This window comes from Rhizobium mesoamericanum STM3625, from assembly GCF_000312665.1.
Lineage (GTDB): Bacteria > Pseudomonadota > Alphaproteobacteria > Rhizobiales > Rhizobiaceae > Rhizobium > Rhizobium mesoamericanum.
Genome location: NZ_HF536772.1, coordinates 1778424 through 1833603, shown reverse-complemented (window position 1 = coordinate 1833603; position 55180 = coordinate 1778424). Strand labels below are relative to the sequence as shown.

The following is a 55180-nucleotide window of genomic DNA, read 5'->3' as shown; positions in this document are numbered from 1 at the left end:
TGCCGTGTCCCCCCGCCGCATGAAGCTAACGACGGGCACACGGCTTCCGCCGTCGCCCGTCGATCGGATACGGTTCAGTTTAGAGCAGGCTGTCGATAAGGGCCGACATGGTGTCAACCGACATGTCTCCAGAATAGCGCTTCCCGTTGATGAGGAACGTCGGCGTGGCGTTGACGCCAAACTCCTTGGAACCCCTTTCCCGCGTTGCGTTCACTTGATCGAGCAGCTTCTGGTTCGTCAAGCACTTCGTAAAGCTATCCTCAGTAAATCCGGCAAGTTTGGACATCTGAAGCAATGCTGCGCGGCCGTCGTCAGCGGCAGCCCAGGTCTGTTGCTGCTTGAAGAGCATGGAGACCATCGGGAAATACTGTTCGGCCGTGCTCAATTCTTCCGGCTTGGAAGCGTTGCAGCGGGCCAACATGAAGGCGGCCGCTGCCCGAGGGTCGAACGGGAATTCGCGGATGATGAAGCGCACCTTGCCAGTGTCGACGTACTTCTTCTTGATCTCATCGAAGGTCGTCGTGTGGAAGTGGGCGCAGTGCGGGCACGTCATCGACATGTATTCGACGATCGTGACCGGGGCGTCTTCCTTGCCGAGCGCCATTTCCGGCAACTCACCGGGCTTCAGCACGGCAGCCATATCGACGTCGCCATCGGGCTTCGGCACTTCGGCCGCGGCATGCGCGGTGCTGAAAACGGCAAGCGTCGCAGTCGCAGCAGCCACGCCGCCCAGGAGCTGGCGTTTCGTCAGTTGCATTTCGGAAATCGACATGAAGTTCCCCATAGATGAGAGTAGTGGCTGACAGTGCGATATAACGGCTCGAAGCCCCGAACAAGGCACGGCTGGCCAACTTTCTTCAAAGAATTGTGACCTTGGTTGGACCGCCAGATTAAATTGCGTACAGAATTGCCACGGCAATACTTGAAAGGCGCTAGCGGCCTCGCTTCCCCAACACAGCCGTGCCGAGACGCTTTACCGCGTCACGCAGCTTGTCGCCTTCGATCCCTGTCATCATCTCGTCCAGCTTCGCAGCTGCCGCGCCCCTTAGCGGCGGGGGGGTACGAGTGCCCTTGACGGTCTGATAGACGGGCTTCTGGACGATGCGTATCTGGTGAACGGCGGCAAAGCCGAAGAAACTGTTGACCCGCTGGATCAGCTCGCCCTGTGCATGCGTCAGAAATAATGCCCGGGCGCCCTCGCAGGCGATGGTGAGCACACCGGGACGAAAACTACCGTCGTCATTGCCCCTCGCCCAAGCGATCTTTTCCGGTCGCGTGCAATCGGCAAACTCCTCGCCGGCGATCTCGTCCCATGATCCGAGCAGCGCCGTATTGATGCCGGCGCGCTTTGCCAGCACCGGATCGATCAACACATTCGTCAATTCGGAGATCTGCTTTTCACCTTTTCGTGGATAACTCATCGAAACCTTCACATCGCGCTGCCTTCAGGTGCCACTGCCTTGATCGCGCGGCATTGCTTCGCCAAGTATAGGGCACTTCCCCTCACGACGGCAAATAATGACACCGACGACACTGGACGCGCCCGCCGCCAAACCCCTTCTCGACTGGTATGACCGGCACCATCGCGATCTGCCTTGGCGCGTCTCGCCACCGATGGCGGCGCGTGGGATCAAGGTCGATCCCTATCACGTCTGGCTCTCAGAGGTGATGCTTCAGCAGACCACGGTGCCGGCGGTGAAACCCTACTTCGCCAATTTCCTGGCACGTTGGCCGACCGTGCGGGATCTCGCCGATGCGCCGAGCGAGGACGTGATGGCCGCCTGGGCGGGGCTGGGATACTACGCTCGCGCCCGTAACCTCAAGAAATGCGCCGAGGCTGTGGCGCGCCATCACGAGGGCGTCTTTCCTAATACCGAAGAAGGGCTGAAATCGCTTCCTGGCATCGGAGATTATACAGCCGCCGCAGTAGCCGCGATCGCTTTCGACCGGCCGGCAGTCGTCATGGATGGCAACGTCGAGCGGGTAATTTCGCGCCTCTATGCAATTGCCACGCCGCTGCCCAACGCCAAACCCTTGATGAAGCAGAAAGTGGCTCTGCTGACCCCGAAGGATCGGCCTGGCGATTTTGCGCAAGCAATGATGGACCTGGGTGCAACGATCTGCACGCCGAAGCGGCCTGCCTGTTCCCTCTGCCCGCTCCGTAAATCTTGCGAGGCGTTGCGCCTGCATGATCCCGAGCACTTTCCGATCAAGGCAGCCAAGAAGGAAAAGCCGATCCGCCAGGGAGCGGCTTTCATCGCGGTCACTGCAGATGGTGACATCCTTCTGCGACGGCGCATCGAAAGCGGTCTGCTCGGCGGTATGACCGAGGTGCCGACGACCAACTGGACGGCGCGGCAAGACGGAGAAACATCGGCTGCTGCCGCGCCCTTTTCAGCCCGGTGGGAGCGCTGCGGAACCGTGACACACGTCTTCACCCATTTCGAGCTCCGGCTGTCCATCTACCGCGTCGCGGTCCCCTCGCGAATTCAAATAGATAACGCTTGGTGGGAAGCAGTTACAAATCTTGACTCGCAGGCGTTGCCGACTGTCATGAAAAAAGCAATCACCGCGGCTATTCCGCTCGCGTTCAAACGTGCCAAGGATTAATCGATGCCCATCGAGCATATTGTTTTCGACATCGGAAAAGTTCTCATCCATTACGATCCGAATATTCCGTTCAGCCATCTCATTCCTGATGCAGCTGAGCGCAAATGGTTCTTCGAGAATGTCTGCACTCATGACTGGAACGTCGAGCAGGACCGCGGCCGCACCTGGGCCGAAGCCGAAGCGCTGCTGATCGAAGTTCATCCAGATCGAGAGGAACATATCCGCGCCTTCCGGAAGCACTGGCACGAAATGGTTCCGCACTCCTACGACGACAGCGTTGCGATTATGGAAGGCCTGATTGCCGATGGCCGGGACGTTACGATGCTGACGAACTTCGCATCCGACACCTTCCGCGAAGCACAGGTGCGCTTTCCGTTTCTGACCAAGCCACGCGGCGTGACCGTTTCGGGCGATATCGGCCTGATCAAACCCGACATTGCGATCTACGAAACCCATGCCAAGAGCTTCGACCTCAATCCGGCGGCGACGATCTTCATCGACGACTCCGCCGCTAACGTCGACGGCGCGAAAGCGGCGGGCTGGGATGCAGTTCTGTTCACCGGCGCCGACAAGCTGCGCGCGGATCTTGCGGGGCGTGGCGTGAGGCTCTCACCATGACGTTCGATCCAGTTGAAGAAATCAAGCGATTCCACGCCGCGATCAACGCGCTCGATTTCGATTTGATCGAGAGCTATTTCGCGGAAGACGCGACCTATGTCTCGAACGGTGTCGGAAGCCTGTCCGGGCGAGCCGACATCATGGTCGCTTTCCGCAAGTATTTCGATGACTATCCGGATCAGACGGCGGTCGACACACTGGTTGAGAAGGCTGGCCCCAAAGCCGGCCGCGCCGTCTGGTCGGTTCGTGCGACGCACAGCAAGACGGGCAACCCCTTGGTGCGTGAGGGCGAAGAAACGATTACCTTCAACGAAGACGGTCGTGTCACCCATGTCGAGGTGACGGACTATCGGGCGTTCTGAAAAAACGCTGCGGAGAGATAGAAGGCAAGTACAAGAGAGAGCCACAGGTCGGAGATCATTGCTATGTTCCTCGACCTGTTTCTTCCTCGCTCCAGGAGATGCTTGAGACCCGCAAGACCGAAGAACAGGCAACCGGTGATCGCGGCAGGGACGAGCCACTGCGGCTCGAAGAGGCTGAGTACGCCAAGCATACCGATCGACAGGTTGCCGAAGCCGATCTCCTGCACCAGCGACTCGGCCTTGTGGTCGGTGAGATCAAAGATCGTTTCGGCCGTGAATGCGGGATTGACGATCTGTTTCAGGCTGGCGACCAATAGCCGCAAACCGACACCCCAGAAGACGAACCACTTTCCGATCAGGAAGACGAGGTTGGCACCCGCACTCCAATGCGCTTCCGCAACGACCGAGCCCAGCGGCAGAACAAACATCAGCAGTAGCATGATCGCAAGATACATGGCCGGTTCCCCGCCTGTTCGGATCATCAGTCAGCGATACATGCCACGGAACTGCGCCACCGCGCGAGCCAAAATGAAGAGCGCCCGGGGTGTTGATCCCCGGGCGCTAGGCCTTCTTCCGTAACTGGAGGTACAAAACACCGGAAGAAGGAAGTCTCGATCAGGTCGAAGCGAGCGTCATTCCGCCTTTGCCAGATCACTGCGGATCACGGACCGCAATTCGTCGATCGGGCGCAGGGACTGCCCGTCGTCGAAATGCCAGAATGTCCATCCGTTGCATGCATCAAGGCCCTGGACTCTTGCCCCAAGGCGATGAATGGAACCGGACTCGCCACCGGAGGCCACCGTGCCGTCGGCGCGCACGATTGCGCTGTAGCGGCGGCGCGAATCGGTCAGCACCTGGCCGGGCTTGATCAGGCCGCTTTCGACCAGGACGTTGAAGGCTACGCGGATCTCCTGCTTCTTGCCGGTCATGATGGTAAGTTCAGCCTTACCGAGTGGCTGAACCGCTTCGATGCGGGCGGAAGCCGCGTCGATGTAGTCCTGCTCTCGCTCGATACCGACGAAGTGGCGGCCGAGGCGCTTGGCAACCGCTCCCGTCGTGCCGGAGCCGAAGAATGGGTCGAGGATGATGTCGCCGGGCCTCGAGGAGGCCATGATGACGCGGGCAAGTAGCGCTTCCGGCTTCTGCGTCGGATGCACCTTCTTGCCGTCGCCATCCTTCAGCCGCTCATTGCCACTGCAGATCGGGAACAGCCAGTCGGAGCGCATCTGCACATCGTCATTCGCTGCCTTCATGGCGTCGTAGTTGAAGGTGTAACCCTTGGCCTTGGCGTTTGGGCTTGCCCAGATCATGGTTTCATGCGCGTTCTGGAAACGGCGGCCCTTGAAGTTCGGCATCGGGTTGGTCTTGCGCCAGACGATGTCGTTGAGGATCCAGAAATTCAGGTCCTGCAGCGTCGCGCCGACGCGGAAAATGTTGTGATAGGAGCCGATGACCCAAATGGTGCCGGTCGGCTTCAGCACGCGACGGCACGCGAGCAGCCAGGCACGGGTGAAGGCATCATAGGCTTCGAAGGAGGCAAACTGATCCCACTCGTTATCGACGGCATCGACCACTGACTGATCCGGGCGATGCAGCATGCCGCCGAGTTGGAGGTTGTACGGGGGATCGGCGAAAATAACGTCTACGGAGTGGTTCGGCAGGGCTTCAAGAGCAGCAACGCAATCGCCCTTGATGATCATGTCGATCCAGGAGTCCGGCTTTGCGGAGGCCTTGAGATCGGCAAGCGGAAATACTGACGCCATCTGGAAACTCGCTCATACACATTACGCTTTTTTACTGTCCGTTATGGTTACCCAGTTTGGTTACCAAAGGCTGAAGGGATGGGCGATTTCGGGAAAATAAGTCGCCGCACGTGCTTAGACGCCGAAGGGCGGGTACCAGCCCTGCCCTTGCAGCCGCTCTCGTTAAGCTGCCGCGTCGTGCACATTGCGGCTGTCAGCGGGGGCCTCGTCGCGGTCCTTCATGCCGTAGTCACGGACGATGTGGCCGATGCGCAAGCGATAGTCCGCGAAGACGCCGTTACGACCGGCGTGCTGGGCGGCACGGTGCGCCTCCAGGTTTCGCCACGTCGTTACGGCCTTCTCGTCACGCCAGAAGGAAAGCGAAAGCAGCTTGCCGCGATTGGTGAGGCTTTCGAAGCGCTCGATCGAGATGAAGCCATCGATCTTTTCCAGTTCACCGCGAAGTTCGCCGGCGAGATCGAGATAGGTGTGGCGCTCACCCATGAAGGGCAGGACTTCGAAGATAACAGCGATCATGGCATCACCAGCTTTGCATGAGGAAGGGAGGCATTTCTGAGGAAGATGCGATCTTCTCTGAGGATGAACCGTTCGCGTTTGGCGAAATCGTAGTTTTCCTTGCCGATCGGATCGGCGGCAAGGCGGGCGCGATAGGCTTCATAGGCGGCGAGGCTCTCGATGTTGTAGACGCCGTAAGCCGTCGTTGCCGAGCCCTCATGCGGGGCAAAATACCCGATCAGGTCAGCGCCGTTGCGCGGGATCGCTTGGCCCCAGTTGCGGGCATATTCGATAAAGGCGTCCTTCTTGGATGGATCGATCTCGTAGCGGATGAAGCAGGTAATCATCGTTGTCTCCTTGTTGTCCGAAAACAGTTTTTGCACATTGTTGGACGACGATGCTTCGGTTAGGATCGAACTATGAAGGAAGGACCCGACATAGCCCAGATCGGCGCGCTGATCGGCGACCCCGCCCGAGCCAACATGCTGACGGCGTTGATGGGCGGCAAGGCGCTGACGGCGACAGAGCTTGCAGCAGCCGGCGGCATTACCGTGCAGACGGCGAGCACGCACCTCGCGAAGCTTGAGGCCGGCAATCTGCTCACGCAGCGCAAGCAGGGCCGACATCGCTATTTCACGCTTGCAGATGACAGCGTTGGCAAATTCCTGGAAAGCATTATGGGTTTTGCGGCCGGGCGTGGCTACCTGCGTCATAAGCCGGGGCCGAAGGAGCCGGCCTTGCGCAAGGCCCGCATCTGCTACGATCATCTTGCCGGCGATTATGGCGTGCGAATGCTGGACAGCATGATTGGCCGAGGCGCGATCGATGCGATTGGCGACGGTCTTGTGCTAACGAAGAGCGGCGAAACCGCGCTCAAAGATATCGGTATCGATGTCCATACTCTGAAATCGTCGCGCCGGCCGCTATGCCGTTCCTGTCTGGACTGGAGCGAGCGTCGGGCACACCTCGCCGGCAGTCTCGGCAAGGCGCTGCTTTCCAATTTTCTCGACAAGGGCTGGGCCCATCGCACGGCGGGAAGCCGTTGCGTTGTCTTTTCTCCCGAAGGCGAGCGGCAGTTTCTTATGCTGTTTCCAGCCATCAAATAGCCCCGACCACCACAACGTCCAAGCCGCCCGCGACGTGCAATCCAGCCATGCCCGTCTAGCGGTTGAGCTTCATACGGTCATCGTGTAAAGGGGCATCATCCCAAACAAGGCGCGAGTAAATGGACGGCTTCGACCTCATCATCTTCGACTGCGACGGCGTCCTGGTCGATTCGGAAATCATCGCTGCGGATGTCGAATCCAAGCTTCTCACAGAAGCCGGTTACCCGATCAGCATCGAGGAGATGGGCGAGCGCTTCGCAGGCATGACATGGCAGAACATCCTTTTCCAGGTCGAGCGCGAGGCCAGCATCCCGATTTCGGCTTCGCTGCTTGATAAATCCGAGAAGCTGCTCGACCTTCGGCTGGAGCAGGACGTGCAGGCGATATCGGGCGTCGAAGCCGCCGTTTCACGCCTGAAGCTAAAACGCTGCATCTGCTCGAACTCCAGCAGCTCGCGGCTCGACATGATGCTCGGCAAGGTCGGTCTGAAGCCGCTTTTTGCACCGCATATCTTCTCGGCCAAGGACCTCGGTGCAGATCGCGTGAAGCCGAAGCCGGATATCTTCCTGCACGGCGCCAAACAGATGGGCGTTTCGACGAACCGTGTCGTTGTGGTCGAGGACTCCGTGCATGGTGTCCATGCTGCGCGCGCTGCGGGCATGCGGGTTGTTGGCTTTACCGGTGCCTCGCACACCTATCCGTCACATGCCGACAAGCTGACCGAGGCGGGCGCTGACACAGTCATCTCCCGCATGAGCGATCTGCCGGGCGTCGTCGCCGCGCTCGCCGAGTGGGAAGGCGTTCTGTAAGGCTCGTTCTTCCTTGAAAGGGCCGCGCTCGTGCGGCCTTTTGTTCTTCAGCCCGCCCCCGGGCGCCAGCATGGCACCTTACCGTTGGCCCCCAAGACGGAAGACAACGCACAAGCCGTCTTACAAGCGCCTTCGCTTACGCTCGCAATTCAATCGCAATCGCTAGATTCTCAGGCTTAACGAGCCGGCCATGATCTCAAAGCGTGCCGGAAGCTGCCCGGGCGCCTCGCCGTCACTGTCAATCGGCACCGCGACCCTGCCAATCGGCCACGCCTCCACAAGGCTGGCGCGATGGATGCTGACAAGCGGGCTCCGGAGGTGACCGCCACTGTAAATGCTGTTCATTAGCGATAGCACCTTCAGCCTGCCGGCACCGCGGATGATAACCACGTCGAATAGACCATCAGCGACATCGGCATCGGGAGCCACTTTCATGCCACCGCCGAACCAGGCGCCGTTGGCAACGGCGACCGCAGTGATCGGCCCTTCGTAAATGTCCTCGCCGTCCAGCCTAAGACGAATGTCGCGCGGCTTGTATCGCAGGATTTCCAGCAGGCTATGAAAGAAGAAGATCATCGGTCCCGGCAGGCGCCTGCCCTTGCGCGCCCCGTTGACGGCCTGCACGATATGGCCGGAGACCCCAAAGCTCGCGATATTGGTGAAGTGGCGGCTGACCGTGTCACCGTCTTCGTCATCGCAGGTCAGCAATCCAGCATCGATCTGCCGCAAGGATGGAGACATCAGGCTTTCGGCAATCTTGGAAGGATCGCGCGACCGGGGGAAATTGCGGGCAAAGTCACATCCAGTGCCAGTGGCGATAAAAGAGAAGGCTGTATCCGGCCGATGCGATTTTAGAATGCCGCCAGCCACCTCGCCGATCGTCCCGTCGCCACCGACCGCAATAACCAGATCGGCCCCGTCTTCCGCCAGCTCGCGTCCGAAGCGTTCTGCATCGCCGAAGCCCTTGGTTTCACGCAGGCTGAGATCAGTGAATCTCGTCTCGATGGCGCGCCGCAGAGCCGACCAGAACAACCGCTTTCCGCGCCGGCCCGACGCTGGGTTCAATACGATGCCGATTTTCAACCGATCTGCTCTCCCCGCCTGCCAGCATGGCGATGCGGAAACAAGGGCGTTTTTCAGGCCTTCTTCTTTTTCGCCGACACCGGTCCCTGATCGAAACCGATGTTCACGCGCACCAGTCCGCCAGAACCGACCGGAAGCTTGATGCCGTCCTTTCGGAACAGGGCTTGCGTCGCTCCGGAGCCGACCTCGACCGGGAAGTTCGTCACTTCCGAGTAGAGTACGTCCTCGCCGTCATAGACCGTGATACGAACCGGTAGCGTGACCTTACCGGACGAACCGGCCGGTCCGGCAATGATACGAAGCTGCGCCACCACGGTCATCGTCAAGTTCGTGTCGTTGAGGCTGCACTGGCGGGTGTAGTCCCCGATCGATGCCTGGTAGGCGAGCTTCTGCGCGTCGCCGGTCTTCGCACCGCCGGCATAAATCCGGAAGATCGCGTCGGTGTCCTTCATGAACATCTGCGGGCACGCGCCCTGAACAACGGATGCGGTTGCGCCCGACGCCGTCTTAGCGGTCCCGATCGAGGCGTCGTTGGACGATGGGCTGGACGGCGCCAGCGGCATGATCTGCCCATTGCCATTCGATTGGGCTTGTGCCGTTGCGCTGTCTGAGCCTCCGCCGACGCCGAGTGAATTGCAGCCGGCGAGCATTGCCGCAAACGAAGCCGAAGCGATGAGACGCGAGACCTTGCCAAGCACGATTATTCCACCCTCTCCACAAAGTTTTTTGGCAGGCCCAATCACTTGATGGCAGGCCTTTCGTGACAGTTTGCGATGGTCTATATCAGCGGCGCAAACAAAAATCGATTGGGTAAGAACCGTTTTGATGCACATTTCGGGATCGCAGCCGACGGCCGGCGGGTAAGCGAGATGCAGCGCGAGGCATACTTTCCCTCCAACCCGGATCTTCTCCGGCCGGCACATCAAGGATGACGACAGTGGATTATATCTCGACCCGCGGCGAAGCCCCTTCCCTCGGTTTTTGCGATGCCTTGCTGGCGGGTCTGGCGCGCGATGGCGGTCTCTATGTGCCGGGCAAATGGCCCCATTTCTCAAAGAAGGAAATCCGGGCGCTTCGCGGCAAGAGCTATCAGGAGATTGCCTTTGCAATCCTGTTGCCCTTCACCAACGGCGAGATTCCTGACGAGACCTTCCGCTCGATGATCGACGAGGCATATGGCACTTTCCGCCACCCGGCGATCGCCCCGCTTGTGCAGACCGGGCCGAACAGCTTCGTCATGGAGCTCTTCCACGGCACGACCCTGGCGTTCAAGGATGTCGCCATGCAGCTGCTTGCCCGGTTGATGGACTACGCGCTGGAAAAGCGCGGCGAGCGCGCGACCATCGTCGGCGCAACCTCTGGCGATACCGGGGGCGCCGCGATCGACGCGTTTGCTGGCCGCGAACGCACCGACGTTTTCATCCTTTTTCCGAATGGCAAGGTCTCGCCGGTGCAGCAGCGCCAGATGACGACCTCCAGCGCCTCCAATGTTCACGCGCTGGCCGTCGAGGGCAATTTCGACGATTGCCAGAACCTCGTCAAAGCGATGTTCAACGACACGCCGTTTCGCGACCGCGTCAGGCTCTCGGGCGTCAACTCGATCAACTGGGCGCGCATCATGGCCCAGATCGTCTATTATTTCACGACGGCAATCGTGCTCGGAGGACCGGACCGTAAGGTTTCGTTTACCGTCCCGACCGGCAATTTCGGCGACATTTTTGCTGGTTACTGCGCCAAGCGCATGGGTCTACCAATCGGCAAGCTGGTGGTTGCCACCAACGAGAACGATATCCTTGACCGCACACTGAAAACCGGTCGCTACGAGATGAAGGCCGTCAAAGCTACGACCTCTCCGTCGATGGACATCCAGATCTCGTCGAACTTTGAGCGTCTGCTGTTCGAGGCCTATGATCGCGATGCCTCGAAGGTTCGCGCCGCGATGGACGGCCTGAAGCAGTCCAACGGTTTCGAGATTTCAAAAGACGCACTCGCCTTCATCAAGAAGGACTTCCGCGCCGGACGCGCCAGCGAGACGCAGGTCGCCCAGACGATCAAAAAGATCCATTCCGAAACCGGCTATCTCCTCGATCCGCATTCCGCGATCGGCGTCTTCGTTGCGGCAAAGCACGAGAAGCCGAACGTGCCGATGGTGACGCTTGCCACGGCCCACCCGGCGAAATTCCCCGCTGCCGTAAAATCCGCCTCCGGTATTGACCCCGCGCTTCCGACGTGGCTTGCTGATCTGATGCACAAGGAGGAGCGCTTTCAGATCGTGAAGCCTGAGCTCAAAGCCATTGAAACCTTCATCGGCGAGCATACTCGGGCCTAAGTAACGCAGGCGCAGAAAGATAGCCAATGACAGTTGAGTGCACCCGGCTCAAATCCGGGCTGACAGTAGTCACACAGACCATGCCGCATCTGGAAAGCGTTGCGCTGGGAGTTTGGATCAAATCGGGGTCGCGCAACGAGACGGAAGACGAGCATGGCATCGCGCACCTGCTCGAGCACATGGCCTTTAAGGGCACGGCGCGCCGCAGCGCACGCGAAATCGCCGAGGAGATCGAGGATGTCGGCGGCGAGGTAAATGCCGCGACCTCCACGGAAACGACCTCCTACTATGCCCGCGTCCTGAGGGATCACGTGCCACTCGCCGTCGATATCCTGGCCGATATCCTCACTGAATCGGCCTTCGAGGAGGAAGAACTCGAGCGCGAAAAACAAGTCATCCTGCAGGAAATCAACGCCGCAAACGATACGCCTGACGATGTCGTTTTCGACAAGTTTTCCGAAACTGCCTATCGCGATCAAACCCTCGGCCGGGCGATCCTCGGGACGCCGCAAACCGTGGTGTCGTTCACGCCACAGCAGATCCGCGCCTATCTCAGCCGCAATTACACGACCGATCGGATGTTTGTCGTTGCGACCGGCGCCGTGCAGCACGACGAGTTCGTTCGCATGGTCGAGCAGCGCTTCGCGAGCCTGCCCACCTCTCCATCGGCAACGCCGGTTATGGAAGCTGCCAAGTACATAGGCGGCAACATCCGTGAAACGCGCGACCTTATGGACGCGCAGATCCTGCTCGGTTTCGAAGGCAAGGCTTATCACGCCCGCGATTTCTACTGTTCGCAGATTCTCGCCAACATACTCGGCGGCGGCATGTCGTCCCGCCTGTTCCAGGAAGTGCGTGAAATCCGAGGCCTCTGTTATTCCATTTATGCCTTCCACTGGGGCTTTTCCGATACCGGCATCTTTGGCATCCACGCCGCCACCGGCGGCGAGAACCTACCGGAACTGGTGCCCGTCATCATCGATGAACTGCACAAGTCGGCGGCGACGATCGAGCAAAAGGAAATCGAACGCGCCCGCGCCCAGATCCGCGCGCAACTGCTGATGGGCCAGGAAAGCCCTGCAGCCCGTGCTGGCCAGATCGCAAGGCAGATGATGCTCTATGGCCGCCCCATCTCCAATCAGGAGATGATGGAACGGCTCGAGGGCATCACAGTGGAGCGGCTGACCGATCTTGCTGGACGCCTGTTCTTCGACACAGTGCCGACGCTCTCGGCCATCGGTCCGCTCGAACATCTGGCACCGATGGAGGACATCGCGGCGTCTCTTTCCTCACCCGCTCCTCAGGGCAAGCAAGCCCTCGTCTAGTCCACGTCCATCTGCCGGGGGTGATCGATGCCAAAATCGGTTTTTCGGTTCCTGTCGCGACAGCCGGATTCGGTGGAGCTCGAGAACGAGCACTATGTGATGCGCCTGCCGCGCTACCAGGATTTCAACCAGTGGCACAAGCTGCGGGCGGCCAGCCGGCAGTTTCTGGAACCCTGGGAGCCGACGTGGCGCCGCGATGAGCTGACGGAGGGCGCCTATCGCGCCCGCGTCATCCGGGGCAAGCAGGAATATGCCTCCGGCCAGGCCATTCCGCTGTTCCTGTTTCACAAAAAGAACGCGACCCTGCTCGGCGGTATCACGATCGGCTATATCAGGCGCGGAGCGGCACAGAGCTGCATGATCGGCTATTGGATGGGCGAGGCATATGCCGGCCAGGGCCATATGTTCGCCGCACTTCAATTGGTTATACCCTACATCTTCGCAGGGCTTGAGTTGCACCGTATCGAAGCAGCCTGTATTCCAGACAATGCTCGGAGCATCCGCCTGCTTGAAAAAGCCGGGTTTCAGCGGGAAGGCTATCTGCGCGGATACTTGAAAATCAACGGTCAGTGGCACGACCATGTGATGTTCTCACTGCTCGCCACCGACACGGATAAAGGCAGGACAACCGATAGCCGATGACAAACAATCGCATGCTGCTCTCATCACCGGCCGGACGATTGATCGCGGTGATCGCAGCTCTCTTGCTGTCGGCCTTCATGCTAGCGGCGGGTCATGTTCAAGCAGCTGAACCGGTCAAGATCTCCCGAGACGATACCGCACTCGATCTGACTGCCACCACGGAAATCTACGCCAATCAAGGGGAAGCGTTCCAGGTCTCCACAGCTGCCGGTGCCGATGGTATCCGCCGCCGCATTGAGGTACGTGCCAGTTCAGACAACCACCAGGGCGACTGGGCGGTCTTTGCGCTTGCCAACGTCTCCGACGAGCAGCTCGAGCGCGTGATCGTGGCTCCCCATTTCCGCCTGGTAAATTCCAAGCTGTTCTGGCCGGACCTCGGCTCGCAGCGCATCATTGCCATCACTCCCAGCGAGGGCTTTGCGCTCGACCGCCAGCCGAGCGACGAGGCCGATGTGTTTCGCATCACGCTCAACCCAGGTGCGGTGATTACATTCGTGGCGGAATTGACGACGCCGGAGCTGCCACAGATCTATCTCTGGGAACCGAACGCGTACAAGGATACGATCAACGCGTTTACGCTCTACCGCGGTATCGTGCTCGGCATTGCCGGCCTGCTTGCGGTGTTCCTGACGATCCTTTTCGTGGTTAAGGGAACGTCGATGCTGCCGGCGACGGCAGCTCTCGCATGGGCGGTGCTGGGCTACATTTGTGTCGACTTCGGGTTTCTCGGCAAGCTGATCAGCATAGCCTCGACCGACCAGCGAATATGGCGCGCCTGTGCGGAAGTCGCGCTCGCCTCCAGCTTTGTCATCTTCCTGTTCACTTACCTCAATCTCAACCGATGGCACACGCACCTCGGCTACCTGACGCTCGCCTGGGTGCTCGGTCTAGCGTTGCTCTTCGGCGTCGCGATTTACGATCCCGCAATCGCCGCCGGCATCGCGCGCCTGTCCTTTGCGCTGACCGCGACGATGGGTCTCCTGCTGATTGTCTATCTCGGCTTCAACCGCTACGACCGCGCCATTCTGCTGGTCCCGGCCTGGGCTCTGATCCTCGTCTGGATTTTCGGAGCTTGGATGACAATCACCGGCCGGCTCGACAACGACATCATCCAGCCGGCGCTCGGCGGCGGCCTCGTTCTCATTGTCCTGCTGATCGGCTTTACTGTCATGCAGCACGCCTTTGCCGGCGGCGCGTTCCAGCAGGGGCTGTTTTCCGATCTCGAACGGCAATCCCTAGCGCTGACGGGCTCGGGCGACATGGTCTGGGACTGGGATGTGGCACGCGACCGCGTGGTTACGATCCCGGATGTATCCGCTAAACTCGGCCTTCCGCTCGGCACGATGCATGGCGCCGCCCGCAACTGGCTGCCGCGGCTCCATCCCGACGATCGCGACCGCTTCCGGGCGACGCTCGACGTGCTGCTCGAACATCGCCGCGGCCGACTAAACCACGAGTTCCGCATCCGCGCCGAAGACGGTCATTTCCACTGGCTCCTCATCCGCGCCCGGCCGGTGCTTGGGTCGAACGGCGAGATCATTCGCTGCGTCGGCACGATCGTCGATGTCACCGAACAGAAAAATTCGGTCGAACGGCTGCTGCACGACGCTCTGCACGACAACCTGACCGGTTTGCCGAACCGCCAGCTGTTCCTTGACCGCCTGCAGGCCGTGCTTGCGTTGGCGCCCGGCGGCGAGACGCTGCGCCCGACGGTGATGGTGATCGATATCGACCGCTACAAGCTGGTGAATGACACCCTCGGGATCGCTGCCGGCGACAACATCCTGATCGCGCTCACTCGCCGCCTGCGCCGGCTGCTCAAACCGCAGGATACGCTGGCACGCCTGTCCGGCGACCAGTTCGGTCTGATCCTGACCTCCGAGCGCGATCCGACGAAGGTGGCCGATTTTGCCGATGCGATCAGCAAGGCGATCATGGTGCCGATCAACTTCGCCAATCGCGAGATCATCCTGACGGCGTCGATCGGGCTTGCCTCCTTCGTCGACCAGCAGGAAAGCGCCGCTGGCATGCTCAGCGATGCGGAACTTGCGATGTACCGTGCCAAGCGCGCCGGCGGCAATCGCGTCGAGCCGTTCCAGCCGGCCTTCCGCGATTTCGGCGCCGACAGGCTGCAGCTCGAATCCGACCTGCGCCGCGCCATCGAACGCAAGGAACTGTCGATGGTCTACCAGCCGATCGCCGGGCTGGAGAATGTAGAGATCGCCGGCTTCGAAGCCCTAATGCGATGGGAGCATCCGAAACGCGGCAGCATTCCGCCTTCGGAGTTCATCCCGATCGCCGAGACATCCGACATTATCGACATGCTCGGCCTCTTTGCCCTGGAGCAGGCTACAAACGACCTGATGGGCTGGGAGAATCAGACCGGCGAACTGCCGATCTTTGTCTCGATCAACCTTTCGAGCGCCCAGCTCCTCAACAACGAACTCTACGACGACGTCCGATCGGTGCTAGCAAAGACCCATTGCGATCCTTCGCGTTTGAAGCTCGAGCTGACGGAATCCATGGTCATGGAGAATCCGGAGCAGGCACGCCTCGTGCTTGAGAAGCTGCGGGAAATGGGTCTTGGCCTTGCGCTTGATGATTTTGGAACCGGCTATTCGTCGCTTGCCTATTTGACACGCTTCCCGTTCGACACGATCAAGCTCGACAAGACGATGGTGCGGGATACCAGCGACAAGAAGGCGACCGTGCTCCGCTCGGTGATCGCCATGGCGCGCGAACTAGATATGAAGGTGGTCGCCGAAGGGATCGAGTCCAACGAGGATGCGATCGAGCTCGCCAAGATGGGCTGCACCTTCGGGCAAAGCTACCTCTTCGGGCCACCGATGGCATCGGAGTCCGTCTTGCGGTTGTTGAAAGAACGATTCCCCCTGACGAAGCGCGCTTAACCGACCCGCGAGCCGAGCTATGCCGCTTCCTGCTGCGGCGTAGTGGCTCCCGCTATCAGCTGATGCATGTATTCGAGCTTGGCGACCACCGGCGCTGACAGTACGAAGGGGTAGGAATCGGGCTGTCCCATGCTGCGCTGTATCGCGTTGATCGCAACGCTGAGTGGCACCCACTCGTCGACTAGCTGGTCGGCACTTGCTGCCCTGTAAGGGTCGAAGTTCACCTCGGCCGCCATCTCTTCGTGACCGCGGGGATCAATTGCGATGCCAAAGGCGCGCGCAGTCTCCAACGTGTCGACGATGTGGAGATAGTGGGCAAAGCATTCGGCGAAGTCTTCCCAAGGATGCGCGCTGGCGTAGGCGCTGACGAAGCTCCCCCGCCAGTCGGCCAGAGCGCCATTTGCGTAATACCTTGCAAGGGCTTCGCTGTAGTCCTCGCGCTCATCGCCAAACACTGCCCGAAATCCATCGTAGTTGTTCCTGTCGCGAACAAGCCGGTTCCACATGAAATGACCGGTCTCATGGCGGAAATGGCCGAGTAGGGTCCGGTAAGGTTCGTTCATCGATGCACGCGCCTGTTCGCGCGTGAGGTCGTCAGCCTCGGCAGCCCGGATTGCGATCAGGCCCTCCTCGTGTCCCGTCATTGCCGGCACGACGCTGCCGTCATCCTGGACCGTGTCTTCGAGGAAGTCGAAAACAAGGCCGCCTACAGGGTCCTGCGTGCGGTCCGGGTGCGGCAGCCGCCAACGCAAGAGCGAGTAGAAGAGGTGCCGCTGTGCCTGGCTGATGCGGCGCCACCGTTCTACGCCATCCTGCGTCGCTGAATTGGGCACGAGCCGGTTGTGCCGGCAGGCGACACAGTACTCACCCGCGTCACCATCCTCCACGAGCCAGTTGCAGATGTCGAGACCGGCATTGGCACAGAAGCGCACCAGATCCGGCTGAGCGACGTATTGCCAGAGATCGCCATCCTCATGCTGAACGGCATGCACGCGCAGACTATTCGGCAGGAAGCCGAGGCGATGACCGCACCGGACGCACTGGCGATTATCGAAATGAACAACCTGGTCGCAGTTGTCACATACAAAGAGCCTCAACGCACGCCTCCCTCGGGATCGAGATCAAAAACCTCTCCCGCAAAATGCAGGAGGGCAATTTGCGGTCGTGCTTCCATAAAACTTTCTTCTCCTGACTGGGCCTTGTCGCCGCGTGCCAGCAAAGAACGTACTTTTTTGCAGATAGTTCCGCGGATCAGGCGTGGCCAGCTTCGGCCGAAAGCATGGCGGCATTGATGCCCATCGTGGCCAGCGCTCGCTCGTACTTGTCGTCGAGGCTGCGGTCGAAGATCAGTTCCTCGTTGGCCGGGCATGTGAGCCAGCCGTTGTTTCCAACTTCGGCTTCCAGCTGACCGGCGCCCCAGCCGGCGTAACCGAGCAACATGGTCGCCCGCTTGGGCCCTTTGCCTTTGAAAATCGCGCGTATGATGTCGAGCGTCGCTGTCATGCAGATATCATCGCTGACGGGGATGCTCGAATCGCAAAGATAGTCATCGGAATGCAGGACGAAGCCGCGGCCGCTTTCCACCGGCCCGCCGGTCTGGATCGGACAATCGCGCGCATGGGGGGGAAGGACGATGGCTTCCTCGTCCTTGATCATTTCAAGGTGCAGGAGAACATCGGTAAAGGTCAGGTTTTGGGGGCGGTTGATCACGAACCCCATCGCGCCGGCATCCGAATGCGCGCAGATATAGATCACGGTACGGGCGAAGTTGCGATCCTCCATGCCCGGCATGGCAATGAGAAACTGGCCATCGAAGAAGCCGCGCTCTCTTTTATTTTTCAGGGTCGCCAAGGACATCATTCCTCCTCTGCCAGACCGCACGAGGCCCCGACACCACGAGCATGAGCCAATGTCACAGATCAATCAACTGAAAATGAAAACTTAAATGATGGCGAGTTCTAGCCGAGCATGAGGATTTTCAATAAATGGTTGATCCATGAAGACTATTTCACTCAAAGTTCGCCCAGTCTGGTCCGCCGCGTGCCTCCTCATGGTCATACTGCATCTCCCCCAGTCGGCCCGAGCGGAGATGAGCACCTGGGCGGACAATGAGGGCGGCCGCATGCGGCTGGTCGCTCTTCCGCCCGACCCAAGCGGGAATATCCGCGCAGGCCTGCAGATCGAGCCGAAGCCGGGCTGGATCACCTATTGGCGTGAGCCCGGCAGTAGCGGCATCCCGCCTCAGATTAGCTTCTCCAAAGGGGTTTCACTCGACAAGATGAGCTTTCCGATCCCGAAGCACATCGTCGGCGACAAAGTGGATGAGGTCGCCTACGACTCGTCGGTGACCCTCCCGCTGCAGTTGACGGCGAAAGAGCCGGCACTTCGTGAGCTGAAGGCAAATGCCTTCATCGGCATCTGCAAGGAAATCTGCATCCCCTTTCAGACAGAGCTATCGCTGATCTTTGAACGGTCGGCCCAGTCGCGCCCGGCCGAGGAGGCAATTCTGAGGGACGCCGAAGCAGCTTTGCCGGAAGCCCCCTCCTCCGAATTCAATGTGGACCATCACACGCTGTCGACCGACATGAAGGAGCTCTTTCTCAGCATTACCCTGCCCGAGAGCGGCGAGCGCGCGCCCGAGGTGATCGTGGCTGGGCCGAGCGGGCACGTCTTTACCAAGCAAATCGCAACCCATCGCGACGGCAACAAATTCACAACAACACTGTCCATAGGCAAGCTGCCGAAGGCATACGACATCCACGGGAAGATCTGGAGTGCACTCGTCATCGATGGTTCACGCGCCATCGAGACCCCGCTTGCCTTTGAGTAATCGCGTTCTATAGTCGCGCCAAAACAAGGCATTTGTGCCGCCACACATGACAAGGAGACCCCCATGACCATCGCAATCGGAGACAAGCTTCCTGCGGCTAACTTCAAGGAAAAGACGGCGGATGGCCCGGTCGAAATTTCGACAGACCAGCTTTTCAATGGAAAGCGCGTCGTCCTCTTTGCGGTCCCTGGTGCGTTCACGCCCACCTGCTCGCTGAACCATCTACCGGGTTATCTCGAAAACCGGGACTCGATACTTTCCAAGGGCGTCGACGATATTGCCGTTGTCGCCGTCAACGATTGGCATGTGATGGGCGCCTGGGCTCAGTCCTCAGGCGGCATGGGCAAGATTCACTTCCTCGCAGATTGGGACGCGAGCTTCACCAAAGCGCTCGGTCTCGACGTCGACCTATCGGCCGGCGGTCTCGGCGTCCGCTCGAAGCGCTACTCGATGCTGATCGAGGACGGCGTCGTGAAATCGCTGAACGTCGAAGAAAACCCGGGGCAGGCCACGGTTTCCGGTGCAGCCAGGATGCTGGAACTGCTTTAAGGCTTCACGCCTCTTGAGCATCTGAAGCGGCCCGTGCGGCCGCTTTTTTTGTTTCCACGTTTAAGTCCGCAGCGCCACATTTTCACCTCATTTGTTATAACATAACTCGTAATGTTATTACATTTGGTGTCGATAGTGGATTTTTCGAAGTTTCAACCTTCTAGCCTGATGGCGCGTTCTGCTGGCTGTCGGGTTTTCTGCGTCGCATTGATTGCCATCCCACTATGGGCAGCAATCCATTGGGCGACGCTAATGCCATGAGCGCCATTGCGATCGAGCTTGAAGACCTGACGGTCGGCTATCAGCGACATCCGGCCGTGCATCACGTTTCCGGCATCATTGCGGCCGGAAGCCTTACAGCAATCGCCGGTCCAAACGGCGCCGGCAAGTCCAGCCTGCTGAAGACGATCATCGGGGAACTCCGTCCCTCCTCCGGCGCGATAAAGCACCGACTGAAGGCGACGGATTTCGGATATCTGCCGCAGGCCGCCGATATCAACCGCCGTTTCCCGATCTCGGTGCTCGACACGGTTCTGCTGGGATCCTGGCGACAGGCACGAGCCTTCGCACAGGTCACCTCGGCGGAGCTGCAGAAAGCGCGCGACGCACTCGCCAAAGTGGGCCTGGAAGGCTTTGATCGACGCGGCATCGGATCGCTGTCGGCCGGGCAGTTTCAGCGCGTACTCTTTGCACGGCTGCTCCTACAGGATGCGGGCGTCATCCTTCTCGACGAGCCGTTCACGGCCATCGACGGTGGCACGACAAGGGATCTTCTGGAGATCGTCGCCGGCTGGCATCACGAGGGGCGAACGGTCCTCGCCGTTCTTCACGATTTCGAGCAGGTCTGTGCCCACTTTCCTGAGACACTCCTACTTGCGCGCCAAGTGATCGGCTGGGGAGCAACGGCGGATGTCATGTCCCAAGCGAACTTGCGCAAAGCGCGGGCGATGGCCGAGCAGTGGGAAGACGGCATTTGCAGGCCCGCGAGATGACAGCCTACGATCTCCTCGTCGCACCCTTTGCGGATTATGGCTTCATGCGCCGCGCGCTCGTCGCCTGCCTGTGCCTGGGGCTTGGCTCCGGGCCGATCGGGGTGTTTCTGATGTTGCGGCGAATGAGCCTCGTCGGCGATGCGATGAGCCATGCCGTGCTACCTGGCGCCGCTATCGGATATCTGGTTGCCGGTTCGCTGTCGCTGACGGCAATGGGCCTCGGTGGGCTCGTGGCCGGGCTATCGGTGGCGCTCCTCTCCGGCATCGTCAGTCGCACCACATCGCTGCCGGAGGACGCGAGCTTTGCCAGCTTCTATCTCTCCTCGCTGGCGCTCGGCGTCCTCGTCGTTTCGTTACGCGGTTCGAATATCGACCTGTTGCACGTTCTCTTCGGCACCATCCTCGCGATCGATGCCTGCGTCCTTTATGAGATCGGCGTCATCAGCACAGTGACCCTCGTGATGTTTGCGATCATCTACCGGCCGCTGGTTGCGGAATGCTTCGACCCCGGATTTCTCAGGGCGATCGGCGGACGCGGACCGATCTATCACTTTCTCTTCCTGCTGTTGGTGGTGCTCAATCTGGTCGCCAGCTTCCAGGCCCTGGGCACGCTGATGGCAGTCGGTCTGATGATGCTGCCGGCGGCGATCGCGCAGCTTTGGTCGCGCAGTCTTTCTTCGATGATGGCAATAGCAGCCCTGAACGCTACCGCCTCGGGCTACCTCGGGCTCGTCGCCTCCTACCATCTCGAACTCGCCTCCGGACCGACGATCATCATGACGGCGGCGCTAATCTACGGCCTTTCGATCTTCCTCGCCCCGTCGGGTCTCGCCCGGCGGTATTTCCCTCGCCCGCACCTGAAGGGCTGACAACCCCGGAGACACTCGTGATTTCCCGCAGACTGCTTTTCTCAATGATGCTGCCCGCGCTCTTGGCGCTTTCGACGACATCGGCTGCTGCCGCGACCCTCAAGGTGGTGGCTACCTTCACGGTGTTGGCCGACGTCGTGCGCGAGGTCGGCGGTGACCGCGTGACCGTCACAAGCCTCGTCGGCCCGAATGGCGATCCCCATGAGTTTGAACCGTCGCCAAGCGACGCGAAGAACCTCAGTGAGGCACAGGTCGCCTTCGTCAGCGGCGAAGGGCTGGAGGGCTGGATGGACCGCCTGATTGCCGCCTCAGGCTACAAGGGACAGCCGGTCGTCGTCTCGGAAGGGATAGAGTTCCGCACCATGGACGAGGACGGGCGGACAGTTACCGACCCGCATGTCTGGAACAGTCCAGTCAACGTCAAGGTCTGGGTTGCCAACATCGAACAGGCGCTTGCGAAGGCTGCTCCGGCCGATGCAGCGGCGTTCAAGACCAATGCCGAGGCATATCTGAAGACGCTCGATGCGCTCGATGCCTACGCACATTCGGAGCTCGGAAATATTCCGGCCGGCCATCGCAAAGTCCTGACCAGCCACGATGCGTTCGGTTATTTCGGCCGTGAATATGGAGTGCGGTTCCTCGCGCCGATTGGTGTTTCCACAGAAAGCGAAGCTTCCGCCGCAGATGTGGCCAAGCTGATCGAACAGATCAAGGATGAGCAGGTGAAGATATATTTCTTCGAGAACTCCAACGACCAGCGCCTCGTCAGGCAGATCGCAAAGGCGACGGGGGCCGAACCAGGCGGCGAGCTCTACGTCGAGTCTCTTTCCGACGCCAACGGGCCAGCATCGACCTACGTGAAGATGTTCCGCTACAACGTCGACCAGCTTGTGGCGGCGATGGCGAAAGCCAGCTGACGACGACGGCCGGGTCGCGCACCGCGAGGCGGCCCAGCCTCAATAATTAAGATCGAAGACGATCAGGCCGCCCAAGCCGCCGTCCGTCGAGGACACGATGCGCTCGCCGACGCCGACATGCTCCGGATGCACGAGGTAGGCGTCGCGCGCTTCGGCACTTTCGAAGGTCACAGCAAAACCGTCGACATAGCCCGCATGCAGCCCCTCTGGCGAGACGTTCGGGCCATATTTAATGTCGATGATGCCGGGAATCAGCTGCTTCAATGCGACGATTGCGTCAAACAAGGACTGCTTTTCTTCCCCTGTCATGGCTGCCTTCAGCCGCATCAGCACGCAATGCAGGATCATGTGGTGACCTCCCGGATCCATTTTTCAGGCGAGCATAAGGAGAAACGTCGCAGGAGCAAGTCACAAGGATGTCCGGCTCGCAGACATCCCCATCTGAATGGTCTTGCAATCGCTGGTGCGGGAGAGCGACCATTCGGCGTCGTAAACCGTCGTAAACGGAACGGCGCGTCCTACATTCTCGTCTAATCTGTCGGTATCCAGTGCGCGGGAAAGAGGAGCCCAGCACGAGGCAGCATTTTCAACGGAGGAGATGGAAAATGAGCAAGAACCGAGGCGTCGTCTACATGCGGCCCGGCAAGGTCGAAATCCACGACATCGACGATCCGAAGCTCGTGGCCCCCGATGGCCGCAAAATCGAGCACGGCGTCATCCTGAAAGTGATCTCCACTAACATCTGCGGATCGGACCAGCATATGGTTCGCGGCCGCACCACCGCCATGCCCGGCCTCGTTCTCGGCCACGAAATCACCGGCGAGATAATCGAGAAGGGTGCCGACGTCGAGATGCTCGAGGTTGGCGACCTCGTTTCCGTGCCGTTCAACGTTGCCTGCGGCCGCTGCCGCTGCTGCAAATCGCAGGACACGGGCGTGTGCCTAACCGTCAACCCGTCGCGCGCCGGCGGCGCTTATGGCTATGTCGACATGGGCGGCTGGATCGGCGGGCAGGCCCGCTATGTCATGGTGCCCTATGCAGACTTCAACTTGTTGAAATTTCCGGATCGCGACAATGCAATGGCAAAGATTCGCGATCTGACGATGTTGTCCGATATCCTGCCGACGGGCTTTCACGGCGCGGTGCGCGCCGGCGTCGGTGTCGGGTCAACCGTCTATGTGGCGGGCGCCGGGCCGGTCGGGCTTGCGGCTGCTGCATCCGCCCGCATCCTCGGCGCTGCCGTGGTGATGATCGGCGACTTCAACAAGGACCGCCTTGCCCATGCCGCCAAGGTCGGGTTCGAGCCAATCGACCTGTCGAAGAGTGACCGGCTCGGCGATATGATTGCGCAGGTGACCGGCAGCAACGAAGTGGACAGCGCCATCGACGCCGTCGGCTTCGAGGCCCGCGGTCATAGCGGCGGCGAGCAGCCGGCGATCGTTCTGAACCAGATGATGGAGATCACCCGCGCGGCAGGCTCGATCGGCATTCCCGGTCTGTATGTGACCGAGGACCCCGGCGCTGTGGACAATGCCGCCAAGCACGGCAACCTGTCGCTCCGCTTCGGCCTCGGCTGGGCCAAGGCCCAATCCTTCCATACTGGTCAGACGCCGGTGCTGAAATACAACCGCCAGCTCATGCAGGCGATCCTGCACGACCGGCTGCCGATCGCCGATATCGTCAACGCGAAGGTCATCCCGCTTGAAGATGCGGTGCAGGGCTACGAGAGCTTCGACCACGGCGCTGCGATGAAGTTCGTGCTTGACCCGCATGGCGAAGTTGCCAAGGCGGCATGATCAAGAAGCCTCCCGAGGCTCGGCGCAGCGGGTGCATCCGCATCCGTTGCGTCACTCCTTACTCTTACGCGATCTCCAGCACGAGAGCCCGATGGTCTGAAATCTCGGGCTGCTCGACGACGTCGAACGCCGCGACGTCCACGTTTGCTGTGACCAGCATGTAGTCGGCATAACGGCCTTCCTTGGTGTAGTGCGAGGTTCGCGTATCTTCGTAGCCACGAGACGTTACAAGGTCGGTTAGGCCCAGTTCGGCAAGCGCTCCGAACATGACGCTGTCGGGGAGCACGTTGAAGTCGCCGCAGACCACAAGCGGCTCGCCTTTGCGCCATATGCGACGGATGAGAGCGACCAAGGCATCCGCCTGTCCGCGACGCGCTGGCGTGTCTTGCTTCCCGGCGAGGTCGCGCAGACCATGCAGCTGAGCGACGGTGATCGGGCGATCGGCGCGATAGTCAAACAGGCGAAGGCACTGCGCGTTGCGCGCGCGCGGGTGTGGGCCATAGCCCTTGCTTGAGAAGTCGCCATGCACGAAATCCATCGCCTGGCCGATGATCGGGCAAGACTGGTGGACGAAGGTTGCGAGACCGAATTCCGACATGACAGAAGTCTCGCCTGCGAACAATTCGCCCCGCGCGGTCGGCGCGAAGAAAGCGTCGTGGGTGGGAAGGACCGCCTTGATCTCGGCAAACAGATTGGCGTGCTGCGGCAGGATGTGACTGCCGTCACGATAGACCAGCCAGTCACTGGAAACGGTTACCGAGCGCGTGATCTCCTGCAAGCAGAGAACATCGGCGTCGATCTCGGCGAGGTAGGGAATGAGCGGCGCGTGCAGCTTTCCGCCCCATGCATTCAGCGAGACAATCCGCATCACATCCACTTCCAGTCTTGGCCAAACGTTTCCTTGCAGATTCAGGGAAACGCTCGATGTCCTTGTTTCTGCGACGTTCTGGTCGACAAGTTCTAGCGCTTCTTGAACGGCTCCATGCCCTTGCGGGCAAGTTCGTCGGCGCGCTCGTTTTCAGGATGGCCGGCGTGGCCTTTGACCCAGTGCAGCGTGACCCTGTGCTTGCTTCGGGCTTCCTCAAGCGCCTGCCAGAGCTCCGCGTTCTTCACAGGCTTCTTGTCAGCGGTCTTCCAGCCGTTCTTTTTCCAACCGAAAATCCACTTGGAGATGCCGTCCTTGACGTAGACGCTATCCGTGTAGAGGTCGACTTCGCAGGGTGTCTTCAGCGCCGACAAGGCGGAGATCGCCGCCAGCAGCTCCATGCGGTTGTTGGTGGTTTCGGGCTCGCCGCCGAAGAGCTCCTTTTCCACCTCGCCGTAGCGCAGCACCGCGCCCCAGCCGCCGGGGCCGGGATTGCCCGAGCAGGCGCCGTCCGTGAAGATATCGACGTGCTTCATACGGCAAGCCCATATTCGGCGGCAGAGGCGATCTGCCGGTGGAAGCGCAGCTTGCGCAGATATTCGAGCGGGTCCTTCTTGGTGACCAGCGCACCCTCCGGCGTCGTCAGCCAATCGAAAAGGCGCGTCAGGAAGAAGCGCAACGCCGAACCCCGCGAGAGGATCGGCAGCGCTGTCAGCTCGGCATCGCTGAGAGGCCGGACGCTCTGATAGCCCTCCAACATCGCCATGCCCTTGGTGATGTTGTAGGCGCCATCCTTCTCGAAGCACCAGGCGTTCAGGATGATCGAGACGTCATAGGCAAGCAGGTCGTTGCAGGCGAAATAGAAATCTATCAGGCCGGACAGTTCGTCACCGAGGAAAAAGACATTGTCCGGGAACAGATCGGCGTGGATGACGCCAACAGGCAGGTCCTTCGGCCAATGGGTGGCGAGGAAATCGAGCTCCGCGCTGATCTCGTTCTGCAGCCCCTTCTCCACCTCGTCGGCGCGAGCCTCGGACTTCTCCCAAAGCACCTTCCAGCCGTCGACGGACAGCGCATTGGGACGCTTCAGCGCGAAGTCTTCGCCAGCGACATGCATCTTTGCAAGCGCCTTGCCGACCTCGCGGCAATGCTTGGCTTCGGGCTTGCGCAGCCACATGCCTTCCAGGAACGATATCAGCGCCGCCGGGCGATCGGAGAGCGTACCGAGCAAGGCTCCGTCCTTCCGCGGTAGCGGCAGCGGGCAGGACACGCCGCCGGCGGCCAGATGCTGCATGAGCCCCAGAAAGAATGGAAGATCGTTCTTCTCGACCCGCTTTTCGTAAAGGGTGAGGATCAGCGGGTCCTTCGTGGTGTGCAGCAGGAAATTCGAGTTCTCGACACCTTCCGCAATGCCCTTGTAAGACAGCAAAGTCCCGGCATCGTACTCCGTCAGGAACCACTTCAAATCGTCTTCGGAAATATCGGTGTAGACTGCCAATTTACGTCCCGCGAAAATGTTTGATCAATTGAAGACTGCTCCTACCCGCGCGCCAGGCGCCGCAATCGTCCCGCCGACGGTTGCTCCCCGGAGCGGAATTGCGGTTACCCGTTTACGAATGCCATGTCTGCCGTCGTCAGCTCTATGTTGCGCAGTTCCCGGTTAACGAGGAAATGCTCGTTTTCCTGAACCGTCTCGGCGAGCTCGACCTTGGCGTCGAAACGAGCGCGGAAGGCCTCGATGATTTCGTTGACGATCACCTCCGGCGCCGATGCACCTGCGGAAAGTCCAAGTGTGGCGATCGGACCGATCTCATCCCAATCAAGCTCTGAGGCGCGTTGCACGAGGAGCGACCTCTTGGCCCCTGCCCGCAGCGCCACCTCGACCAGTCGCTTGGAATTCGACGAATTCGGCGCTCCGACGATGATGAAGAGATCACAACCGGGGGCTGCCTGCTTGACGACTTCCTGGCGGTTGGTGGTGGCATAACAGATCGAGTCGGCCGCCGGTGCCGTCAGATTGGGGAAGCGCTCCTGCAGGCGCGCGATGACGCCGGCCGTGTCATCCACCGACAGCGTCGTCTGCGTCACGTAGCCGAGATTATCGGGATCGGCGGGCTGATAGGTCTCGGCGTCCTCAACCGTCTCGATGAGGGAGACGGAGCCTTCCGGCAACTGGCCCATCGTGCCGATGACTTCAGGGTGACCGGCATGGCCGATCAGCACGACATGACGGCCGAGCCGGTTGTGGCGCATCGCCTGCTTATGGACTTTCGACACCAGCGGACACGTGGCGTCGAGATAGAAGAGATTGCGCGCGCTCGCATCTTCAGGCACGGATTTCGGAACGCCGTGGGCGGAGAAGACGACCGGCTGGGCACGATGCTCTGCCGGGATCTCGTCGAGCTCCTCGACAAAGACCGCGCCCTTGGCTTCGAGGCCTTCGACGACATAGCGATTGTGGACGATTTCATGGCGGACATAGACTGGCGCACCGTAGGACTTCAGCGCCAGCACGACGATCTGGATAGCGCGGTCGACGCCGGCGCAAAAGCCGCGCGGTCCGCAGAGCCTGATCGTCAAGGGTGGTGTCGCCGCAATATTCATGTCTGTTCCGGTTCGTAGAGATAGCGCTGTCCAGAGGCTAAAAGCCTCTAGCCCAATATAGGCAAGAATTGAAGCGATACTATTGCGCCCGGCCCCACTTACGGAAACGGGCGACCAAGACGATGATGACGAGTGCTGCTGCAAGCCCATACCATGTGAAGGCATATTGCAGATGATTGTTGGGCAGATCGACATTGGTAACACCGCCGATTGGAAGCCCCTTCGGATTGGGGGTATCGTCTGCATCCACGAAGAAGGGAACGAGCTGAGCCTTGTCGAGTCCTGCACTGGAGGCCATCACATTGAGGTCCTTCCAGTAGAAGATGTTCTTCGCGACATCATTGTCGGGCACGACCCAGGATGGCTTGTCTTCCAGTTTCGCCCGGGCAAGACCCGTGACCGTCTGCTGATCGGTCAGCTGGCCCTGCATGCGCATTTCCGGTTCCTTGTTCTCGTAGGGAACGAAACCTCTGTTGACGAAGAGATAGCGGCCGTCGACAAGCTGCAGCGGGGTATAGACATAGAAACCTGTCTGGCCGTGCCAGGTCGCGAAGAAGTGCCGTTCCTTGCTGTTGATGTATTCTCCGCTGACCGTGATGTGGCGATAATCGATATCCTCGCCCTTCGCAGCCATCCCTTCGATATCGTCGAGCGATGCCGGCCGCGCCTGCCGGCGATCGGCGATGTCGGCGAGCAGCTTTTCTTTCCAGTGCAGCCGCTCGACCTGCCAGGTCCCGAGCGAGAGAAGAATCGCCAATGCAATCAGCACCGCCGTACCGGTGAGAATCGATCGCTTCCGGCGAGAGGCCAAAACATGAACTTCAGTCACGCGAGATGCGCCCCTCTCTGGCGTTATGGCGATACTGCATTGCTATCAGGATCCCTTTGCACCAGCGTAGGGCAAACAGGGAGAGAATGATGGTCAGAGGGCCGAACAGTAGAATGTGCAGCCAGATCGGCGGCGCGTAGTTAACTTCCAGCCACAGCACCGAGCCGATGATGATGAAGCCGACAATCAGAATAACGAAAACCGCGGGACCATCGCCGGCATCGGCAAAGGCGTAGTCGAGACCGCAGGCCGAGCAACGCGGCCTCAGCGCCAACAGCCCGTTGAAGAGCTTTCCCTGGCCGCAGCGCGGGCAGCATCCCTTGAGGCCTGTCTTCACCGGATCGACCGGTGGAAAATGCGCGCTGTCCTCGTTCATACCATCCTTCCAATTGCCTATGGCCAACCTGAGCCTCCGCCTTAACTCACCCATAAAGTATTCGCAGAGGGAAAGGAAATACCTGCGCTCTTTCGCCTCAGCGATTCGCGCCAAACAGAAGAAGAAGACGGATGACATATGACAGCTCGGCCGGACAGATCGTCATTCTGAACGGCGCCCCGCGCAGTGGAAAATCCTCGATCGCCAACGCGATCCAGGAACACTTCGATGGCCCCTGGATGAACCTCGGCGTCGACACCTACAACGACATGACACCGGAGCGATACCTGCCGGGCATCGGACTGCGCCCGGGCGGGGAACGGCCCGATCTCGAGGAGATGATACCATTTTTCTACGCCGCGCTATACGAGTCGATCGCCATTCATGCCGGGCTCGGCCTCAATGTGGTGGCCGATTTCGGCCATCACGACAGCTACTCTCAGCCGCTCGGCATTCTCGCTGATTGCGCCCGTCGGCTCGAAGGCTTGCCGGTGCTTTTTGTCGGGGTCAGATGTCCTATCAGGGTAATCATGAAGCGGCGAAACATCCCTGTGCCCGGAGGGCATACGCTTTTAGTGAAGGCAAGCGAAAACGACACGGTCCCCCATCCAGTGCAGCTCTGGCAGGAGCAGGTCCATATCCCAGGAATCTACGACCTTGAAGTGGACACCTCGGTGCTGACGCCGTTGGAATGCGCCGAAGCAATCCGGCACCGCCTCGATCTCGGTGTTCCCGAACCATCAGCATTCGAGCGCATCGCCGCAATGCGGTGATCGATAAAACAAAAAAGGGCGGATGCCGTGGCGCCCGCCCTTTCCAACCCATAATCTCGGCTCAGCCTGCAGCCAGCGGAGCGCCCCAGCCGCCCCAGACATAGATGCAGAAGAACAGGAAGAGCCAGACGACGTCGACGAAGTGCCAATACCAGGCCGCTGCCTCGAAGCCGAAATGCTGCTTCGGCGTGAAGTCGCCGCGGATCGCGCGAAGCAGGCAGACCAAAAGGAAGATCGTGCCGATCAGAACATGGAAACCGTGGAAGCCGGTCGCCATGAAGAAGGTCGCGCCGTAGATCGAATTCTTGAACGCGAACGGAGCATGTGCGTATTCGAAGGCCTGCACGCTGGAGAACAGGATGCCGAGCAGAACGGTCAGCGTCAGCCCCTGAATCAGGCCCCTGCGATCGTTGTGCAGCAGCGCGTGGTGCGCCCAGGTGACGGTCGTGCCCGACAACAGCAGGATGACTGTGTTGTAGATCGGCAGGTGCCAGGGGTCGAGGACTTCGATGCCCTTCGGCGGCCACTGACCACCAGTGAAGGCAAGGCGGGAGGCCTGAATCGCTTCGTTCGGGAAAAGGCTGGCGTCGAAGTAAGCCCAGAACCAGGCGACGAAGAACATCACTTCCGAGGCGATGAACATGATCATGCCGTAGCGCAGATGCAGCGAGACGACGCGCGTGTGGGCGCCCTCGTGGGCCTCCTTCACGGTGTCCGACCACCAGCCGAACATGACGTAGAGAATGATCGCAAGGCCGATGAAGAACAGCCACGGATGGGCCCACTCGACGCCGAAGAGGTGCAGCGAGCCGCCATTGAGATAGCGCATGAAGCCGACGCCGCCGAATGTGATGACGAACGCGCCGATCGAAGCCAGCAGCGGCCACGGGCTTGGGTCGATAATGTGGTAGTCGTGATGTTTCTGATGAGCATCAGCCATGTAAGCTATCCCCGGATCTCTTCCTCTCCGCTCCGGCATAGCCGGAAACGGACCTCAATCAAAGTTTCTTTTCAAGCTTCACCGTTCCACCCTCATTCGAAGCGAGCGGCTTCGGGCCCTCTTTGGGATAGAACGTATAGGACAAGGTTACGGTATGGATATCCTTCGATTCCACAGCCTTGGTAATATCAGGGTCAATGTAGAACACGACCGGCATTTCGAGCTTTTCGCCCGGCTTCAATACGGTCTCGTTGAAACAGAAGCACTGCACCTTGTTGAAATAGGCGCCCGCCTCGCCGGGGGTCACGTTGAACACCGCCTGACCGCGCTGCGGCTCGCTCGACTTGTTCACGGCCGTGAAATTCACCTGAATGGTTTCGCCGATGCGCGGATTGACCTCGCGGTCGACCGGCTTGAATTCCCAGTCGAGACCCGGCGCAACGTTGGCGTCGAAAGTGACGCGCATCTTGCGGTCGAGGATCACCGTCGAAGCCTGTTCGACGCGCTGCGTCGTGCCATTATAGCCGGTGAGCTGGCAGAACATCCGGTAAAGGGGAACAGCCGCATAGCTGGCAGCGCCCATTCCGAAGACGAAGGCGAGGCACATGACTACGACGGCGCCGTTGTTACGCGGCTTTCGCGGCGTGCTCTGCGTCTCGCTCATCCCATGTGTCCCGACGTAAACTTCACGATCGTGATCGTGTAGAACAGCACGACCAGTCCGGCCAGAACCAGACCGAGAGCGACATTGCGATTGCGGCGCGACTTACGCTGCGCTTCCGTAAGCTTGACGACTTCCATCAGAAAATGCCTCCCGCGTGTGAAACGAGCACAGCCACAAGCCGGTCGAACATTAGGGCGGAGAAGATCGCGAAGAGATACAGGATCGAGAAGCCAAAGAGCTTCTTCGCCGGGATCATCTTCTCATCGCCGTCCGGCATCCGCCAGACGGCGATGGAACAGTAGATAAAGATTGCGCCGAGCGCTGCGGCAACCAGGCCGTAGCCGAGGCTCGCAAAACCGAGCGTCGTCGGCAAAACGCCGCACACTGCCGTGAACACTGCGTAGGCAACGATCTGGTGCTTGGTGGCGCGCTCGCCCGATACGTTGGGCAACATCGGGACACCGACTGCTTCATAGTCTTGCATCTTGAACAAAGCCAACGCCCAGAAGTGCGCTGGCGTCCACAGGAAGATGATCATGAACAGCACGAGGCTCTCGATGGTGACGGTCCCGGTCACGCAGGCCCAGCCGATCATTGGCGGAAAGGCACCAGCTGCACCGCCGATGACGATGTTCTGCGGCGTCGAACGCTTCAGCCACATCGTGTAGATCACGGCGTAGAAGAAAATGGTGAAGGCAAGAATCGAGGCTGCGAGCCAATTGACGGCGAGCCCGAGGATTATCACCGAAAAGCAGGATAGCACCAGGCCGAATGCCAGAGCCTCGCGCGGAGCGATCCGGCCAGCCGGGATCGGCCGCTTGGCGGTGCGGGTCATGATCGCATCGATATCGGCGTCGTACCACATATTCAGTGCGCCGGAAGCGCCCGCACCGATTGCGATGCAAAGGATGGCGATAAGACCGAGAACCGGGTTGATGTGCCCCGGAGCCAGAACGAGACCAGCAAACGCCGTGAAGACCACGAGCGACATGACGCGCGGCTTCAAAAGCTCGAAATAATCGCGCGCACTCGCTTCCGACAGGCGGAATTCGCCGTCGTGCGCCAGAGCTTTGCGATTGCCGATCACTGTCATTCTCTTTTCCTGCAAACTTGTAAGGCGACCGCCGCACTGTAACACGCGGCGGTCGCAATTTCTCGCATCTTACTTGATGCGCGGGAGCTGTTCCCACTGGTGATACGGCGGCGGCGAAGACAGCTGCCATTCGAGCGTCGTTGCGCCCTCGCCCCACGGATTGTCACCGGCAACGCGCTTCTTGGCGAAGGCTTCAAAGACGCCGACCAGGAAGATCAGTACGCCAACGGCCGAGATGTAGGAGCCGACCGAGGAAACGTAGTTCCAGCCGGCAAATGCATCCGGGTAGTCGATGTAGCGACGCGGCATGCCTGCGAGGCCAAGGAAGTGCTGCGGGAAGAACACCAGGTTGACGCCGATGAACATGACCCAGAAGTGCAGCGTGCCGATGAACTCATTGTACATGTAGCCGGTCATCTTCGGGAACCAATAGTACCAGGCAGCGAAGATGGCGAAGACGGCGCCGAGCGACAGAACGTAGTGGAAGTGGGCCACGACGTAGTAGGTGTCATGCAGCGAGCGGTCCAAACCGGCATTGGCAAGCTGAACACCCGTGACGCCGCCGACGGTGAATAGGAATATGAAGCCTACTGCCCAGACCATCGGCGTGCGGAAGGTGATCGAGCCGCCCCACATCGTCGCGATCCAGGAGAAGATCTTCACGCCCGTCGGAACAGCGATAACCATCGTTGCGAACACGAAGTAGCGCTGGGCATCGAGAGACAAGCCGACCGTGTACATGTGGTGGGCCCAGACAACGAAGCCGACGGCGCCGATTGCGACCATGGCATAGGCCATGCCGAGATAGCCGAAGATCGGCTTTCTCGAGAAGGTCGAGATAATGTGGCTGATGATGCCGAAGCCGGGGAGGATCAGAATATACACTTCCGGGTGACCGAAGAACCAGAAGAGGTGCTGGTAGAGGATCGGGTCGCCGCCCCCTTCCGGCACGAAGAAGGACGTGCCGAAGTTGCGGTCGGTCAGCATCATGGTGATGGCGCCGGCAAGAACCGGGAGCGACAGCAGCAGCAGGAAGGCGGTAATGAGAACCGACCAGGCAAAGAGCGGCATCTTGTGCAGCGTCATGCCAGGAGCGCGCATGTTCAGGATCGTGGTGATGAAGTTGATCGCACCGAGAATCGAGGACGCACCGGCAATGTGGAGCGCAAAGATCGCAAGGTCGACAGCAGGCCCCGGCGTACCCGAGCTCGACAGCGGCGGATACATCGTCCAGCCGCCGCCTGCGCCGTAGGCGCCGGCTGGACCTTCAACGAACATCGACAGGATGAGCAGGAGGAAAGCCGGAACGATCAGCCAGAACGAGATGTTGTTCAGACGCGGGAACGCCATGTCAGGCGCACCGATCATGATCGGCACCATCCAGTTGGCAAAGCCGCCGATCATCGCCGGCATGACCATGAAGAAGATCATGATCAGCGCATGCGCCGTTGTGAACATATTGAACATCTGCTTGGCGCCGTCGATGGCGGCATCACCTTCGTAGCCATAAACCATCGATGCCAGACCGTGGAAGATCTGGATGCCCGGCTCTTGCAACTCCATGCGCATGGCAACGGAGAGCGCTCCGCCGATGATGCCGGCGATGATCGCGAAAATCAGGTAAAGCGTACCGATGTCCTTGTGGTTCGTCGAAAAGAACCAGCGATTGACGAAGCTCGGCTTATGCGAGTGATCGTGGTGGTCGTCATGGGCGTGCGCGCCATGAGAATGATCATGCGTGTGATGATCGTCGTGTGCGGAAGGTCCAGCCATGTCCCGTTCCCTCTTCCCTTACTTAGCGACGTTTTCAGCAACATCGACGGTCTTTGCGGGACCATCTGTTGCGGCCATGAGTGTCTTGTACGCGCCCGGCAGGTCGGTAGCAGCACCGGCGAGCCACTGCTTGTACTTGTCCTCGGAAACGACATGGATGGCGATCGGCATAAACGCGTGGTCCTTGCCGCAGAGCTCGGAGCACTGGCCATAGAACAGGCCTTCGCGCTCAGCGCGGAACCAGGTTTCGTTCAGGCGGCCCGGGACGGCATCGATCTTGACGCCGAAGGACGGCATTGCAAACGCATGGATGACGTCGGACGGGGCAGCGGTCACGAGAACGCGAACGGTCTTGTTGACAGGCAGGACCAGTTCATTGTCCACAGCCAGAAGGCGCGGATACCTCGACTTATCTTCCTTGCCGGCTGCGGCGCGGTCCTGATCCTTCAGGAGATAGGAATCAAAAGCGATCGGGGTTTCGCCCGAGCCTTCATATTCGTAGTTCCACTGCCACTGGGTCGCCGTTGCCTTGATCGTGACATCCGGATTTTCCGGCAGGGTCAGCTGGGCGGTCAAGAGATTGAACGAAGGCACAGCAAGGAAAAGGAGCACAAGGACCGGTCCCACGGTCCAGGCAACTTCGATCAACGTGTTGTGGCTCGTCTTGGACGGCACCGGGTTTGCGCCGGCACGGAACTTGAGACAGACAACGATAAGAAGGACCAGAACGAAGAGCGTGATCGGAACGATAAACCACAGGGTATATTGTTCAAACCAATGTATGTCCCGCATGATCGGCGTGGCTGCCGGCTGCAACGTCGCCTGCCACGGCATCGGTTGGTCGGCATAACTGCCGGAAGCAAAAAGCAGACAGACCAGCGCGGTCAGAGCTGCATAAGCCTTCTTAATCACCTTAAAATCTCCCTCGAGCGCTGATCTGCGCAAAATTGCAGCACAGAATCCTTGCCATCTCAGCGCTTCAAACCACAGTTTGTCATTGATCGCAACAGCCCAAAGCGTTTGTTCGTGCGGCATTTTCGCTTTCAAATGGGTTGAGCCAAGCATAACGAAACATTCCCTCTTTTCGTTATAATCGGTAAAATATCGCTTGTGGTCGTGCCGTGGCGCCAACATTCTCGGATAAACGTCCCATTTCCGCCGTAGTCCCCGGCTTTTCAGCGCGTGGGGCTTTTCATTTTTGATGGCGCGCCCCAACTTAGCGGCACTGATTCGAATTGCAGAGGTTTTCATGGGTTTCCGTTCCCTCGCACGGCCGTTCCTGCTGACAGCGTGCATTGCGGCCGCAGCGACTGCTCCCGCTTTCGCCCAGCAGCAGCCCGCGCCGGCACAGCCCGCGCCCCAAGCTCCGGCCACGCAAGCCGCGCCCGGCCAGACGCAGCCGCAGGCACCTGGCACCGTAAAGTCGAACCACGGCGCCTGGTCGGTCGTATGCGACAAGCCTGCCGGCGCCTCGACGGAGCAGTGTGCGTTGATGCAGAACGTCATCGCCGAGGATCGGCCTGAGGTCGGCCTCTCCGTTGTCGTGCTGAAGACTGCGGACCGTAAGTCGAAGATCCTGCGTGTTCTCGCCCCGCTCGGTGTTCTCCTGCCGAACGGCCTTGGCCTCAATGTCGATGGCAAGGACATCGGCCGGGCTTATTTTGTCCGCTGCTTCGCCGATGGATGCTATGCAGAGGTTGTTCTCGAGGACGAACTGCTGAAGACCTTCCGCAGTGGCGCCAGTGCGACCTTCATCGTCTTCCAGACGCCGGAGGAGGGGATCGGCATCCCCGTCGATCTCAAGGGCTTTGCCGAAGGCTACGACGCCCTCCCCTGACCGTCCTGTTTTTCGGGGCTTGTTTTTCAGGGCTTGCTCGAACCGTCCACCGGACCTACATCGGCTGAGAGCATTCCTGCTTCAGCGGAGCATAAAGACATGAATACCGATCTCCTCACGCTCTTCGATGCCGACGAAGCCAAGATGCGCTCGCTCGTTGCCGAGGCACTTTCGGGCGCTGATGACGGGGAGCTCTACATCGAACATGCCCAGGCGGAATCGCTGATGTTCGACAATGGGCGCCTTAAGGGCGGCAGCTTCAACACCGAGCAGGGCTTTGGCCTGCGCGCGGTTGCCGGCGAAGCCGTCGGGTACGCGCACGCGGGCGACCTCTCCGTGGCCGCCTTGAAGCGTGCGGCCGATGCGGTTGGCGCCGTCACCCGCGGTTATGCCGGCAGTTACGCCGCGGCTCCCCAGCGGACCAACAAGAAGCTCTATTCCGACGAAAACCCGATCGGCACGCCGACCTTCGAGGAGAAGGTCAAGGTGCTGCAGGACATCGACGCCTATCTACGCGGCAAGGACCCCAAGGTGCGTCAGGTGACCGCATCGATCGCCGCTAGCTGGCAGGTTGTCGACATTCTGCGCGCTGACGGTCACCGCGTTCGCGATATCCGCCCGATGACCCGCATCAACATCTCGGTCATCGCCGGCGAAGGCGATCGTCAGGAGAGCGGCTCCTACGGCAGCGGCGGCCGCATCGGCTTCGGCGATTTCATCGCCGAAGGAAACTGGCAATACGGCGCCGACGAAGCTTTGCGGCAGGCGCTGGTGAACCTGGAGGCGATCGAGGCGCCGGCCGGTACCATGGACGTCGTGCTCGGCTCCGGCTGGCCGGGGGTCATGCTGCACGAAGCTGTCGGCCATGGGCTCGAAGGCGATTTCAACCGAAAGAAGACCTCGGCCTTTGCAGGCCTTCTCGGCCAGATGGTCGCGGCCCCCGGCGTAACTGTTGTCGACGACGGCACGATCGACAACCGTCGCGGCTCGATCACCATCGATGACGAGGGCACGCCTTCCGGCTACAACGTTCTGATCGAAAAAGGCAAACTCGTCGGCTACATGCAGGACCGGCAGAATGCCCGCCTGATGGGGATGACGCCAACCGGAAACGGTCGTCGACAGGGCTATGCACACGTTCCGATGCCTCGCATGACCAATACCTACATGCTGGGCGACGATAAGACGCCGGAGGAAATCATCGCCTCCGTAAAGAAAGGCATTTATGCCGTGTCGTTCGGCGGCGGCCAGGTGGATATTACCTCGGGCAAGTTCGTCTTCGGCTGCACTGAGGCTTACCTTATAGACGACGGCAAAATCGGCGCGCCAATCAAGGGCGCCATGCTGATCGGCAACGGGCCCGATGCCATGAAGCGCGTTTCGATGGTCGGTAATGACATGAAACTTGACACCGGCATCGGCAATTGCGGCAAGGCGGGGCAATGGGTTCCTGTCGGGGTCGGCCAGCCGCACCTCAGAATGGACCAAGTCACCGTGGGCGGCACGAAGGCTTAGTGGAGAACGGGAAGCGGCATGAGCGAAATTGAAATCAGACCTTTCGTTGCTTCCGATGTCGATGGTGTTTTCTCGGTGATCCTGCCAATCCAGCGCGAGGAATTCGGGATAGAGATCACTGCCGACGATCAGCCAGATCTCTCCTCCATCTCTGACTTCTATCAGTCAGGGAAGGGTCAGTTCTGGGTCGCCGTGCGCAACGGTCAGATTGTCGGCACGATTGGGCTGAAGGACATCGGCAACGAACAGACAGCACTGCGCAAGATGTTTGTCGCGGCTGACCTACGCGGTCGCGAACACGGCCTTGCGGCACGGCTTCTGGCGGAACTGCTGGCACATGCGGAGGCCGAGGGAATCAAGGAAATCTTCCTTGGAACCACGGACAAATTCCTTTCTGCACATCGGTTCTACGAAAAGAACGCATTCGCCGAAGTTTCGAGAGGCGAGCTGCCGCGGTCGTTTCCGCTGATGGCCGTGGACAGCAAATTCTATCGACGCAGCATCATTGCCGCCTAACGTCCAGGCCTGCTCTGTTGAAAAGCCAATCGCGCCCGATCGCCGCCGAAAGATCCAGCTCGTTCCTGTGGGCAAAAAGAAGTCCGCTCCCTCTTCAGCGAGATCGCGCGCCAGTTCCTCATCCGATCATCCCTTCCGGCCACCTCTGCCGCTAGTACGGTTCCAAGCCTGGGTGAGTCAGCCGATTTCCTCCTGAAGCCCGGTCCACGTCGCGCTCTATGCCGTTGGCATCGGCATAGATCCGCGGCGTGCTTTCGAACTTTTCAGAGAGATCATCAGCATGGCCTTCTCCTTTGTTCACAAAGGAAAAACCCTGATTTGCCGGAAAGTTGAGATAGATCAGCCGTGATTGGGCAGCAGCACGCAGTCGTAGGAGCGCTGTCTCAGTGCATCGCAGGCAGATGCAGCCGCCTCTCGGCTCTGGAAGCCGATGAAGCGAGCGCGATAGACCTTGTTCGCGCCATTGCCGACAGCCTCGGTATAGGGGGACGCCGCTTTCAGAGCCGCACCGCCCTCGGCCTTGGCCTGGGCAAGAAGGGCGCGGGCGGCATCGTCGCTCGATGCCGCCGAGATCTGAATCTGCCAGTCACCGGACGCCACCGGCGCGCCAGAGGATTTAGCGGCAGGCTTGCCGACACTGGCAATGCCCGCAAGAGCAGACGGACGCTCCATCGGCACTGTCGTTTCGTTCAGATAGCCCAGCGCCTTTGGCGACAGCTCATTGATGCGGGGTGCGGTTTCCTGGACCGGCATGTCGCTGTCATCCTCTGCGGAAGCGACTTCCACCGACTGTCGAGCGCTCGTGCTTGCGACCAGCCGTGCTCCGCCGGACGAGGACGCACGGCCGAGATACTTGTCGAGCAAACCGGCCATCTTGTCGTCGCGGCTGCGCGCGGTGCGGCCGCCGAGCACGACACCAACGACGCGGCGGTCGCCATCCTTGACTGCGCTAACAAGATTGAACCCCGAGGCATTCGTATAGCCGGTCTTGATGCCGTCCATGCCCTGATAGCGATACATCAAGTTGTTGTGGCCGCGGATAGTGCGCCCACGGAAAGTGAAGCTCGCGGTCGAGAACAATCGGTACTCGCTCGGGTAATTCCGCATAAGGGCCACCGCGAGGGTGGACATGTCACGCGCCGTCGTGACCTGCCGACCATCCGGGAGGCCGGACGCATTGTAGAAAGTCGTGCGGCTCATGCCGAGCTGCCGCGCCTTCTGCGTCATCATGCTGGCAAAGTTGCTTTCCGATCCACCGAGCTTCTCGGCCATGGCGACCGCAGCATCGTTGGCCGACTTGGTGATCATGCCGAGGATCGCGTCGCGAACCGTGATGGAATCGCCGGCGCGAACGCCGAGTTTCGTCGGCGGACGCGAAGCGGCATACTTCGACATGACGAGCGGCGTATTCCAGCTGATCTTGTCCCGGTTGATCGCCTCGAAGGCCATGTAGATGGTCATCATCTTTGTCAGCGACGCGGGATGGTTCAGGACATCGGCATTCTCGGCGGTGAGCACCTTGCCGGTCCGCACATCCAGGATGAGGGAGGCACTGCCCGCCATCGCCGCCAACGGCGCCGCAACAACAAGCGTCGCAGTCATAATTGCGGCCAACAGCGTCTTCATGCAATTCCCCTCGATGAACGAATGGCCGGCGCCATTCGGATTTGTCCCGTTCCGCTACAGAAGCCGCCAAAGTGGCGCTACTTTGCGGCGACTGGTATGATTTTTGACAAGTTTTATCCTTCATAGTGAAAATCGCGTAAAGAGGACACTCAAAAATCCTCATTCAGCAAGACTTAACCCCGGGCTTGCTAGTTTCGCCGCTCCGGAAACCAGCGGGCGAATGAGATGACGGCGAGCATCAAAAGGCTTGCGAAGCGGATTGCGATTGCAGGCGGTCTTGAGACTGCCAATCTCCTGCGCGCAACCGGTGCAATGCGTGGCGCTCGGGGACTTGGCGCGATCCTCACGCTCCACCACGTCCGTCCGCACGAACAGGCAGCGTTCGAACCGAATGCGCATCTGGAAATCACGCCGGAATTTCTCGATCTCGTTCTCGATCGCTTGAAGAGCGACGGCTATCGTTTCGTGGCGCTTGAAGAGGTTCCGGCACTGCTATCGCAAACCGGGTCCGATCAGCCCTTCGCCGCCTTCACGCTCGATGACGGCTACCGCAACAATCTCGTCTACGCCCTGCCCATCTTCGAAAAGCACAACGCGCCCTTTACCGTCTTCGTCGCCAAGGGTCTTGCCGAACGCACGCATACCATCTGGTGGGAGACGCTTGCAGCGCTTCTACGCAAGGAGGAGAAGATCGGCTTCGATTTCGGCAGCGGCCACGAGATGCTCGACGTTACGACGATCGATGCAAAGGAGCGCGTTTTCGCACGCATCGCCAGCCATCTTCATCGACATGACGAACGCGCCGCCGCAGCAGCCATCGACATGATGGCGCGTCAGCACGAAATCGACCCGGACGAAATCGTCGACGATCTGGTGATGACACCAGCGGAACTCAATCTCCTCGAGGCTAGCCCGCTGGCCACGCTCGGTGCGCATACAGTCAGCCACAGGGCCATGTCACGTCTCTCCGACCGGGAGGTTCACGACGAGATGACGGCGTCCCGCGACTACGTTGCTGCGGTCACCGGCGAGCGACCTGGCTCCTTCGCTTACCCCTATGGCACGCGCGAGGCGGTAACGCACAGGCAGGCAGAAATCGCACGCGAGGTCGGTTTCGCAATCGCCGTGACCACACAGCCCGGCGTCGTCACGCAGCGCTCGCTCGGTAGCATTACCTATTTGCCGAGGCTGTCGATCAACGGTCTCTATCAAAACGTGCGGTACGTGTCCGGCCTCGCCTCGGGTATTCCGTTCCGATTCACGCCAAACAGACCCTGAGTACGGCTGCTCATGCCCAATCAGGGATACATGCGAACCTTCGTCCAATCGCCTTCTGGCGATGCCCGGCGAAACTCAATGCGGTCATGCAGGCGGAACTTCTGGTCCTTCCAGAATTCGATTGAAAGTGGCCGGATCCGGAAGCCGGACCAATGCGCCGGACGCGGGATCTCCCCGATTGCGTAACGGGCGGTATATTCGGCCACAGCCTTTTCAAGCGCGAATCGGCTTTCTAGCGGGCGTGACTGTTTCGATGCCCAGGCACCGATCCGGCTGCCGCGCGCTCGTGTCTTGAAATAAGCGTCGGCTTCTTCGTCCGTCACGATCTCCACAGGCCCACGCAGGCGAACCTGCCGCCGCAGCGTTTTCCAGTGGAAACACATGGCGGCTTTCTTCTGCCCGAGGAGTTCCTGGCCTTTCTGACTCTCGAAATTCGTGTAGAACACAAAGCCGTCTTGATCGAATCCCTTAAGGAGAACCATGCGGACATTGGGAAGGCCGTCCTCATCGACCGTCGCAAGCGCTACCGCATTCGGGTCATTGATCTCGGAATCTTCCGCTTCTTTCAACCACTCGGCAAAAAGATCGAACGGTTCGTTTCGCTCGGTGAAGTCACCGCTTGTTAACTCATTTGCCGACATATTAGCTCAAATGCCCCGGGTTTATTCGAAATTTGCCCAGCCGTTGGCTACTGGACAGGACGCAGGGTGGAAGTCATAGCAAAGTCAGATCGTCATACAAAGGGTCCGCTGCGTCGCAGTGCGGCCTTCTGCATTGTCGGCACGGCGGTGCTCTCGCTCTCCGGCTGCATTTCCAGCGGTTTGGACCTCTTCAGCAGCTCCAAGGTCGATCGCTCGGTTGCGACCGGCACGGTGCCGCAGCCCGCGCCGACGAGCGACTCGATTTCCGACGAAATGACCGTCGGCAACGCAGTAACCTCCGCGGACATCCAACGGCTGGAGGGCCGCCCCCTTCCCTGGGCTAACGCATCAACCGGCAGTGCCGGCATCATCGATACGATCGTCGAGAATACGGATTCCGGCCAGGTCTGCCGCCAGTTCCGCACGACGCGGCATTCCTATGTCGGCATCGCAAAATTCTACGGCAAGACCTGTCTCGTCGGCGGTGGCAACTGGCAACTCATGAGTTTCCAGCCGGAAAGCTGAGTGCCACACGGTGCACGCTTAAGGCGCGCTCCGCTCGCCTTTGATGTTTAGCAAAAGGCTAACCATTCGGCGCAAAAGCGAGACGTCTCCCACGTGGAATAAGAACTGATTAGCAACTTCTCCCCACAATCCGCCCTCAAGTGCGCTCGGTTTCTTCCGGGTGCCAAATGAGAGGCTTCGGGGTGCTAGGGCAGAGGACAGGCACACCGCATCGGAACTCCGGCGGTTTGGAACATGCGCGATCCTTATAAGATTTTGGGCGTCAAGCGGGATGCGGGCCAGGACGAGATCAAAGCAGCCTGGCGCAACATGGCCAAGGCGGTTCACCCTGATCATAACCAGGGCGACCCGACGGCGAGCGCACGCTTTGCCGAGATCGGACGCGCCTATGAAACGTTGAAGGATCCGAAGAAACGGAGCCTCTTCGACAATGCAGCCCGCATGGCCGAAGCCAAGGCCAACGAAGGCACGATCCTGCAGCAGCGCCAGGCAGCGCGCGAGGCGGCCGCGCGTGCCAAGGCAGCACAGGCCAATGCCGAGCGCGTGATGGAAGAGCTGGCGCGCGCCGCCACGCAAAAAGCTGCGGCCGATGCCGCCAAGCAGCAAAAGACCGGTGCGGCCGAACCGCCGGAAGAAATGATCGAACGCATATTCGGCACGCAGGCGCGCACTGCGGCCGGTGGCGGACGCGCCCAGGGCTTTACCGCCGCTGCGAAGCGGCCGGAAGCGGAGGCCGGAACCGCGGACAAACAGCCAGATGCCGCCAAGGCGGAGGCCGAACAACAGCAGGCCGCCGAGGAGGCCGCCGTTCAGGCTTCTGCGATCATGCAGCCACTTAGCTTGCTAACCTCGCTCGTTCGCCGTTTTACCGGCGGCAGCAGCGCTGCCGCGCCTGAAAAAGCGCCGGATCAATTCGTGACAAAAACAGTCACCGTCGACGAGGTCATCAAGGGCAGCTGGGTCACAGTCGACCTCGGCGAAGGTCGCGACGCCGGATTCGCGCTGGTTGCCGGTACGACGGAAGGCCATCAGCTACGTCTCAAGGGCCAGGGACACAAACTCAACGGTATGCAGCGCGGCGACGCCGTCATCAACATCCACATTGCTTCCGATGAACGGTTTACGGTCAACGGTTTCGATCTCCATGTGGTCTTGCCGGTGACGATTGAAAATGCCGTACTGGGAAGCGAGGCGCGCATCGACGGCCCCAATGGTCCCCTCACCGTGACGGTTCCGGCCTGGTCTGGCTCCGACAAGACAATCCGCGTTCCCGGTGAGGGCCTAGCAAACGTTGAGGGCGGCAAGGGCGATCTCGTTGTCGAGCTGCGCATTATGTTGTGGGAAAAACCCGACGACAAAGTCACTGATCTGATGCGAAGCATGAAGAACGGGCTGTTTTTGTGAAATTTTGGTGGCATACGCACCCTTTGTTACGATCCCTAACAGTTGATGATTGCTGCCAATCTTGAACCGATTAGCAGCCTATGCCATAGGCAGGACCGATCAGAATTCTTTAGGGGGCGAAATATGGCTCAGGCAACAGGCCTCATGTCAGGCAAGCGCGGCGTCATCATGGGCGTTGCCAACAATCGTTCGATTGCATGGGGTATTGCCAAGGCTATTCATGCACAGGGCGGCGAAATCGCATTTACCTACCAAGGCGATGCGCTGAAAAAGCGCGTGGAGCCCCTGGTTGCAGAAGTAAACGGCGTTCTTGCCGGACATTGCGACGTCAGCGACGAGTCGACCATCGATGCCGTTTTCGAGCACGTCGAAAAGCTGTGGGGCAAGATCGACTTCATCGTTCACGCGATCGGTTTCTCGGACAAAGACGAGCTGACTGGCCGTTATGTTGATACGTCGGCCGACAACTTCGCCAAGACGATGCAGATCTCCGTCTATTCCTTCACCTCGGTTGCACGTCGCGCCGAGAAGCTAATGACAGAGGGCGGCTCGATGCTGACGCTTACATATTATGGCGCCGAAAAGGTCATGCCAAACTACAATGTCATGGGCGTTGCCAAGGCCGCACTCGAAGCCAGCGTCAAATACCTGGCTGTCGACCTCGGGCCGAAGAACATTCGTGTCAACGCCGTGTCTGCCGGCCCGATCAAGACGCTTGCAGCGTCTGGCATCGGTGATTTCCGCTACATTCTGAAATGGAACGAATACAATGCGCCGCTGCGTCGGACGGTGACGATCGAAGAGGTCGGCGACGTCGGCCTGTACCTGCTCTCGGACCTCTCGCGTTCGGTTACGGGCGAAGTCCACCACGCTGATAGCGGTTACCACGTCATCGGTATGAAGGCGGTAGACGCGCCCGACATTTCCGTCATAAAGGACTGATCGCACTCCTTTGCTGCGTCGTGCTCGCGACCCTTTCCTCGCGACAGCGACTAAGGGTTGCGTGCCCTAAACGGAGCCGATCATTGCTTATCTACGTCGTCAGACACGGCCAGACCGACTGGAACGCAGAACGTCGCCTGCAAGGCCAGAAGGACATTCCGCTCAATGCCGTCGGCAGAGCCCAGGCTTGGCAGAACGGCATCGATCTTAAAGAAATCCTAAAGATCGAAGCAATCCCTTTCGAATTCGTCGCAAGCCCGCTGGCGCGCACCCGCGCCACGATGGAAATCATGCGCGAGGCGATGGGTCTGCCATCGAAAGATTATCGAACCGACGAGCGCCTGGTCGAAGTTTCCTTCGGTGATTGGGAAGGCTTCACCATCAAGGAATTGAAGGTCACAGCCAGCGACCGCGTCACCGAACGCAACCTCAACAAATGGGATTTCATCCCGCCGGGGGATGACGCGGAAAGCTATGAAATAATGTCGTGGCGCGTGGGATCTTGGCTGAATTCTGTCGACAAACCCACGGTTTGCGTCACGCACGGCGGGGTCATCCGCGCGCTTTTCAGAACAATTGCCTCCTGGCCCAAGGACGAGGCCGCCGAAGGTGAAATTCCACAGGACCGCATTCTGAAGGTCAATCGGGACAATGGACTGATCGGCTGGGTCTAGGCCTCACTATTGGACGATATCGAGATCGTTGATGACGCGTTTTCCATCCACCTCGGTGTAGAAGACGATAACCTTCACGCCCGCCTTCAGTCCCTCGAAATTGAATTCTTCCGGTGCCTGGTAGGTCTTTCCGTCATCTAGCGTGAGGCTAAGGTTGGTCATATCGACCTTCTTGATCGTCGCCTCGACGTCCGCGCTCTCTGCAAATCCGCTGATCGGCGACAAGAAACTAGCAGTGGCCATAAGCGTAGCTACTACGAAGCGCATGACAACAATTCCTCGAAAACACGACTCGATAATCCAACTGCGTACAGATAACCTCCCGAATATGGCGAAATTTGCCCTGAAGAATGACCTGGCACGCCAAATTGGTGAAGAGTATTTTAACAATAACGGCATCGCTTCGCTAATTGCATTTCAAGTACGTTTCGATGTTTGGCAGAGGTATTGGCGGGCAATCGTAAATTAACTGCTTCTATCTACAGTCGCCCCGAACATGGGAGACTGGGTTTTGCTATTCCGCCTTAAAGACAGCAACACATTGCGGCGCGTCTTCAGGAATACCCGTCTCGCCTTCCTGATTTCCGGGCTTGTTGCAATTGCTGTGGTCATCGTCGGCCTCGGGCTGGACCGCGCCAATACTGCCGCTCATCGGCGTGAACTGACGATTCGAACAGAAAACGAAGTCAGTTTGATCCGGGCGCGGATGATCGCGCAGATCAACATGGACATCACCGTCGTCCGCGACCTGGCCAACATGGTGGCGGTCAATTCGAGCGTGAATGCCGAGGAGATGGAGCGGCAGATCAACTGGCTGCTCATCCAGAACCCCCACTTCCTGAATATTGCCGTCGCACCGGATTTCATCGTCGGCGCCGTCTATCCGCCACAGGCCGGGAAAGGACGAATCGGGAAAGACGTTCGCGAGATTCTTGCCCCGCGTCAGTTGGTGATGCGCACCACGGGCGACCAGCAGGCGCGCTTCTATGGACCGATCGCTGCAGGCGATGGCGCGGAGGCGTTCGCGATCTTCTTTCCCGTTTTCGTAAAAGAAAATGGGCAACGTCGGGTCTGGGGCGCAGTCGAAGTCACGATCGACGCGGACATGTTCTATCAGAATACCGGCTTGCAGCCGGCGCGCAACAGCGAGAATCAGGAGAAATATCCGCACCTCGATCACCTCTCGATCGCCGTGCGCGACCTCTCCAAGGCAGACTCGGCCACGCCCTTCTTCGGCGCACGGGATCTGCCCGAACAGCAATCGATAACGCGAAAGGTCGCTTTTGCCGGCGGGCGCTGGCAGATTGCGGCAGTCCCGAAGGCGGGCTGGAACGCCATTCCCGAGAACCAGTCAGCGCTTCGCCTGATCATCGCCGCTGCCGCCTTTCTCACGATCATCCCGGTCTTCTTTGCGACCCTGCTGTTCGGCGAGCGCAATCGCAATATTGTGCAACTCAGGGCACGCGAGGCGACGCTGGTCAAGCTGTCGCAGCGCCTCAATCTGGCATTGGAATCATCGAATATCGGCATATGGGAACTGCATGAGCACGGCCACACCCTGTACTGGGATGCCCGGGCCGCAGCACTCCATGGCAAACCCGCGGAAGACGGCAGTCATTCGCTGGAAGACTGGCTGGCTACGATCGTCGCCGAAGACCGGCACATCGCGGAAGTACACTTTTTCAACTACCACGTCGCCGGTTCCGCCTATGAAACACAATACCGGGTCGCAGCCGAAGGCGACACCGTCCGACACCTGCGCTCCATCGGCTCCTTCTACACAGACGCGGCAGGCGACGAAAAGACCATCGGCATCGTCTGGGACGTCACAGCCGACGCGGAAGCGGCCGAAGTCCTGCGTAAGGCAAAGGATGTCAGCGACGTGAAGAATGCCGAGTTGGAGATGGCGCTGGACAAACTGTCACGACGCGAGGCCGAGCTTTCCGAGCTCTCCGGCAAGCTCGATCTGGCGCTCGACTCCTATCAATGCGGAATCTGGGAAGCGACGATCGGGGACGAGGGCTCCATGTGGGACGAGCGAATGCACGAGCTCTACGGGCTAACGCCCAGAGCTGGCTTCATGACCGAACCGGTCTGGCTTTCCTGCATTCTGCCTGAAGATCGCACCTTGGCCCTCGAAAGTGCCCGCCATTTCAAACAGCTCGGTGACACTCATACGCTGATCTGTCGCGTTCCGACCAAGGACGGCTCGATCCGCTACGTTCGCTCGACGGGCAAGGTTCACCAGACCCCGAGCGGTCACCAGAAGATCATCGGCGTTGCATTCGATGTCACCGAGGATGCGCTGATGACCGCGCAGCTCAAGGCAGCCAAGGACGAGGCGATCGCCAAGAATATCGAGCTTGAGCTTGCCAAGAACCGCATCGAGCACAACTCGCTGCACGACCCACTGACGGCGCTCGCCAACCGCCGAAAACTTGATATGGCACTTGAGAGGCTGACGCTCGACGGCCGGAACGAGCGGCGGAAATTCGCAATCCTCCACATCGACCTCGACAGGTTCAAGGAGATCAACGACACACTCGGCCATGCAGCCGGCGATGCGATGCTGATCCATGCGTCGCGCGTGCTGTCGAGGAACCTGCGCGGAGACGACCTCGTCGCGCGTATCGGTGGCGATGAATTCGTAATCCTGGCGCAAAACGCCAGCGATGTGGATATGTCTGCCCTTGCTGGCCGGATTATCGAGCAGATGCGCCAGCCGATCGACTTCGAGGGTTTTGCCTGCCGTTGCGGCGTCTCCATCGGGATCGCGGTTGCCAATGGTGTGCACGTCGATGCTCGTAAGGTGCTGATCAATGCCGACATCGCTCTCTACCGCGCCAAGAGTCAGGGGCGGAACCGCTACGAATTCTTCAATCACAATCTCCAGGCCGACATCATCAACAACAAGCGCCTAGCCGACGAAATTCTTGCGGGTATCGAGAACGGGGAGTTTACCGCGTGGTATCAACCGCAGTTCTCAGCACGCACGATGCAACTCATCGGCGTCGAAGCCCTGGTTCGCTGGCAGCATTCGTCCCGGGGACTGCTGACGCCGGACAAATTCCTGAAGATCGCCGACGAGATCAACGTCGTGCAAACGCTTGACCGCATCGTTCTCGACACCGCGCTGAAGGACAAGATGCGGTGGGCGGCAAGGGGCATTTCCGTTCCGAAGATCTCGGTCAACGTTTCGGCGCGACGGCTGCATGACGAAACCCTCGCAGAATCATTGAGGGGCCTGCAGATCCGCCCCGGCGAGCTTTCCTTTGAACTGGTCGAGTCTATCTTTCTTGACGAGAGCGAGGATGTGGCCGCTCATAACCTCGATCGGATCAAGGCGCTTGGGATCGACATCGAGATTGATGATTTCGGCACCGGTCATACCTCGATCGTCAGCCTCCTCAAGCTGAAGCCGAAGCGGCTCAAGATCGACCGACAGCTGGTTCAACCGGCGATGAATTCGCCGCAGGAGCGCGCGCTTGTCAGCTCGATTATCGACATCGCCCGCTCACTCGGTGTCGAAACGGTGGCGGAAGGCGTCGAAACGGCGGCGCATGCTGCCCTCCTCAACGAACTCGGCTGCGACCTCCTGCAGGGTTACGCATTCTCCCCCCCGCTTTCTTTCGAGGACTTCGCACAAATGGCGGAAGGAAGTTCCTGGCGTATCGCCTCCTGACACCATCATCTACACTGAGCGGAAACACGATTTCCTTTCGTTGTTGGTTTCGAGCAAAGAAAGGCTTTTGCCGCTGCGTTTTTTTGGCCTATGAGTGTCGCGCATTTTTAGATGAAGGACGCCACCGGTGATGACCGGTCGGCGTGATCCGGTCGGGACACATGTCGCACAATACATTCGGTCATCTCTTCCGCATAACCACCTGGGGTGAGAGCCACGGACCGGCGCTCGGCTGCGTCGTCGACGGCTGCCCCCCCGGTCTGCGCTTCAAACTCGATGACATTCAGGTCTGGCTCGACAAGCGAAAGCCCGGCCAGTCGCGCTTTGTGACGCAGCGTCGCGAGGCCGATCTGGTCAAGGTTCTGTCCGGCGTCATGCCGGACACCGATGGCGAGACGATGATCACGACTGGCACGCCGATCTCGATGATGATCGAGAACACCGACCAGCGCTCCAAGGATTACGGCGAGATCGCACGACAGTACCGACCTGGTCATGCCGACTACACCTACGATGTAAAGTACGGCATTCGCGACTACCGCGGCGGCGGCCGCTCCTCGGCTCGCGAAACAGCAGCACGCGTTGCGGCCGGCGGCATTGCTCGCCTTGTCGTGCCGGGCGTCAAGGTACGCGGCGCTCTGGTGCAGATCGGCAAACACAAGATCAACCGCCAGAACTGGGACTGGGATCAGGTTGACCAAAATCCGTTTTTCGCGCCTGATGCCGCGATCGTTCCCGTGTGGGAAGAATATCTCGATGGCATCCGCAAGAACGGCTCTTCGATCGGCGCTGTCGTCGAGGTGGTAGCCGAAGGCGTTCCGGCAGGTCTCGGCGCCCCTATCTATGGTAAGCTCGACCAGGATATTGCCTCGCTGCTCATGTCGATCAACGCCGTCAAGGGCGTTGAAATCGGCAACGGCTTCGAAGCCGCCGAGATCACCGGCGAGGAAAACGCAGACGAGATGCGCATGGGTAATGACGGCAAGCCCTTGTTCCTGTCGAACAAGGCCGGCGGCATTCTCGGCGGTATCTCGACCGGCCAGCCTGTCATCGCGCGTTTTGCTATCAAGCCGACGTCGTCAATCCTGACCGAGCGTCAGTCCATCGATGCCGACGGCAACAATGTCGATATTCGCACCAAGGGACGGCACGATCCGTGCGTCGGCATTCGTGCCGTGCCGATCGGCGAGGCAATGGTCGCCTGCGCCATCGCCGACCACTATCTCCGTGACCGCGGCCAGACCGGCCGACTGAAATAGGAACACTGACATGCCTTACGATCAAAAGCGCGTCGTCGATGCAATCCGAGCCTTCGAGGCCGGCGAAATCGTCGTGGTGATGGATGACGACGACCGCGAGAACGAAGGCGACCTTATCGTTGCGGCTGTTCACTGCACCGCGGAGAAGATGGCGTTTATCGTGCGTCATACCTCCGGCATCGTCTGCACGCCGATGCCGAAGGATGAGGCCCGCCGGCTCAACCTGAATGCGATGGTTGCCGAAAACGATTCGGCCCATACGACCGCCTTCACCGTTTCCGTCGATTTCAAACATGGCACAACGACGGGCATTTCCGCCGATGATCGCACGCTGACTGTTCGCAATCTGGCGAACCCCAATGTCGGCCCGGCAGATTTCGTCCGTCCTGGCCACATCTTCCCTCTCGTCGCCCGCGAGGGCGGCGTGCTGATGCGCTCCGGCCATACGGAAGCCGCCGTTGATCTCTGCAAGCTTGCCGGGCTGCCACCAGTCGGCGTGATCTGCGAGCTGGTCAATGACGACGGCACCGTTACGCGTGGCCCGCAGGTAGTCGACTTTGCGGCAAAACACGGGCTGAAGCTCGTCTCAGTCGCCGATCTCATCGCCTATCGCCAGCGTAAGGAAACCTTGATCGAACTCGGAGCCAGCTTCGAAATCGAAACGCCTTTTGGCAAGGCCAAGGCCCATACCTACTCTCTCCCCTGGGATCCAATGCAGCACCTCGCCGTCGTCTTTGGCGACATTCGCGATGGCATTGACATTCCCGTCCGCCTGCACCCGGAAAACGTCGCGGAGGACCTCTTTGGGAAACGCAGCCCGGTCGACCACTACATGCAGAAGATCGCCGAGGAGGGCCGCGGCATAATTGTGTATCTCCGCGAAGGCTCCGTCGGTGTGGGCCATTACGACAACGGCCGCAAGACGCGCAGCCAGGGCCGCGAATCCCACGCGGAAGCCAAGAGCCGCGAAAGCGAATGGCTGGAGATTGGTCTCGGTGCGCAGATCCTCAAGGACCTCGGCGTCAGCTCCATCAAGCTGCTTACCAGCCGCGAGCGCCACTACGTCGGCCTCGAGGGCTTCGGGATCAAAATCACCAATACCGAGATTTGCTAAGCCCGCCATCCATCGAGATAGGTGACCTTCTCGACGCCAGAAAACCGCGCGAGGCGCTGCAGCTCGGCGTCGAGACGATCCAGTCGCCCGGCTGAAGCCTTCACGCCCGGCTCCAGCCATAGCCGCTTGACGTCCAGTGTTCCGCGCTTGCGATCGGCCTTCATGTCGATGCGACCGATCAGCTTGTCGCCTTCCAGAAGCGGGAAAACATAGTAGCCGTATTCGCGCTTCGGCTCTGGGACGAATACCTCGATACGATAGAAGAAACCGAAGAGGCGTTCAGTGCGATTGCGGTCGCGGATCATCGGATCGAAGGGGCTGAGCACGCGAACGCGCGGCGGCGCCTCGGGATAGTCCTGAACGCTCGCGAGCAGATCCGGGAAGGCCCAAGACGCACGTGGTTTGTCGCCAAGCGCCGGCTTGACGAAAACCTCGATCAACTCGTCGCGATGCTCGTTGACCCAGGTTTTTGCTTCATCGGGCGACAGCAGATCCCAGAAAGCGGCAATCTCCCCATGCGTGGCAAAGCCCAGCCGCGTCAGCGCGCTGCGGCAGGCCCAGTCGACAAACTCCTCACGACTGACCTGGGGCTCGCGGAATTGCGCCGGGATGACGCGCTCGACCAGATCATAGATCTTCTGGAAATTTGAACGGCCGGCGATCGCGAACTTGCCCGTATGCCAGAAATACTCCAGTGCCGTCTTGTTCGGGTGCCAGTTCCACCAGCCGCCGGAAACGTGGCCATCCGCCTTGATCTCGCGCGCCATGATCGCGCCGTCGCGGACGACCCGCTCATAGGTCTCATCGAAGGCATGCTCAAAGCCCTCGCCGCGCCATTTGCGCCAGCGCTCCATGATGGCGTCTTCCTCGTGACGGAACTTGTGCTTCCAATATTTGAAGAATGCGCTGGGAAGGATGGAGGCGTCATGCGTCCAGTGCTCGAAGAGCGAGCCTTCTTTCTCCAGCAGTGCCGTCAGGTGCTCGCGCTTGTAGGTCTGGTTGCGGGAAAACAGGATCTGGTGATGCGCCCGCTCCACCGTCTGGATGCTGTCCACCTGAACGAAACCGAGTTCGTGGATGAGTTCCAGCAGGCCGGCCTTCGTCAGCGCCTTGTTCGGCGGCGCGCTCAGGCCCTGCTTGGCGAGGAATATGCGGCGAGCATCGGAATTCGAAATGAGATTCGTCATAGCGCAATCATAGGCCGGAAAATGTTCCTAGCCACCCGATAAGTTTGAGGGGACGGTCAGCTTAAGGAGGAACCAGTATTCATGCGAGATTTTGAGCTTTCAAAGTGCGAAATTCGTTATAGAACGGCCTCTCAATTCACGAGGAGCCAGGTGGATATACGTTTCGAAGGCGCGGGGGTCAGCTATGGTGCGCACGTCGCATTGGCACCGGTCACGCTGCAACTCACTGAAAAGCGCATCGGCATCATCGGCCTCAATGGCTCGGGCAAGACGACTTTTGCGCGCCTCATCAACGGCCTGACCAAGCCGAGCGTTGGGCGCGTGATCGTCAACGGGCGCGATACGACCGACGCCAAGGCGATCCTTACCAATGTCGGCTTCATCTTCCAGTCCCCGCAAAACCAGATCATTCTGCCGGTCGTGCGCGACGACATCGCCTTCGGGCTGAAGAGCCGCGGCTTCAAGCCGGCGGAAATCGCGGCGAAGGTGGAGGCGGTCTTGCAGCGTTTCAACGCCGCCCATCTAGCCGAGCGCCGGGCGCACGAGCTTTCGGGCGGGGAACTCCAACTCGCAGCCCTTTGCTCCGTGCTCGCCACCGGACCCGACATTCTCATCCTGGACGAGCCGACCAACCAGTTGGACCTCAAGAACCGCGCTCTCGTGCAGAGGCTGTTAGAAAGTCTTCCCGAGAACGCGATCGTCATCAGCCACGATCTGGAGTTGGTCGCCAACTACGAACGCGTGCTGGTTTTTCATGGAGGCAATCTCGTTGCCGACGCGCCTGCCGGAGAAGCGATCCGTTGCTACAGGGAGATTGCCAGCGGATGAAGTCGCTTTTCGTTGAGGGCAACAGCACCATGCATCGCGTTTCGGCTCGCGCCAAGCTGCTTGCGCTTGCCGCTTTAGGCGTCGCGCTCTTCCTTTCGACGAATCTCCTGCTGCTTGTCCTGGCCGCGCTCGCGACGGCCGTAATTTACTTCAGCATCGGCCTTCCGAGACGATCCGCGGCTGCGCGGCTGATGCCGGTCTTCCTGACGATCCTAACCGTGGCGTTGTTCAGTCTGGCGTTCAATCCGTGGCATGTTGCGGTCGTTGCCCTGCTGCGCCTGACGGCATTGATGCTGTTTGCTGCTGCCGTGACCGCGACGACCACGATCGCGCAGTTCATCGACGAGATTACGCTGCTTGCCCGGCTGCCGGAGCGCCTCGGCCTTCTGCGGGCCGACGATGTCGGCCTCGCCGTGGGACTTGTCGTCCGCTTTGTACCCGAGATTCTCGATCGATACCGTGCCATTCGCGAGGCCCACGCTGCGCGCGGCATAAAGCTTCGGCCGACGACCGTGCTCGTGCCGCTGATCATTCTGACGCTGAGGGATGCGGATAACATTGCCGCGGCAATTGACGCGCGCGGCGTTCGGCGGCATGTCAATTGAGAACTCGCCAACAGGAGCCTTGCATGAGCACTCGCGACCTCGTACTCTCCGCCCTCTTCGCGGCCATAATCGTCGCGCTTGGCATTCTGCCGCCGATCACGCTCGGCTTCATTCCGGTGCCGATTACGGCGCAGTCGCTCGGCGTAATGATGGCCGGCGTGGTACTCGGCGCCCGCCGTGGCACGATCGCTGTCCTGATCGTTCTCTTACTTGTAGCGATTGGCCTTCCGGTGCTTTCCGGCGGCCGTGGCGGGCTTGCGGCCTTCGCCGCTCCGACAACCGGGTTTCTGATCGGCTGGGTGGTGGCGGCTTTCGTCACTGGCTATCTCAGTGAGCGGCTGGTGAAGGCCGAGCAATCGGCGCTGGTGCAAACGGTTGGCTTCTTTTTCGCCGCGATGATCGGCGGCATCGGTGTGCTCTACGCCTGCGGCATCGTCTATCTGGCGTTCGCCGCCCAGCTTGGCCTTTCCAAGGCTTTCCTTGGCTCGATGGCGTTTATCCCCGGTGACGTCGTCAAGGCGTTCGTTGCGGCCCTTGTCGGCCGCGCGGTGATGGTCGGTTATCCGCTACTGCCGGTGCGCAGCTAATCGACGAAACCGTAAAGCCAGTCACGCGTGAGTTCGGGAAGCGGAACTGGCGAGCGATCTTCACGCGAGCGCGCCTGCCAGATGATTTCGACCTCGGCAGCGCGCTCGTCGCCAATGTCGGCCGAAATGATGAAGCCAACCGAACGCACGCCGATCTTGTCGACCGACGCCGTGAAGAGGACACGTTCGTCGTAGTGCATTGGCCGATGAAGGATGCAAGTCACCTTGCTGGCGATGTAAAGCGGTTCGTCCTGCAACCGTGGCCTAGACGACCAGAAGGTGGCCAGCACGGACTCGGCATAGGAAATATAAGACCCCAAAAATACCTGGCCGCTCATGTCGACATCGCGAAACGGCACATTCATCTCAACGGTGCGCGTGACCTCGTTCATTGATCTTTTTACCAATTTCCCCTCCCCTGAGACTAGCCGCGAGGCCGACCGAAGTAAACGGGAGGACCGGTGCGAGGAGCAAGGGGCGTGCGCTTGTTGAAATCGCCGCGTTGAGCCCCATCTGCTGTGGATCATAACGGGAGGGAAAGATAGAGTGATCCCATGAGCACCCGCCTTTACGAGCACCCGATTTTCCTAGAACACGTGACGCCCGCCGGCCATCCCGAGCGGTCGGACCGGCTGCGGGCGATCAACGTAGCTCTGGAACATCCGAACTTTGCCGGGCTTGATCGCAAGCGTGCGCCGCAGGCGGCAGAAGAAGCCGTGCTTCTTGCCCATCCCGAAGAACACCTGCTTTCGGTGCTCCGTCAGGTGCCGGAAGAGGATGGCGAGATCAATCAACTCGAAGCCGATACCTATGCCAGCAGGAAGAGCTTCGAAGCGGCGCTGACGGGAATCGGCGGCGCAATGGCTGCTGTCGATGACGTCTTCACCGGCAAGGCGGACAACGTCTTCGTTGCGGGCCGGCCCCCTGGCCACCATGCCGAAAAAACAGCGGCGATGGGCTTCTGTTTCTTCAACAATGCCGCCATTGCCGCCCGCCATGCGCAGAGGGTCTATGGCGCGGAGCGCGTGGCAATCGTCGA

The 55180-nt window shown here is 59.9% G+C and carries 60 protein-coding genes (2 of these 60 only partly in view); 31 read left to right on the top strand and 29 right to left on the bottom strand.

Annotated features, from left to right (window positions below; translation table 11 throughout):
- The 3 genes from BN77_RS08890 to BN77_RS08880 all read right to left on the bottom strand — a co-directional run.
- Position 1, bottom strand: a 1-nt sliver of a protein-coding gene (locus tag BN77_RS08890) for a chromosome segregation SMC family protein (RefSeq protein WP_007530733.1). It extends 3461 nt beyond the left edge of the window; a 1-nt sliver of its 3462-nt coding sequence is all that appears in the window; the start codon is cut by the window's left edge — 1 of its three bases falls inside, at position 1; the stop codon falls past the left edge of the window.
- A 78-nt stretch (positions 2–79) separates the two neighbouring features.
- Complete coding sequence (locus tag BN77_RS08885; RefSeq protein ID WP_007530731.1) at positions 80–772, bottom strand: DsbA family protein; 693 nt, start codon at positions 770–772, stop codon at positions 80–82.
- A 160-nt stretch (positions 773–932) separates the two neighbouring features.
- On the bottom strand, positions 933–1421 hold the full coding sequence (locus BN77_RS08880) for a DUF721 domain-containing protein (RefSeq protein WP_007530728.1): 489 nt from the start codon (positions 1419–1421) through the stop codon (positions 933–935).
- 97 nt (positions 1422–1518) lie between these two features.
- Here BN77_RS08880 and mutY point away from each other — a divergent pair, with 97 nt between their 5' ends.
- Genes mutY through BN77_RS08865 form a run of 3 tightly spaced genes read left to right on the top strand, consistent with a single transcriptional unit; the run spans position 1519 to position 3590 of the window.
- Positions 1519–2610: an A/G-specific adenine glycosylase gene (mutY, locus tag BN77_RS08875; protein WP_007530726.1), complete on the top strand. Its 1092-nt coding sequence runs from the start codon at positions 1519–1521 to the stop codon at positions 2608–2610.
- Between the two features lie 3 nt (positions 2611–2613).
- Positions 2614–3228 carry an HAD family hydrolase gene (locus BN77_RS08870; RefSeq protein ID WP_007530723.1) on the top strand — a complete coding sequence of 205 codons (615 nt, stop codon included), beginning with the start codon at positions 2614–2616 and terminating at the stop codon, positions 3226–3228.
- On the top strand, positions 3225–3590 hold the full coding sequence (locus BN77_RS08865; RefSeq protein WP_007530720.1) for a nuclear transport factor 2 family protein: 366 nt from the start codon (positions 3225–3227) through the stop codon (positions 3588–3590). The genes BN77_RS08870 and BN77_RS08865 overlap by 4 nt, the downstream gene beginning before the upstream one ends.
- Here the strand turns inward: BN77_RS08865 and BN77_RS08860 are convergent.
- From BN77_RS08860 to BN77_RS08845, 4 genes are all read right to left on the bottom strand, one after another.
- Positions 3575–4045 carry a DUF6790 family protein gene (locus BN77_RS08860; RefSeq protein ID WP_007530719.1) on the bottom strand — a complete coding sequence of 157 codons (471 nt, stop codon included), beginning with the start codon at positions 4043–4045 and terminating at the stop codon, positions 3575–3577. The two genes, BN77_RS08865 and BN77_RS08860, sit on opposite strands and share 16 nt — an antisense overlap.
- A 177-nt stretch (positions 4046–4222) precedes the next feature.
- A complete protein-coding gene (locus BN77_RS08855; protein WP_007530716.1) occupies positions 4223–5353 on the bottom strand; it encodes a site-specific DNA-methyltransferase in 1131 nt (376 codons plus the stop codon).
- 162 nt (positions 5354–5515) lie between these two features.
- Positions 5516–5869 (bottom strand): antibiotic biosynthesis monooxygenase family protein, encoded by a 354-nt coding sequence (locus BN77_RS08850; RefSeq protein ID WP_007530713.1) that lies wholly within the window; start codon positions 5867–5869, stop codon positions 5516–5518.
- Positions 5866–6195, bottom strand: a complete 330-nt coding sequence (locus tag BN77_RS08845) for an NIPSNAP family protein (RefSeq protein ID WP_007530711.1) — start codon at positions 6193–6195, stop codon at positions 5866–5868. Before BN77_RS08845 ends, BN77_RS08850 begins: the two co-directional genes overlap by 4 nt.
- 72 nt (positions 6196–6267) lie before the next feature.
- On the opposite strand from BN77_RS08845, the gene BN77_RS08840 reads away from it, so the two are divergent.
- Together BN77_RS08840 and BN77_RS08835 are read left to right on the top strand one after the other, a co-directional pair.
- On the top strand, positions 6268–6954 hold the full coding sequence (locus BN77_RS08840; protein ID WP_007530709.1) for an ArsR/SmtB family transcription factor: 687 nt from the start codon (positions 6268–6270) through the stop codon (positions 6952–6954).
- A 119-nt stretch (positions 6955–7073) separates the two neighbouring features.
- On the top strand, positions 7074–7763 hold the full coding sequence (locus tag BN77_RS08835) for an HAD family hydrolase (protein WP_007530707.1): 690 nt from the start codon (positions 7074–7076) through the stop codon (positions 7761–7763).
- A gap of 162 nt (positions 7764–7925) precedes the next feature.
- Here the strand turns inward: BN77_RS08835 and BN77_RS08830 are convergent, their stop codons facing one another.
- Positions 7926–8846 (bottom strand): diacylglycerol/lipid kinase family protein, encoded by a 921-nt coding sequence (locus BN77_RS08830; protein WP_007530705.1) that lies wholly within the window; start codon positions 8844–8846, stop codon positions 7926–7928.
- Between the two features lie 53 nt (positions 8847–8899).
- Positions 8900–9547 (bottom strand): hypothetical protein, encoded by a 648-nt coding sequence (locus BN77_RS08825; protein ID WP_208856454.1) that lies wholly within the window; start codon positions 9545–9547, stop codon positions 8900–8902.
- A gap of 236 nt (positions 9548–9783) precedes the next feature.
- Here BN77_RS08825 and thrC point away from each other — a divergent pair, with 236 nt between their 5' ends.
- Genes thrC through BN77_RS08805 form a run of 4 tightly spaced genes read left to right on the top strand, consistent with a single transcriptional unit; the run spans position 9784 to position 16051 of the window.
- Positions 9784–11175, top strand: a complete 1392-nt coding sequence (thrC, locus tag BN77_RS08820; RefSeq protein WP_007530701.1) for a threonine synthase — start codon at positions 9784–9786, stop codon at positions 11173–11175.
- Positions 11176–11201: 26 nt separating this feature from the next.
- Positions 11202–12500 (top strand): M16 family metallopeptidase, encoded by a 1299-nt coding sequence (locus BN77_RS08815; protein ID WP_007530699.1) that lies wholly within the window; start codon positions 11202–11204, stop codon positions 12498–12500.
- A gap of 27 nt (positions 12501–12527) precedes the next feature.
- On the top strand, positions 12528–13142 hold the full coding sequence (locus BN77_RS08810; protein WP_007530697.1) for a GNAT family N-acetyltransferase: 615 nt from the start codon (positions 12528–12530) through the stop codon (positions 13140–13142).
- A complete protein-coding gene (locus BN77_RS08805; protein WP_007530695.1) occupies positions 13139–16051 on the top strand; it encodes a sensor domain-containing phosphodiesterase in 2913 nt (970 codons plus the stop codon). The genes BN77_RS08810 and BN77_RS08805 overlap by 4 nt, the downstream gene beginning before the upstream one ends.
- Positions 16052–16068: 17 nt before the next feature.
- On the opposite strand, the gene BN77_RS08800 is transcribed toward BN77_RS08805, so the two are convergent.
- Positions 16069–17148: a zinc-binding metallopeptidase family protein gene (locus BN77_RS08800; protein WP_007530693.1), complete on the bottom strand. Its 1080-nt coding sequence runs from the start codon at positions 17146–17148 to the stop codon at positions 16069–16071.
- 154 nt (positions 17149–17302) lie between these two features.
- A complete protein-coding gene (locus BN77_RS08795) occupies positions 17303–17908 on the bottom strand; it encodes a YqgE/AlgH family protein (protein WP_007530692.1) in 606 nt (201 codons plus the stop codon).
- A 139-nt stretch (positions 17909–18047) separates the two neighbouring features.
- Between BN77_RS08795 and BN77_RS08790 the strand changes: the two genes are divergently transcribed.
- From BN77_RS08790 to BN77_RS08770, 5 genes are all read left to right on the top strand, one after another.
- Positions 18048–18881, top strand: a complete 834-nt coding sequence (locus BN77_RS08790; protein ID WP_007530690.1) for a protein-disulfide reductase DsbD domain-containing protein — start codon at positions 18048–18050, stop codon at positions 18879–18881.
- Between the two features lie 63 nt (positions 18882–18944).
- Positions 18945–19430 carry a peroxiredoxin gene (locus BN77_RS08785; RefSeq protein ID WP_007530688.1) on the top strand — a complete coding sequence of 162 codons (486 nt, stop codon included), beginning with the start codon at positions 18945–18947 and terminating at the stop codon, positions 19428–19430.
- A 257-nt stretch (positions 19431–19687) separates the two neighbouring features.
- Positions 19688–20422, top strand: a complete 735-nt coding sequence (locus tag BN77_RS08780; RefSeq protein ID WP_040677657.1) for a metal ABC transporter ATP-binding protein — start codon at positions 19688–19690, stop codon at positions 20420–20422.
- Entirely contained in the window at positions 20419–21291 is an 873-nt protein-coding gene (locus BN77_RS08775) for a metal ABC transporter permease (RefSeq protein WP_007530684.1), read from the top strand. The genes BN77_RS08780 and BN77_RS08775 overlap by 4 nt, the downstream gene beginning before the upstream one ends.
- Positions 21292–21308: 17 nt before the next feature.
- Positions 21309–22208, top strand: a complete 900-nt coding sequence (locus BN77_RS08770) for a metal ABC transporter solute-binding protein, Zn/Mn family (protein ID WP_007530682.1) — start codon at positions 21309–21311, stop codon at positions 22206–22208.
- Positions 22209–22247: 39 nt separating this feature from the next.
- Here the strand turns inward: BN77_RS08770 and BN77_RS08765 are convergent, their stop codons facing one another.
- A complete protein-coding gene (locus BN77_RS08765; RefSeq protein ID WP_007530680.1) occupies positions 22248–22556 on the bottom strand; it encodes a Dabb family protein in 309 nt (102 codons plus the stop codon).
- Between the two features lie 257 nt (positions 22557–22813).
- On the opposite strand from BN77_RS08765, the gene fdhA reads away from it, so the two are divergent.
- On the top strand, positions 22814–24004 hold the full coding sequence (gene fdhA / locus BN77_RS08760) for a formaldehyde dehydrogenase, glutathione-independent (RefSeq protein WP_007530678.1): 1191 nt from the start codon (positions 22814–22816) through the stop codon (positions 24002–24004).
- A 64-nt stretch (positions 24005–24068) separates the two neighbouring features.
- Here fdhA and BN77_RS08755 read toward each other — a convergent pair whose 3' ends face one another.
- The 6 genes from BN77_RS08755 to BN77_RS08730 form a co-directional block, all read right to left on the bottom strand.
- Complete coding sequence (locus BN77_RS08755) at positions 24069–24872, bottom strand: endonuclease/exonuclease/phosphatase family protein (protein ID WP_007530674.1); 804 nt, start codon at positions 24870–24872, stop codon at positions 24069–24071.
- A 92-nt stretch (positions 24873–24964) separates the two neighbouring features.
- Entirely contained in the window at positions 24965–25405 is a 441-nt protein-coding gene (rnhA, locus tag BN77_RS08750; protein WP_007530672.1) for a ribonuclease HI, read from the bottom strand.
- On the bottom strand, positions 25402–26367 hold the full coding sequence (locus BN77_RS08745) for a homoserine kinase (RefSeq protein WP_007530670.1): 966 nt from the start codon (positions 26365–26367) through the stop codon (positions 25402–25404). The genes rnhA and BN77_RS08745 overlap by 4 nt, the downstream gene beginning before the upstream one ends.
- A gap of 104 nt (positions 26368–26471) precedes the next feature.
- Entirely contained in the window at positions 26472–27473 is a 1002-nt protein-coding gene (ispH, locus tag BN77_RS08740; protein WP_007530668.1) for a 4-hydroxy-3-methylbut-2-enyl diphosphate reductase, read from the bottom strand.
- Between the two features lie 79 nt (positions 27474–27552).
- Entirely contained in the window at positions 27553–28302 is a 750-nt protein-coding gene (locus BN77_RS08735; RefSeq protein WP_040676931.1) for an SURF1 family protein, read from the bottom strand.
- Complete coding sequence (locus BN77_RS08730; protein ID WP_007530663.1) at positions 28295–28678, bottom strand: DUF983 domain-containing protein; 384 nt, start codon at positions 28676–28678, stop codon at positions 28295–28297. The genes BN77_RS08735 and BN77_RS08730 overlap by 8 nt, the downstream gene beginning before the upstream one ends.
- 131 nt (positions 28679–28809) lie before the next feature.
- On the opposite strand from BN77_RS08730, the gene BN77_RS08725 reads away from it, so the two are divergent.
- Positions 28810–29451, top strand: a complete 642-nt coding sequence (locus BN77_RS08725) for a chloramphenicol phosphotransferase CPT family protein (RefSeq protein WP_007530660.1) — start codon at positions 28810–28812, stop codon at positions 29449–29451.
- 61 nt (positions 29452–29512) lie between these two features.
- Here the strand turns inward: BN77_RS08725 and BN77_RS08720 are convergent, their stop codons facing one another.
- From BN77_RS08720 to coxB, 6 genes are all read right to left on the bottom strand, one after another.
- Positions 29513–30391 carry a cytochrome c oxidase subunit 3 gene (locus BN77_RS08720; protein WP_007530658.1) on the bottom strand — a complete coding sequence of 293 codons (879 nt, stop codon included), beginning with the start codon at positions 30389–30391 and terminating at the stop codon, positions 29513–29515.
- Positions 30392–30449: 58 nt separating this feature from the next.
- Positions 30450–31055 (bottom strand): cytochrome c oxidase assembly protein, encoded by a 606-nt coding sequence (locus BN77_RS08715; RefSeq protein WP_007530656.1) that lies wholly within the window; start codon positions 31053–31055, stop codon positions 30450–30452.
- Positions 31052–31192 (bottom strand): hypothetical protein, encoded by a 141-nt coding sequence (locus tag BN77_RS34080; RefSeq protein WP_007530654.1) that lies wholly within the window; start codon positions 31190–31192, stop codon positions 31052–31054. The genes BN77_RS08715 and BN77_RS34080 overlap by 4 nt, the downstream gene beginning before the upstream one ends.
- Positions 31192–32148 carry a heme o synthase gene (locus BN77_RS08705; RefSeq protein WP_007530651.1) on the bottom strand — a complete coding sequence of 319 codons (957 nt, stop codon included), beginning with the start codon at positions 32146–32148 and terminating at the stop codon, positions 31192–31194. Before BN77_RS08705 ends, BN77_RS34080 begins: the two co-directional genes overlap by 1 nt.
- A 69-nt stretch (positions 32149–32217) precedes the next feature.
- Positions 32218–33921: a cytochrome c oxidase subunit I gene (gene ctaD / locus BN77_RS08700; RefSeq protein WP_007530650.1), complete on the bottom strand. Its 1704-nt coding sequence runs from the start codon at positions 33919–33921 to the stop codon at positions 32218–32220.
- Positions 33922–33939: 18 nt separating this feature from the next.
- Entirely contained in the window at positions 33940–34833 is an 894-nt protein-coding gene (gene coxB / locus BN77_RS08695; protein ID WP_007530648.1) for a cytochrome c oxidase subunit II, read from the bottom strand.
- A 337-nt stretch (positions 34834–35170) separates the two neighbouring features.
- Between coxB and BN77_RS08690 the strand changes: the two genes are divergently transcribed.
- From BN77_RS08690 to BN77_RS08680, 3 genes are all read left to right on the top strand, one after another.
- Positions 35171–35758: an invasion associated locus B family protein gene (locus BN77_RS08690; RefSeq protein ID WP_007530645.1), complete on the top strand. Its 588-nt coding sequence runs from the start codon at positions 35171–35173 to the stop codon at positions 35756–35758.
- Between the two features lie 99 nt (positions 35759–35857).
- Complete coding sequence (gene tldD, locus BN77_RS08685) at positions 35858–37273, top strand: metalloprotease TldD (protein ID WP_007530644.1); 1416 nt, start codon at positions 35858–35860, stop codon at positions 37271–37273.
- Between the two features lie 18 nt (positions 37274–37291).
- Positions 37292–37789 (top strand): GNAT family N-acetyltransferase, encoded by a 498-nt coding sequence (locus tag BN77_RS08680; protein WP_007530641.1) that lies wholly within the window; start codon positions 37292–37294, stop codon positions 37787–37789.
- Between the two features lie 339 nt (positions 37790–38128).
- Here BN77_RS08680 and BN77_RS08675 read toward each other — a convergent pair whose 3' ends face one another.
- Positions 38129–39415 (bottom strand): D-alanyl-D-alanine carboxypeptidase family protein, encoded by a 1287-nt coding sequence (locus BN77_RS08675; protein WP_007530638.1) that lies wholly within the window; start codon positions 39413–39415, stop codon positions 38129–38131.
- Positions 39416–39640: 225 nt separating this feature from the next.
- Here BN77_RS08675 and BN77_RS08670 point away from each other — a divergent pair, with 225 nt between their 5' ends.
- On the top strand, positions 39641–40693 hold the full coding sequence (locus BN77_RS08670) for a polysaccharide deacetylase family protein (protein WP_007530636.1): 1053 nt from the start codon (positions 39641–39643) through the stop codon (positions 40691–40693).
- 20 nt (positions 40694–40713) lie between these two features.
- On the opposite strand, the gene pdxH is transcribed toward BN77_RS08670, so the two are convergent.
- Positions 40714–41334 (bottom strand): pyridoxamine 5'-phosphate oxidase, encoded by a 621-nt coding sequence (pdxH, locus tag BN77_RS08665; protein WP_007530633.1) that lies wholly within the window; start codon positions 41332–41334, stop codon positions 40714–40716.
- Between the two features lie 66 nt (positions 41335–41400).
- Between pdxH and BN77_RS08660 the strand changes: the two genes are divergently transcribed.
- From BN77_RS08660 to BN77_RS08645, 4 genes are all read left to right on the top strand, one after another.
- Complete coding sequence (locus BN77_RS08660; protein WP_007530631.1) at positions 41401–41859, top strand: RT0821/Lpp0805 family surface protein; 459 nt, start codon at positions 41401–41403, stop codon at positions 41857–41859.
- Between the two features lie 234 nt (positions 41860–42093).
- Positions 42094–43263 (top strand): DnaJ C-terminal domain-containing protein, encoded by a 1170-nt coding sequence (locus tag BN77_RS08655; protein WP_007530629.1) that lies wholly within the window; start codon positions 42094–42096, stop codon positions 43261–43263.
- Positions 43264–43386: 123 nt separating this feature from the next.
- Positions 43387–44205 carry an enoyl-ACP reductase FabI gene (fabI, locus tag BN77_RS08650; RefSeq protein ID WP_007530627.1) on the top strand — a complete coding sequence of 273 codons (819 nt, stop codon included), beginning with the start codon at positions 43387–43389 and terminating at the stop codon, positions 44203–44205.
- An 83-nt stretch (positions 44206–44288) separates the two neighbouring features.
- Positions 44289–44879, top strand: coding sequence for a histidine phosphatase family protein (locus BN77_RS08645; RefSeq protein WP_007530625.1), 591 nt, complete (start codon positions 44289–44291; stop codon positions 44877–44879).
- Positions 44880–44885: 6 nt separating this feature from the next.
- On the opposite strand, the gene BN77_RS08640 is transcribed toward BN77_RS08645, so the two are convergent.
- Entirely contained in the window at positions 44886–45146 is a 261-nt protein-coding gene (locus tag BN77_RS08640) for a DUF1344 domain-containing protein (RefSeq protein ID WP_007530622.1), read from the bottom strand.
- Between the two features lie 244 nt (positions 45147–45390).
- Between BN77_RS08640 and BN77_RS08630 the strand changes: the two genes are divergently transcribed.
- The 3 genes from BN77_RS08630 (at position 45391) to ribB (ending at position 50934) form a co-directional block, all read left to right on the top strand.
- Positions 45391–48561 (top strand): bifunctional diguanylate cyclase/phosphodiesterase, encoded by a 3171-nt coding sequence (locus BN77_RS08630; RefSeq protein ID WP_007530620.1) that lies wholly within the window; start codon positions 45391–45393, stop codon positions 48559–48561.
- Between the two features lie 161 nt (positions 48562–48722).
- Positions 48723–49820 carry a chorismate synthase gene (gene aroC / locus BN77_RS08625; RefSeq protein WP_007530617.1) on the top strand — a complete coding sequence of 366 codons (1098 nt, stop codon included), beginning with the start codon at positions 48723–48725 and terminating at the stop codon, positions 49818–49820.
- 10 nt (positions 49821–49830) lie between these two features.
- Positions 49831–50934 (top strand): 3,4-dihydroxy-2-butanone-4-phosphate synthase, encoded by a 1104-nt coding sequence (ribB, locus tag BN77_RS08620; RefSeq protein ID WP_007530614.1) that lies wholly within the window; start codon positions 49831–49833, stop codon positions 50932–50934.
- Here the strand turns inward: ribB and BN77_RS08615 are convergent.
- The gene (locus BN77_RS08615; RefSeq protein ID WP_007530612.1) at positions 50931–52121 is read right to left on the bottom strand and encodes a winged helix-turn-helix domain-containing protein; all 1191 of its coding nucleotides are present in this window, start codon (positions 52119–52121) and stop codon (positions 50931–50933) included. The genes ribB and BN77_RS08615 overlap by 4 nt on opposite strands.
- Before the next feature lie 150 nt (positions 52122–52271).
- Here BN77_RS08615 and BN77_RS08610 point away from each other — a divergent pair, with 150 nt between their 5' ends.
- From BN77_RS08610 to BN77_RS08600, 3 genes are read left to right on the top strand one after another with little or no spacing between them, the layout of a single operon-like run.
- On the top strand, positions 52272–52949 hold the full coding sequence (locus tag BN77_RS08610; RefSeq protein ID WP_007530610.1) for an energy-coupling factor ABC transporter ATP-binding protein: 678 nt from the start codon (positions 52272–52274) through the stop codon (positions 52947–52949).
- A complete protein-coding gene (locus BN77_RS08605; protein WP_007530608.1) occupies positions 52946–53554 on the top strand; it encodes a CbiQ family ECF transporter T component in 609 nt (202 codons plus the stop codon). Before BN77_RS08610 ends, BN77_RS08605 begins: the two co-directional genes overlap by 4 nt.
- Positions 53555–53577: 23 nt before the next feature.
- Entirely contained in the window at positions 53578–54141 is a 564-nt protein-coding gene (locus tag BN77_RS08600; protein WP_007530606.1) for a biotin transporter BioY, read from the top strand.
- On the opposite strand, the gene BN77_RS08595 is transcribed toward BN77_RS08600, so the two are convergent.
- On the bottom strand, positions 54138–54533 hold the full coding sequence (locus BN77_RS08595; protein ID WP_007530604.1) for an acyl-CoA thioesterase: 396 nt from the start codon (positions 54531–54533) through the stop codon (positions 54138–54140). The two genes, BN77_RS08600 and BN77_RS08595, sit on opposite strands and share 4 nt — an antisense overlap.
- A 162-nt stretch (positions 54534–54695) precedes the next feature.
- Between BN77_RS08595 and BN77_RS08590 the strand changes: the two genes are divergently transcribed.
- Positions 54696–55180 carry the 5' portion of a histone deacetylase family protein gene (locus tag BN77_RS08590; protein WP_007530602.1) on the top strand. The gene runs 451 nt beyond the window's last position, so the window shows 485 of its 936 coding nt (coding positions 1–485); the start codon lies at positions 54696–54698; the stop codon falls past the right edge of the window.

What these genes read in the sequence shown, in the direction of transcription:
- BN77_RS08885 (WP_007530731.1), bottom strand. Translation starts at nt 772, where the DNA reads ATGTCGATTTCCGAAATGCAACTGACGAAACGCCAGCTCCTGGGCGGC.
- BN77_RS08880 (WP_007530728.1), bottom strand. Translation starts at nt 1,421, where the DNA reads ATGAGTTATCCACGAAAAGGTGAAAAGCAGATCTCCGAATTGACGAAT.
- mutY (WP_007530726.1), top strand. Translation starts at nt 1,519, where the DNA reads ATGACACCGACGACACTGGACGCGCCCGCCGCCAAACCCCTTCTCGAC.
- BN77_RS08870 (WP_007530723.1), top strand. Translation starts at nt 2,614, where the DNA reads ATGCCCATCGAGCATATTGTTTTCGACATCGGAAAAGTTCTCATCCAT.
- BN77_RS08865 (WP_007530720.1), top strand. Translation starts at nt 3,225, where the DNA reads ATGACGTTCGATCCAGTTGAAGAAATCAAGCGATTCCACGCCGCGATC.
- BN77_RS08860 (WP_007530719.1), bottom strand. Translation starts at nt 4,045, where the DNA reads ATGTATCTTGCGATCATGCTACTGCTGATGTTTGTTCTGCCGCTGGGC.
- BN77_RS08855 (WP_007530716.1), bottom strand. Translation starts at nt 5,353, where the DNA reads ATGGCGTCAGTATTTCCGCTTGCCGATCTCAAGGCCTCCGCAAAGCCG.
- BN77_RS08850 (WP_007530713.1), bottom strand. Translation starts at nt 5,869, where the DNA reads ATGATCGCTGTTATCTTCGAAGTCCTGCCCTTCATGGGTGAGCGCCAC.
- BN77_RS08845 (WP_007530711.1), bottom strand. Translation starts at nt 6,195, where the DNA reads ATGATTACCTGCTTCATCCGCTACGAGATCGATCCATCCAAGAAGGAC.
- BN77_RS08840 (WP_007530709.1), top strand. Translation starts at nt 6,268, where the DNA reads ATGAAGGAAGGACCCGACATAGCCCAGATCGGCGCGCTGATCGGCGAC.
- BN77_RS08835 (WP_007530707.1), top strand. Translation starts at nt 7,074, where the DNA reads ATGGACGGCTTCGACCTCATCATCTTCGACTGCGACGGCGTCCTGGTC.
- BN77_RS08815 (WP_007530699.1), top strand. Translation starts at nt 11,202, where the DNA reads ATGACAGTTGAGTGCACCCGGCTCAAATCCGGGCTGACAGTAGTCACA.
- BN77_RS08810 (WP_007530697.1), top strand. Translation starts at nt 12,528, where the DNA reads ATGCCAAAATCGGTTTTTCGGTTCCTGTCGCGACAGCCGGATTCGGTG.
- BN77_RS08805 (WP_007530695.1), top strand. Translation starts at nt 13,139, where the DNA reads ATGACAAACAATCGCATGCTGCTCTCATCACCGGCCGGACGATTGATC.
- BN77_RS08795 (WP_007530692.1), bottom strand. Translation starts at nt 17,908, where the DNA reads ATGTCCTTGGCGACCCTGAAAAATAAAAGAGAGCGCGGCTTCTTCGAT.
- BN77_RS08790 (WP_007530690.1), top strand. Translation starts at nt 18,048, where the DNA reads ATGAAGACTATTTCACTCAAAGTTCGCCCAGTCTGGTCCGCCGCGTGC.
- BN77_RS08785 (WP_007530688.1), top strand. Translation starts at nt 18,945, where the DNA reads ATGACCATCGCAATCGGAGACAAGCTTCCTGCGGCTAACTTCAAGGAA.
- BN77_RS08780 (WP_040677657.1), top strand. Translation starts at nt 19,688, where the DNA reads ATGAGCGCCATTGCGATCGAGCTTGAAGACCTGACGGTCGGCTATCAG.
- BN77_RS08775 (WP_007530684.1), top strand. Translation starts at nt 20,419, where the DNA reads ATGACAGCCTACGATCTCCTCGTCGCACCCTTTGCGGATTATGGCTTC.
- BN77_RS08765 (WP_007530680.1), bottom strand. Translation starts at nt 22,556, where the DNA reads ATGATCCTGCATTGCGTGCTGATGCGGCTGAAGGCAGCCATGACAGGG.
- fdhA (WP_007530678.1), top strand. Translation starts at nt 22,814, where the DNA reads ATGAGCAAGAACCGAGGCGTCGTCTACATGCGGCCCGGCAAGGTCGAA.
- BN77_RS08755 (WP_007530674.1), bottom strand. Translation starts at nt 24,872, where the DNA reads ATGCGGATTGTCTCGCTGAATGCATGGGGCGGAAAGCTGCACGCGCCG.
- rnhA (WP_007530672.1), bottom strand. Translation starts at nt 25,405, where the DNA reads ATGAAGCACGTCGATATCTTCACGGACGGCGCCTGCTCGGGCAATCCC.
- ispH (WP_007530668.1), bottom strand. Translation starts at nt 27,473, where the DNA reads ATGAATATTGCGGCGACACCACCCTTGACGATCAGGCTCTGCGGACCG.
- BN77_RS08730 (WP_007530663.1), bottom strand. Translation starts at nt 28,678, where the DNA reads ATGAACGAGGACAGCGCGCATTTTCCACCGGTCGATCCGGTGAAGACA.
- BN77_RS08725 (WP_007530660.1), top strand. Translation starts at nt 28,810, where the DNA reads ATGACATATGACAGCTCGGCCGGACAGATCGTCATTCTGAACGGCGCC.
- BN77_RS08720 (WP_007530658.1), bottom strand. Translation starts at nt 30,391, where the DNA reads ATGGCTGATGCTCATCAGAAACATCACGACTACCACATTATCGACCCA.
- BN77_RS08715 (WP_007530656.1), bottom strand. Translation starts at nt 31,055, where the DNA reads ATGAGCGAGACGCAGAGCACGCCGCGAAAGCCGCGTAACAACGGCGCC.
- BN77_RS34080 (WP_007530654.1), bottom strand. Translation starts at nt 31,192, where the DNA reads ATGGAAGTCGTCAAGCTTACGGAAGCGCAGCGTAAGTCGCGCCGCAAT.
- BN77_RS08705 (WP_007530651.1), bottom strand. Translation starts at nt 32,148, where the DNA reads ATGACAGTGATCGGCAATCGCAAAGCTCTGGCGCACGACGGCGAATTC.
- ctaD (WP_007530650.1), bottom strand. Translation starts at nt 33,921, where the DNA reads ATGGCTGGACCTTCCGCACACGACGATCATCACACGCATGATCATTCT.
- BN77_RS08690 (WP_007530645.1), top strand. Translation starts at nt 35,171, where the DNA reads ATGGGTTTCCGTTCCCTCGCACGGCCGTTCCTGCTGACAGCGTGCATT.
- tldD (WP_007530644.1), top strand. Translation starts at nt 35,858, where the DNA reads ATGAATACCGATCTCCTCACGCTCTTCGATGCCGACGAAGCCAAGATG.
- BN77_RS08680 (WP_007530641.1), top strand. Translation starts at nt 37,292, where the DNA reads ATGAGCGAAATTGAAATCAGACCTTTCGTTGCTTCCGATGTCGATGGT.
- BN77_RS08675 (WP_007530638.1), bottom strand. Translation starts at nt 39,415, where the DNA reads ATGAAGACGCTGTTGGCCGCAATTATGACTGCGACGCTTGTTGTTGCG.
- BN77_RS08670 (WP_007530636.1), top strand. Translation starts at nt 39,641, where the DNA reads ATGACGGCGAGCATCAAAAGGCTTGCGAAGCGGATTGCGATTGCAGGC.
- pdxH (WP_007530633.1), bottom strand. Translation starts at nt 41,334, where the DNA reads ATGTCGGCAAATGAGTTAACAAGCGGTGACTTCACCGAGCGAAACGAA.
- BN77_RS08655 (WP_007530629.1), top strand. Translation starts at nt 42,094, where the DNA reads ATGCGCGATCCTTATAAGATTTTGGGCGTCAAGCGGGATGCGGGCCAG.
- fabI (WP_007530627.1), top strand. Translation starts at nt 43,387, where the DNA reads ATGGCTCAGGCAACAGGCCTCATGTCAGGCAAGCGCGGCGTCATCATG.
- BN77_RS08640 (WP_007530622.1), bottom strand. Translation starts at nt 45,146, where the DNA reads ATGCGCTTCGTAGTAGCTACGCTTATGGCCACTGCTAGTTTCTTGTCG.
- aroC (WP_007530617.1), top strand. Translation starts at nt 48,723, where the DNA reads ATGTCGCACAATACATTCGGTCATCTCTTCCGCATAACCACCTGGGGT.
- ribB (WP_007530614.1), top strand. Translation starts at nt 49,831, where the DNA reads ATGCCTTACGATCAAAAGCGCGTCGTCGATGCAATCCGAGCCTTCGAG.
- BN77_RS08615 (WP_007530612.1), bottom strand. Translation starts at nt 52,121, where the DNA reads ATGACGAATCTCATTTCGAATTCCGATGCTCGCCGCATATTCCTCGCC.
- BN77_RS08605 (WP_007530608.1), top strand. Translation starts at nt 52,946, where the DNA reads ATGAAGTCGCTTTTCGTTGAGGGCAACAGCACCATGCATCGCGTTTCG.
- BN77_RS08600 (WP_007530606.1), top strand. Translation starts at nt 53,578, where the DNA reads ATGAGCACTCGCGACCTCGTACTCTCCGCCCTCTTCGCGGCCATAATC.
- BN77_RS08595 (WP_007530604.1), bottom strand. Translation starts at nt 54,533, where the DNA reads ATGAACGAGGTCACGCGCACCGTTGAGATGAATGTGCCGTTTCGCGAT.